This window comes from Pseudarthrobacter sulfonivorans (assembly GCF_031454915.1).
Classification (GTDB): Bacteria; Actinomycetota; Actinomycetes; order Actinomycetales; family Micrococcaceae; genus Arthrobacter; species Arthrobacter sulfonivorans_C.
The window spans coordinates 1-57,671 of record NZ_JAVDRS010000008.1; the positions used below are offsets into that span (position 1 = coordinate 1).

The 57,671-nt window shown below is 64.2% G+C and carries 52 protein-coding genes, 3 tRNA genes and 1 pseudogene (1 of these 56 running past the window's edge); 27 read left to right on the forward strand and 29 right to left on the reverse strand.

The features are described 5' to 3' along the window. Positions 1-554: 554 nt before the first annotated feature. A complete protein-coding gene (locus J2808_RS16610) occupies positions 555-1,643 on the reverse strand; it encodes an ArsR/SmtB family transcription factor (RefSeq protein ID WP_309818803.1) in 1,089 nt (362 codons plus the stop codon). Positions 1,644-1,886: 243 nt separating this feature from the next. Here J2808_RS16610 and J2808_RS16615 point away from each other — a divergent pair. The 4 genes and pseudogenes from J2808_RS16615 to J2808_RS16630 form a co-directional block, all read left to right on the forward strand. Beyond that, positions 1,887-2,297: pseudogene (locus tag J2808_RS16615) on the forward strand (aldehyde dehydrogenase family protein); the annotation flags it as partial. A gap of 717 nt (positions 2,298-3,014) precedes the next feature. Further along, complete coding sequence (locus tag J2808_RS16620) at positions 3,015-4,142, forward strand: L-talarate/galactarate dehydratase (protein WP_309818805.1); 1,128 nt, start codon at positions 3,015-3,017, stop codon at positions 4,140-4,142. A 10-nt stretch (positions 4,143-4,152) separates the two neighbouring features. Then, entirely contained in the window at positions 4,153-4,857 is a 705-nt protein-coding gene (locus tag J2808_RS16625; protein WP_309818808.1) for a FadR/GntR family transcriptional regulator, read from the forward strand. A gap of 169 nt (positions 4,858-5,026) precedes the next feature. Continuing rightward, positions 5,027-6,394, forward strand: a complete 1,368-nt coding sequence (locus J2808_RS16630; protein ID WP_309818810.1) for an MFS transporter — start codon at positions 5,027-5,029, stop codon at positions 6,392-6,394. Between the two features lie 44 nt (positions 6,395-6,438). Here J2808_RS16630 and J2808_RS16635 read toward each other — a convergent pair whose 3' ends face one another. Beyond that, positions 6,439-7,377 carry a LysR family transcriptional regulator gene (locus J2808_RS16635; RefSeq protein WP_309818812.1) on the reverse strand — a complete coding sequence of 313 codons (939 nt, stop codon included), beginning with the start codon at positions 7,375-7,377 and terminating at the stop codon, positions 6,439-6,441. A gap of 134 nt (positions 7,378-7,511) precedes the next feature. Between J2808_RS16635 and J2808_RS16640 the strand changes: the two genes are divergently transcribed. Together J2808_RS16640 and J2808_RS16645 are read left to right on the forward strand one after the other, a co-directional pair. After that, positions 7,512-8,813, forward strand: coding sequence for a glucarate dehydratase family protein (locus J2808_RS16640; protein ID WP_309818814.1), 1,302 nt, complete (start codon positions 7,512-7,514; stop codon positions 8,811-8,813). Beyond that, the gene (locus J2808_RS16645) at positions 8,810-9,880 is read left to right on the forward strand and encodes a 2-hydroxyacid dehydrogenase (protein WP_309818816.1); all 1,071 of its coding nucleotides are present in this window, start codon (positions 8,810-8,812) and stop codon (positions 9,878-9,880) included. The genes J2808_RS16640 and J2808_RS16645 overlap by 4 nt, the downstream gene beginning before the upstream one ends. On the opposite strand, the gene J2808_RS16650 is transcribed toward J2808_RS16645, so the two are convergent. From J2808_RS16650 to J2808_RS16675, 6 genes are read right to left on the reverse strand one after another with little or no spacing between them, the layout of a single operon-like run. Next, positions 9,873-10,598, reverse strand: a complete 726-nt coding sequence (locus tag J2808_RS16650) for a sulfite exporter TauE/SafE family protein (protein WP_309818818.1) — start codon at positions 10,596-10,598, stop codon at positions 9,873-9,875. The two genes, J2808_RS16645 and J2808_RS16650, sit on opposite strands and share 8 nt — an antisense overlap. After that, the gene (locus J2808_RS16655) at positions 10,595-11,617 is read right to left on the reverse strand and encodes an ABC transporter ATP-binding protein (protein ID WP_309818820.1); all 1,023 of its coding nucleotides are present in this window, start codon (positions 11,615-11,617) and stop codon (positions 10,595-10,597) included. Before J2808_RS16655 ends, J2808_RS16650 begins: the two co-directional genes overlap by 4 nt. Then, positions 11,610-12,764, reverse strand: a complete 1,155-nt coding sequence (locus J2808_RS16660; RefSeq protein WP_309818822.1) for an ABC transporter ATP-binding protein — start codon at positions 12,762-12,764, stop codon at positions 11,610-11,612. Before J2808_RS16660 ends, J2808_RS16655 begins: the two co-directional genes overlap by 8 nt. Next, entirely contained in the window at positions 12,761-13,759 is a 999-nt protein-coding gene (locus tag J2808_RS16665) for an ABC transporter permease (protein WP_309818824.1), read from the reverse strand. Before J2808_RS16665 ends, J2808_RS16660 begins: the two co-directional genes overlap by 4 nt. 8 nt (positions 13,760-13,767) lie before the next feature. Further along, the gene (locus tag J2808_RS16670) at positions 13,768-14,697 is read right to left on the reverse strand and encodes an ABC transporter permease (protein WP_309818825.1); all 930 of its coding nucleotides are present in this window, start codon (positions 14,695-14,697) and stop codon (positions 13,768-13,770) included. A gap of 27 nt (positions 14,698-14,724) precedes the next feature. Further along, positions 14,725-16,278 carry an ABC transporter substrate-binding protein gene (locus tag J2808_RS16675; RefSeq protein WP_309818827.1) on the reverse strand — a complete coding sequence of 518 codons (1,554 nt, stop codon included), beginning with the start codon at positions 16,276-16,278 and terminating at the stop codon, positions 14,725-14,727. Between the two features lie 307 nt (positions 16,279-16,585). Here J2808_RS16675 and J2808_RS16680 point away from each other — a divergent pair, with 307 nt between their 5' ends. Together J2808_RS16680 and J2808_RS16685 are read left to right on the forward strand one after the other, a co-directional pair. Continuing rightward, on the forward strand, positions 16,586-17,536 hold the full coding sequence (locus J2808_RS16680) for a 2-hydroxyacid dehydrogenase (RefSeq protein WP_309818830.1): 951 nt from the start codon (positions 16,586-16,588) through the stop codon (positions 17,534-17,536). After that, a complete protein-coding gene (locus tag J2808_RS16685) occupies positions 17,533-17,919 on the forward strand; it encodes a universal stress protein (protein ID WP_309818832.1) in 387 nt (128 codons plus the stop codon). Before J2808_RS16680 ends, J2808_RS16685 begins: the two co-directional genes overlap by 4 nt. A gap of 79 nt (positions 17,920-17,998) precedes the next feature. Here the strand turns inward: J2808_RS16685 and J2808_RS16690 are convergent, their stop codons facing one another. Then, positions 17,999-19,537, reverse strand: coding sequence for an APC family permease (locus J2808_RS16690; protein WP_309818835.1), 1,539 nt, complete (start codon positions 19,535-19,537; stop codon positions 17,999-18,001). A gap of 47 nt (positions 19,538-19,584) precedes the next feature. Continuing rightward, a complete protein-coding gene (locus tag J2808_RS16695; protein WP_309818837.1) occupies positions 19,585-20,994 on the reverse strand; it encodes a flavin monoamine oxidase family protein in 1,410 nt (469 codons plus the stop codon). A 108-nt stretch (positions 20,995-21,102) separates the two neighbouring features. On the opposite strand from J2808_RS16695, the gene J2808_RS16700 reads away from it, so the two are divergent. Beyond that, entirely contained in the window at positions 21,103-21,840 is a 738-nt protein-coding gene (locus J2808_RS16700; RefSeq protein WP_309818839.1) for a TetR/AcrR family transcriptional regulator, read from the forward strand. A 220-nt stretch (positions 21,841-22,060) separates the two neighbouring features. Here the strand turns inward: J2808_RS16700 and J2808_RS16705 are convergent. Next, positions 22,061-22,143 (reverse strand) — tRNA-Leu (locus tag J2808_RS16705). A 332-nt stretch (positions 22,144-22,475) separates the two neighbouring features. Between J2808_RS16705 and J2808_RS16710 the strand changes: the two genes are divergently transcribed. The 7 genes from J2808_RS16710 to pknB are packed head-to-tail and all read left to right on the forward strand — an operon-like array spanning position 22,476 to position 31,914. After that, positions 22,476-23,219 carry a DUF3662 and FHA domain-containing protein gene (locus J2808_RS16710; RefSeq protein ID WP_309818842.1) on the forward strand — a complete coding sequence of 248 codons (744 nt, stop codon included), beginning with the start codon at positions 22,476-22,478 and terminating at the stop codon, positions 23,217-23,219. 5 nt (positions 23,220-23,224) lie between these two features. Beyond that, entirely contained in the window at positions 23,225-23,707 is a 483-nt protein-coding gene (locus J2808_RS16715) for an FHA domain-containing protein FhaB/FipA (protein WP_164206603.1), read from the forward strand. A gap of 56 nt (positions 23,708-23,763) precedes the next feature. Then, positions 23,764-25,380, forward strand: coding sequence for a PP2C family protein-serine/threonine phosphatase (locus J2808_RS16720; protein WP_309819345.1), 1,617 nt, complete (start codon positions 23,764-23,766; stop codon positions 25,378-25,380). Continuing rightward, the gene (locus J2808_RS16725; protein ID WP_309818844.1) at positions 25,377-26,774 is read left to right on the forward strand and encodes an FtsW/RodA/SpoVE family cell cycle protein; all 1,398 of its coding nucleotides are present in this window, start codon (positions 25,377-25,379) and stop codon (positions 26,772-26,774) included. The genes J2808_RS16720 and J2808_RS16725 overlap by 4 nt, the downstream gene beginning before the upstream one ends. After that, positions 26,771-28,228 (forward strand): penicillin-binding protein 2, encoded by a 1,458-nt coding sequence (locus J2808_RS16730; RefSeq protein WP_309818845.1) that lies wholly within the window; start codon positions 26,771-26,773, stop codon positions 28,226-28,228. Before J2808_RS16725 ends, J2808_RS16730 begins: the two co-directional genes overlap by 4 nt. After that, the gene (locus J2808_RS16735; protein WP_309818848.1) at positions 28,225-29,946 is read left to right on the forward strand and encodes a protein kinase domain-containing protein; all 1,722 of its coding nucleotides are present in this window, start codon (positions 28,225-28,227) and stop codon (positions 29,944-29,946) included. The genes J2808_RS16730 and J2808_RS16735 overlap by 4 nt, the downstream gene beginning before the upstream one ends. A 15-nt stretch (positions 29,947-29,961) precedes the next feature. Further along, positions 29,962-31,914 (forward strand): Stk1 family PASTA domain-containing Ser/Thr kinase, encoded by a 1,953-nt coding sequence (pknB, locus tag J2808_RS16740; RefSeq protein WP_309818850.1) that lies wholly within the window; start codon positions 29,962-29,964, stop codon positions 31,912-31,914. Positions 31,915-32,046: 132 nt separating this feature from the next. Here the strand turns inward: pknB and J2808_RS16745 are convergent, their stop codons facing one another. From J2808_RS16745 to J2808_RS16755, 3 genes are read right to left on the reverse strand one after another with little or no spacing between them, the layout of a single operon-like run. Then, positions 32,047-32,688 (reverse strand): aminodeoxychorismate/anthranilate synthase component II, encoded by a 642-nt coding sequence (locus J2808_RS16745; RefSeq protein ID WP_309818852.1) that lies wholly within the window; start codon positions 32,686-32,688, stop codon positions 32,047-32,049. Beyond that, positions 32,685-32,855, reverse strand: a complete 171-nt coding sequence (locus J2808_RS16750; RefSeq protein ID WP_309818854.1) for a hypothetical protein — start codon at positions 32,853-32,855, stop codon at positions 32,685-32,687. Before J2808_RS16750 ends, J2808_RS16745 begins: the two co-directional genes overlap by 4 nt. A 2-nt stretch (positions 32,856-32,857) precedes the next feature. Beyond that, the gene (locus J2808_RS16755) at positions 32,858-33,667 is read right to left on the reverse strand and encodes a class E sortase (protein ID WP_397428078.1); all 810 of its coding nucleotides are present in this window, start codon (positions 33,665-33,667) and stop codon (positions 32,858-32,860) included. Between the two features lie 175 nt (positions 33,668-33,842). Here J2808_RS16755 and J2808_RS16760 point away from each other — a divergent pair, with 175 nt between their 5' ends. Both J2808_RS16760 and J2808_RS16765 read left to right on the forward strand, forming a co-directional pair. Then, a complete protein-coding gene (locus J2808_RS16760; RefSeq protein WP_309818856.1) occupies positions 33,843-34,097 on the forward strand; it encodes a cell division protein CrgA in 255 nt (84 codons plus the stop codon). 19 nt (positions 34,098-34,116) lie between these two features. Then, positions 34,117-34,731: a DNA-3-methyladenine glycosylase I gene (locus tag J2808_RS16765; RefSeq protein ID WP_309818858.1), complete on the forward strand. Its 615-nt coding sequence runs from the start codon at positions 34,117-34,119 to the stop codon at positions 34,729-34,731. Positions 34,732-34,983: 252 nt separating this feature from the next. Here the strand turns inward: J2808_RS16765 and J2808_RS16770 are convergent, their stop codons facing one another. The 3 genes from J2808_RS16770 to J2808_RS16780 all read right to left on the reverse strand — a co-directional run bounded on the left by J2808_RS16770 (position 34,984) and on the right by J2808_RS16780 (position 37,619). Then, positions 34,984-35,454 carry a carboxymuconolactone decarboxylase family protein gene (locus J2808_RS16770; RefSeq protein ID WP_309818860.1) on the reverse strand — a complete coding sequence of 157 codons (471 nt, stop codon included), beginning with the start codon at positions 35,452-35,454 and terminating at the stop codon, positions 34,984-34,986. A 729-nt stretch (positions 35,455-36,183) separates the two neighbouring features. Next, positions 36,184-37,065: a rhomboid family intramembrane serine protease gene (locus J2808_RS16775; RefSeq protein ID WP_309818862.1), complete on the reverse strand. Its 882-nt coding sequence runs from the start codon at positions 37,063-37,065 to the stop codon at positions 36,184-36,186. 8 nt (positions 37,066-37,073) lie between these two features. Then, the gene (locus J2808_RS16780; protein ID WP_309818864.1) at positions 37,074-37,619 is read right to left on the reverse strand and encodes a peptidylprolyl isomerase; all 546 of its coding nucleotides are present in this window, start codon (positions 37,617-37,619) and stop codon (positions 37,074-37,076) included. Positions 37,620-37,775: 156 nt separating this feature from the next. On the opposite strand from J2808_RS16780, the gene J2808_RS16785 reads away from it, so the two are divergent. Together J2808_RS16785 and J2808_RS16790 are read left to right on the forward strand one after the other, a co-directional pair. After that, positions 37,776-38,759 carry a hypothetical protein gene (locus J2808_RS16785; protein ID WP_309818866.1) on the forward strand — a complete coding sequence of 328 codons (984 nt, stop codon included), beginning with the start codon at positions 37,776-37,778 and terminating at the stop codon, positions 38,757-38,759. A gap of 136 nt (positions 38,760-38,895) precedes the next feature. Then, entirely contained in the window at positions 38,896-39,771 is an 876-nt protein-coding gene (locus tag J2808_RS16790) for a glycosyltransferase family 2 protein (protein ID WP_309818867.1), read from the forward strand. A 27-nt stretch (positions 39,772-39,798) separates the two neighbouring features. Here the strand turns inward: J2808_RS16790 and J2808_RS16795 are convergent, their stop codons facing one another. From J2808_RS16795 to dnaA, 12 genes are all read right to left on the reverse strand, one after another. Next, positions 39,799-40,752, reverse strand: a complete 954-nt coding sequence (locus tag J2808_RS16795; RefSeq protein WP_309818869.1) for a DMT family transporter — start codon at positions 40,750-40,752, stop codon at positions 39,799-39,801. An 86-nt stretch (positions 40,753-40,838) separates the two neighbouring features. After that, positions 40,839-40,914 (reverse strand) — tRNA-Ala (locus J2808_RS16800). 72 nt (positions 40,915-40,986) lie between these two features. Continuing rightward, positions 40,987-41,109, reverse strand: coding sequence for a DLW-39 family protein (locus tag J2808_RS16805; protein WP_309819349.1), 123 nt, complete (start codon positions 41,107-41,109; stop codon positions 40,987-40,989). Between the two features lie 63 nt (positions 41,110-41,172). Continuing rightward, positions 41,173-41,246 (reverse strand) — tRNA-Ile (locus tag J2808_RS16810). Positions 41,247-41,345: 99 nt separating this feature from the next. After that, complete coding sequence (locus tag J2808_RS16815) at positions 41,346-42,011, reverse strand: DUF3566 domain-containing protein (protein WP_309818871.1); 666 nt, start codon at positions 42,009-42,011, stop codon at positions 41,346-41,348. Next, positions 42,008-44,686: a DNA gyrase subunit A gene (gyrA, locus tag J2808_RS16820; RefSeq protein ID WP_309818873.1), complete on the reverse strand. Its 2,679-nt coding sequence runs from the start codon at positions 44,684-44,686 to the stop codon at positions 42,008-42,010. Before gyrA ends, J2808_RS16815 begins: the two co-directional genes overlap by 4 nt. A gap of 58 nt (positions 44,687-44,744) precedes the next feature. Further along, positions 44,745-46,835 carry a DNA topoisomerase (ATP-hydrolyzing) subunit B gene (gyrB, locus tag J2808_RS16825; protein ID WP_309818875.1) on the reverse strand — a complete coding sequence of 697 codons (2,091 nt, stop codon included), beginning with the start codon at positions 46,833-46,835 and terminating at the stop codon, positions 44,745-44,747. 376 nt (positions 46,836-47,211) lie between these two features. Then, positions 47,212-47,769 (reverse strand): DciA family protein, encoded by a 558-nt coding sequence (locus J2808_RS16830; protein ID WP_309818878.1) that lies wholly within the window; start codon positions 47,767-47,769, stop codon positions 47,212-47,214. Then, entirely contained in the window at positions 47,762-48,994 is a 1,233-nt protein-coding gene (gene recF, locus J2808_RS16835) for a DNA replication/repair protein RecF (protein WP_309818881.1), read from the reverse strand. The genes J2808_RS16830 and recF overlap by 8 nt, the downstream gene beginning before the upstream one ends. 45 nt (positions 48,995-49,039) lie before the next feature. Further along, entirely contained in the window at positions 49,040-49,924 is an 885-nt protein-coding gene (gnd, locus tag J2808_RS16840) for a phosphogluconate dehydrogenase (NAD(+)-dependent, decarboxylating) (RefSeq protein WP_309818883.1), read from the reverse strand. A gap of 121 nt (positions 49,925-50,045) precedes the next feature. Beyond that, a complete protein-coding gene (gene dnaN, locus J2808_RS16845) occupies positions 50,046-51,170 on the reverse strand; it encodes a DNA polymerase III subunit beta (protein ID WP_309818885.1) in 1,125 nt (374 codons plus the stop codon). 528 nt (positions 51,171-51,698) lie between these two features. Next, positions 51,699-53,120 (reverse strand): chromosomal replication initiator protein DnaA, encoded by a 1,422-nt coding sequence (dnaA, locus tag J2808_RS16850; protein ID WP_309818887.1) that lies wholly within the window; start codon positions 53,118-53,120, stop codon positions 51,699-51,701. Between the two features lie 468 nt (positions 53,121-53,588). Here dnaA and rpmH point away from each other — a divergent pair, with 468 nt between their 5' ends. From rpmH to J2808_RS16885, 7 genes are all read left to right on the forward strand, one after another. Continuing rightward, positions 53,589-53,726, forward strand: a complete 138-nt coding sequence (rpmH, locus tag J2808_RS16855; RefSeq protein ID WP_003800212.1) for a 50S ribosomal protein L34 — start codon at positions 53,589-53,591, stop codon at positions 53,724-53,726. A gap of 40 nt (positions 53,727-53,766) precedes the next feature. Next, positions 53,767-54,177 (forward strand): ribonuclease P protein component, encoded by a 411-nt coding sequence (gene rnpA / locus J2808_RS16860; RefSeq protein ID WP_309818908.1) that lies wholly within the window; start codon positions 53,767-53,769, stop codon positions 54,175-54,177. Further along, positions 54,170-54,565: a membrane protein insertion efficiency factor YidD gene (yidD, locus tag J2808_RS16865; protein WP_309818910.1), complete on the forward strand. Its 396-nt coding sequence runs from the start codon at positions 54,170-54,172 to the stop codon at positions 54,563-54,565. Before rnpA ends, yidD begins: the two co-directional genes overlap by 8 nt. Before the next feature lie 16 nt (positions 54,566-54,581). Further along, the gene (yidC, locus tag J2808_RS16870) at positions 54,582-55,556 is read left to right on the forward strand and encodes a membrane protein insertase YidC (protein WP_309818911.1); all 975 of its coding nucleotides are present in this window, start codon (positions 54,582-54,584) and stop codon (positions 55,554-55,556) included. Next, positions 55,556-56,122, forward strand: coding sequence for a Jag family protein (locus J2808_RS16875; protein WP_309818913.1), 567 nt, complete (start codon positions 55,556-55,558; stop codon positions 56,120-56,122). The genes yidC and J2808_RS16875 overlap by 1 nt, the downstream gene beginning before the upstream one ends. Positions 56,123-56,143: 21 nt before the next feature. Continuing rightward, the gene (gene rsmG, locus J2808_RS16880) at positions 56,144-56,794 is read left to right on the forward strand and encodes a 16S rRNA (guanine(527)-N(7))-methyltransferase RsmG (protein WP_309818916.1); all 651 of its coding nucleotides are present in this window, start codon (positions 56,144-56,146) and stop codon (positions 56,792-56,794) included. A gap of 86 nt (positions 56,795-56,880) precedes the next feature. Next, a protein-coding gene (locus J2808_RS16885; protein ID WP_309818919.1) for a ParA family protein crosses the window boundary here: on the forward strand, positions 56,881-57,671 show its 5' portion. It continues 277 nt past the right edge of the window; the window shows 791 of its 1,068 coding nt (coding positions 1-791); it begins with the start codon at positions 56,881-56,883; the stop codon falls past the right edge of the window.

Genomic DNA, 57,671 nt, shown 5'->3' on the forward strand with positions numbered 1-57,671 from the left:
GTGGGCAGATCTCATGGCCACCGGCGGGCAGTTCTACTGGCCGTCAGCGGGCAATTTCGTGGCCGCCTATGGGCAGTTTTTCATGGCCGCTAACAGTCGTTGAAGACGAATAGGCCGCGGCCCTGGCCCCGCTCGAGATGAACCCACATAACAAGCCCATCGAACGTCACATGATCCACGGTTCCTGTGAATCTCTCGCCCGCCGCTGTGGTGACAGTAATCGTCATACCCCTGACGAGGCTGCCCCAGTCCGCCTGAGATCCAGATCTGAGCTCCCTACGTACCGGAGCCTCTGGCTGGCTGTGTTTCACCTGGATCAGGTTTCTATTCTTCATGTGGGGGTCCCTTGAGATGGGCGGACATTGGGCAGTCGAGCTGAAGTCAGCGGAAGGCACAGGGCCGGCAACCATCTGATCGGCACGCTCTGCGCGAGATCAGCTCTGACGCCTTGAGCCTATCGATGCTACGAACTCTTCCCGGGCGACTTACCGCGCATCCGGTAAGGCTGGTGTCACCGACCGCGCCGCCCCCCTTGGCGCGGGCGCGGAGTGCCTCTAAGCGAGCATGGAGGTGACGAAATCCGTTCCGAGGCCCTGTACTACTTCGAGCTCCAGGCTGTAATAGACGTAGCGTCCTTCCCGTGAGGACTTGACCAGGCCAAGGCGTGCCAGCTGTTGTAGATGCCGAGACGTTTGGGGCACCGTCATTGCGCAGCTCTCAGCCAAGGCAGACGTCGACATCGGTTCCCGGGATAGCAATCGGCACATCATGGCACGCCGAGGATCAGCCAGCATCCTCATCCGGGCTAGCGTTACTTCCCCCGTCTGTCTCACTTCTTGGTACAGGGGGTACTGAAGCAGCGGTACGAGGCCTGGCTCATTCTTGACAAGGAGATGAGGGCGCCCGTGCCTGCTCGGCAGGACCACTAGGCCTGTTTTCAATGGTTTAAGGATGGCGCTCTTGTTCTTCTCGATATGGACACGCAGGGGCGACGCCTGAACGCTGACGTTGCCCCCGATACGCGCCAGCCCGAACGCGGGGCCATCCTTCCGCAGGACTTCGCGGAGATGCAACTGTTCCTGTCGCAGCGCCGGCAGCACCGAATCCCATGCGGAGTCGAAAAAGACTTCACGGCATTCACCCAAGAAAGCGATCAGTTCGCCCCGGAAACGTTCAGGGTCACCCAAGAGCCTTTCGGCCAACTCCACTCTTCGCCCTGAAAGTGCACCGGCCGCGGCAAGCAACTGATCAGACTGTGTGGCGTCCGACAGCAGATCATCGAAGATGCCCCGGCTGTTCCCCCCGGCGCACGCCCACGCAGTCTCTTGCATGAAACTGATCAAGGGCTGGTCTGCCAGGCGCTCCAGCTCAGAGTCAAGGCTCTCCCCGCTGTCTCCGCCGCCCTGGCACCCGATGTAAAAGTATCGGGCCCGGTAGGCCATCCACAACGGCGAAAGCCGCATCATGGTGTCGACAAACTCACCTGTCGCATGCTCGATGGCGTTGGCTGCCCAGCTCGCCTGGCCGCGGTGATGGTCCGACTCTGTCAGCACGTGAAGACAGGCAGAAAGCTCGGCCAGCGGCGACACCACGATCGAGAGTGCGCTATCGTCCGTTCCAGCGAGCAAGATCAACACACTCATACGCGAAGTCTATTCCGAGAGAAATTATGACCGGTCCCGCATTCCTGCACGTCACCGCTTGCAAAGCGATGCTATAGAACGCCGAGCCGATACCACCAATAGTTACCGGGTCCCCGGTAACTACCTCACTCCTATCGCGCGAGTGCCTTCATCCGGAACGATCAGTCGCCTTCGCATGCGAAGTTTCCGTGAGCCTAGCCGTTCGAGGACCAATAGGTAATTGGCCGTGGCGATGATGGCGTTGGCGCGACTGCTCTCACCGGCGGCGCTGCCGTCGAAGATCCCGGTTACTTCTACCAGCCCACCGTACTCACCAATGTCGCCGCAGATGCCCGCATTCTGACAGAAGAGATCTTCGGCCCCGTTGCCCCCATCGTTACGTTTTCCACCGAAGACGACGCCGTCCGCCTGGCCAACAACACTGAGTACGGCCTAGTGGCCTACGTCTTCACCAAAGATCTCAACCGAGGACTGCGCGTCAGCGAACGCCTTGAGACCGGCATGCTTGGCCTGAACGCCGGTGTCATCTCTACCGCCGCCGCACCCTTCGGCGGCGTCAAGCAGTCAGGCCTGGGCCGCGAAGGCGGCTCCGAAGGCATCGAAGAGTACCTGTACACCCAGTACGTAGGCATCGCGGACCCGTACGCCGACTAGGCCACGGGAGTCCCAAAACTGCAAGGGGTCTCTGTCCTCGCAACGTTCGGAGACCTCTCGCACCCAAGAACCCAACATCGTCTTCGCTTCGTCTCTGCCCAACACCAATAGCATGGCTAAGGCAGCTCCGCCCGCACGCGCGTGGATCGGGACGATCGTCTTACGATCCGAAACTTCACCGGCGGACGAAGGATGCTGCGAACCTGTTCAAGAGCCCAAAGTTCTGGGAGATGCCCAAATTAGGCCAGCTAGAGACGTCCACCCCTTGCATGTCTTAGCCGCGCCGGCCATCGCGCCTGCAGTTGCGAAGCCCTGTCCCTCAGTCTCCCGTCAGCATGAGCTACACCCCAATCTGACGTCAGGCACCACCCGGAAGGGCTGTCAGAATAGGAGCGATTCGCCCTTTTCTCGGCAGTCCTCTTAGATAGTCACAGATTTCATCCTGACACCTTCGGCACAGGAAAGTGACAGGTCAATCGGCCACACAAGACTCAGTCTCATCCTGTCGGCGAGGTGCGCCTTCCCCGAAGTCGTACGGACATTTATCCAGCAGCGGGACCAGGGTTATGGAACGACAACGGGAGGTCATCGCCCCGGCCCGGCAGCGGGACCGCCTGAAAGGCAGCGCTGCCGACAGGACTTGTAATACAAGTCCTACACTTGTATCCTAAGCAGGAGGGCAATGCAGCCCGGACAGCCTGCTTTCGAGGAGCATCAATGAGTACCGTCGACTTCATCCGGCACGTCAAACTTTCCACCGCACGGCTCCCGCTGGCCGTCCCCATCAGCGACGCCAAAGTATTCACCGGCCGCCAGAAGCCGATGACCGAAGTGGTGTTCCTGTTCGCGGAGATCACCACCGAACTCGGCCACACCGGCCTGGGCTTCAGCTACTCCAAGCGTGCCGGCGGCCCCGCGCAGTATGCGCACGCCAAGGAAGTGGCCGAAGGCCTCATCGGCGAGGACCCCAACGACATCGGCAAGATCTACACCAAGCTCCTCTGGGCCGGCGCCTCCGTGGGCCGCTCGGGCGTGGCCACCCAGGCCCTCGCCGCCATCGACATTGCCCTCTACGACCTCAAGGCCAAGCGCGCCGGCCTGTCACTGGCCAAGTTCCTGGGCGCCTACCGCGACTCCGTCCAGACCTACAACACCTCCGGCGGCTTCCTCAACGCATCCCTCGACGAGGTCAAGGCCCGGGCCACCGTCCTCCTGGAGGAAGGCATCGGCGGCATCAAAATCAAGGTGGGCCTGCCGGATACGGCCGAGGACCTGCGCCGCGTGGCCGGCATCCGCGAACACATCGGCTGGGACGTCCCCCTCATGGTGGACGCCAACCAGCAGTGGGACCGCGCCACGGCACTCCGCATGGGCCGGCAGCTGGAGCAGTTCAACCTCATCTGGATCGAAGAGCCGCTGGACGCGTATGACTTCGAAGGCCACGCCCACCTGGCCAACGTCTTGGACACCCCCATCGCCACCGGCGAGATGCTGGCGTCCGTGGCCGAACACAAGGGCCTCATCAACGCCAACGGCTGCGACATCATCCAGCCGGACGCCCCGCGCGTCGGCGGCATCACCCAGTTCCTGCGCCTCGCCGCGCTCGCAGACGAGCGCGGCCTGGGCCTGGCCCCGCACTTCGCCATGGAAATCCACCTGCACCTCGCCGCGGCCTACCCGCGGGAGCCGTGGGTGGAGCACTTCGACTGGCTTGACCCGCTCTTCAACGAACGCCTGGAAACCAAGAACGGCCGGATGATCGTGCCGGACCGCCCCGGCCTGGGCGTGACCCTCAGTGACCAGGCCCGTGCCTGGACCACCGAGACAGTGGAGTTCGGCGCGTAATCTTGAACGCATGACCCGGAACCTGACCGCGGACCTCACCGCAGAGCTTCGCACCCGCATCGTGGATGGTGCCATCCAGCCCGGCGACAAACTCCCGAGCGAAAACGCGCTGATGGGCGAATTCAGCGTCAGCCGCACCGTGGTGCGCGCGGCGCTGACGCGGCTCCAGGCCGAGGGACTCGTGGAGACCGAGCGCGGGCGGGGCAGCTTCGCGCTGACCCCGCCCGACGACGGCCACCAGCCGGTCCCGGGCAGCCGGCCCGTGGCGAGCGTCGAGGACCGCTTGCACCTGCTCGAATTCCGGATGGGCGTCGAAGCCGAGGCTGCCGCCCTCGCCGCCCGCAACCACTCCGACCGCCAGCTCAGGGCCGTCACCGCCGCCCTGGAACAGTTCACGTCCAGCGCCGACCATCCCGGCCACGCCATGAAGGCCGACTTTGAGTTCCACCGCGCCATCGCCGCAGCCTCTGGCAACCCTTTCTATTCGGACTGCCTGGCGGCCCTGGGACAGACGATGATCGCGATGCCTCGCACGCGGCTGCTTACCGACGTCGAGCATTACGCGCGCGACCATTTTGATCAGGTGGTCCACGAGCACCGCTCCATCGCTGCCGCCATCGCGGACGGCGATGAAAGCGCGGCGGCTGCTGCCATGCGGAGTCACCTGGCGAATTCCCGACGTCGTTTCAAGGCTTCTGTGCGGCCGCCCGCCTAGCACTGCACTTCTTCGCCAGCGGTAATGCCCTGACGGTATCAAACAATGCACCATTCGTGTTGGACTGGCATCGGAATTCCCGAATAAAGTGGTCCCACTCGCTGTGGCGTGAACCACAGCGCTGGTACCGGGTCCCCGGACCCCGCCGCACCAATTCGAAGGAATACCCATGCAGTCTGTAGACACCGCTGTCACGGATGTGGCCATCGCCACGAAGAAGTTTTTCAAGCGGGTCCTGCCCATCATGCTGGTCATGCTGGTGTGCAACCAGCTCAACCGCTCCAACATCGGCTACGCCCACGAGCACCTCGAAGCCGATGTTGGCATCGGGGCCGCGGCCTACGGCTTCGGGGCAGGGCTGTTCTTCATCGCCTACGCCATCTTCGAACTTCCCAGCAACGTGATGATGGAGAAGTACGGCGCCAAGGTGTGGCTCGCCCGCATCATGGTCAGCTGGGGCATCGTCTCCTTCCTGATGGCCTTCGTCCAGAACGAAATGATGTTCTACGTGCTCCGCTTCCTGCTGGGCGCCGCCGAAGCCGGATTCTTCCCGGCCGTCATCTTCTACTTCGCCCGCTGGGTACCGGCTGGCCAGCGCGGCAAAGCTACCGCCATCTTCATCGCCGGCTCGTCCATCGCGGCAGCACTCTCCGGTCCTATCGCCGGCATGCTCCTGAGCCTGCACGATGTCCTCGGAATCCGCGGCTGGCAGTGGCTGTTCGGCTTCGAAGGCCTGCTCTCCGTGGTGGTGGGCATTGTGGTGTTCTTTCTGCTGGACGCCAAGATCCAGGACGCCAAGTGGCTCTCCGCCGGTGAAAAAGCAGCCCTCGTCGACGCCATCGCCGCGGAAGACGCCCAGCACGCCACAACCTCCGGCGGGAAGATCAACCGCTGGAAGATGCTGCTGAACCCCCAGATCCTGCTGCTCTGCGGCATCTACTTCTCCATCCAGCTTTCCATTTACGCCAACACGTTCTGGCTGCCCACCATCGTGAAGCAGATTCCCGGCACCACGGACCTGAGCGTCGGCTTCCTGTCCGCCATCCCGTGGGTGTGCGCCGTCGTCGCAATGTATTTCGCCGCCAAGATGCAGGACAAGGCGAGGTCCAAGCGTCCGCTGCTGGTGGTGGCCCTCCTGGTCGCGGCAGTGGGCACGCTGGCCGCTGCCGTCGCCACGCCGGTCCTGGCACTGGTCTTCCTGGCCATTGCCGCCATGGGCTTCAAGAGCGCCTCGCCGCTGTTCTGGACCATCCCGCAGTCCGGACTCCACCCGCTGGTCCTCGCCCCGGCCATCGCCATCATCAACTCCCTGGGCAACCTCGGCGGCTTCGTGGCGCCGTTCGGCTTCGGCCTCATCAAGGAAAGCACCGGCAGCGTTGTCCCCGGCCTGTTTGCCTTGGCCGCAGCGTCCACCCTGGCAGCCGGGCTGGTCTACTTCCTGAAGGAACGCCGCAACCCGGTATCGCCTGAAGATGCATCGAAGCAGGAGGAGGCCCCCACCGCATCGGAGCACCTGGTACCGGCCACCGCCCGCTAGAAGCCGGTCACACAGCAGGCCAACGCACAGCAGCACCGCCCGTGTCAGCCCGCCGTCGGCAAGGCTGCTGCGGCGAGCGGCTCGATCAGCTCCAGCAACCTCAGGACCGCGGGGTTGGCCGTCTCCTCATTCCAGGCCACGTCCAGCTCCACGCGGTTCAGCTCGCGCATGCCGTGCCGCCCGTCGATTTCGTGGAATTCCACTCCGGCCGGAGCGAAGGCCATGGCCGAGGCGGGCACCAGGGTCACGCCCAGCCCGGCCTGGACAAAGGCAAGGAGCGCCGGAACCTGGCTGGCGTACTGGGTGATGTTGGCGTGGGCGCCGGCGCTGGCAAACAACCTCAGCACCAGGTCATGGAAGTAACGCGCCTCCTTGGTGGAGTACATCAGCAGCGGCAGGCGGTCCAAAAATCCCAGCGGGAGTGGCTCACCGGCAGGCGGCGCCATGTTCCCCAGCAGCGTGCTTCCCATGGGCAGAGCCACCACCAGGCGGTCCTGCATCACCGGCCGGCACACCACCCCGGGCCGGGCCACGATGGGCCGCAGCAGGCCAATGTCCACACTGCCTTTCACCAGCCCGTCCATCTGGTCCGTTGACACCAGTTCCCGGAGCACAAAGGACACTCCCGGCATCCCTTCCGCGGCGGACCGCAGCATCAGCGGCAACGCACTCTGCCCGGCGATGGCGGTGTAGCCCACCGTGATGGTGCCCGCCTGGCCTGACGAGACCCGCCGCACATCGAGGTCGGTCTTGATGCACATATCCAGGATCTGGCGGGCCCTCGGCAGGAGGGTGGCGCCGGCGGCCGTGAGTTCCACCTTCCGGCTGGTCCGGCCGAACAGCTGTGTCCCCAGCTTCTTTTCAAGCATTTGGATCTGGCGGCTCAACGGCGGCTGCGTCATATTTAGCCGCTCGGCCGCGGCACCGAAGTGCAGCTCTTCCGCGACGGCGACAAAGGCCTCTAACTGGGGCAGGGAAAACATCTATACCCTTACTGAATTGTTGAGTGCATAAATTAGCTTGGACTTGGATCAATGGCTCACCTTATGGTCGGTGAACGGGGCACGGAAATCAACCCTTTTGAGCCCACAGAAGCCAACCCAAGGAGCACAGCGCAGTGGACCAGGCATACGATCCCGCCCGCAACCTCAACCAGGCCAGGATTACCGGCGTGACCATCACTCCGGTCGCGTTCAAGGACCCGCCGCTGCTCAATACCGTTGGGGTGCATGAACCGTTCGCTTTGCGGGCCATCGTGGAGGTCCACACGGACTCCGGCGTGTCCGGCATCGGCGAAACGTACGGCGACGCCGGGCACGTTGCCAGGCTCCAGCTCGCGGCCGCGGCCCTGCCCGGGACGGACATCTTCAACATCAACCAGATGAACAGCCGGATCTCTGAGGCCCTCAGCCAGGACACCATCCAGGGCGGCCACGGCATGAGCGGCATGGTCACCGGGTCCAGCACGGCGGACCGCGTGCTGTCCGCGTTCGACGTCGCCGCCCTCGACATCCAGGGCAAGCTCGTCGGCCGGCCGGTCAGCGACCTCCTCGGCGGCGCCGTCCGTGACACGGTGCAGTTCAGCGGATACCTCTTCTACAAGTGGGCCGGCCACCCCAGCCAGCAAGACGACACCTGGGGCGCGGCCCTGGACCCTGCCGGAATTGTGCGGCAGGCCCGCACCATGGTGGACCAGTACGGGTTCAGCGCACTCAAGCTGAAAGCCGGCGTGTTCCCGCCGGAGGAAGAGATCGCGGCCATCCACGCACTCCGCGCGGAATTCCCCGACCTGCCGCTCCGCATCGATCCCAACGGCGCCTGGACCGTGGACACCTCCATCCGCGTGGGCAAGGAGCTCGACGGCGTCCTGGAGTACCTTGAGGACCCCACCCCCGGCATTGAGGGCATGGCGGCCGTGCGCCGCGAAGTCGGCATGCCGCTGGCCACGAACATGTGCGTGGTCAGCTTCGCGGACGTGGCGCCCGCGGTGGCGGCCGGCGCCGTGGATGTCATCCTCTCGGACCACCACTTCTGGGGCGGACTACGCCGGACCCAGTTCCTGGCCGGCATTACCGAAACGTTCGGCCTCGGGCTGTCCATGCACTCCAATTCCCACCTGGGCATCAGCCTTGCGGCCATGGTCCATCTGGCGGCAGCCACCCCCAACCTCGACTACGCGTGCGACACGCACTGGCCCTGGAAGGACCCGTCGGAAGACGTCATCGACGGCGGCGTCTTTACCTTTAAGGACGGCGCCGTCCAGGTCCCCACCGGCCCGGGCCTGGGCATTGAGCTGGACCGCGATGCCCTGGAGCGGCTGCACCGCCAGTACCTGGACTGCGGGCTCAGGAGCAGGGATGACACCGGCTATATGCAGCGGCTCTACCCGACCTACCAGCTTCAGAGCCCGCGGTGGTGACCGGCGGCCAGGGCACCCCGCAGATTGGCACCGGGCGCCCTGAGTCCCTGAAGATCGTGGTCACGGACCCCATCATCAGCCGCTTCGAGGACGCCCTGAAGGCCGACGGCGGCGCGCACCGGTGGGACATGGCGGCGGCGTGGACTCCGGAACGCAGGCTGGACGCCCTGGCGGGTGCCGACGTCGTGGTTTGCTCCTCCCTCGGCCCCGCCGAAGCGGCGGCCGCGGCACGCGCGAGGCTGGTCCACGTTACGGGGGCCGGCTACGACAAGATTTCCTTCCCCCACCTGGTGCCGTCGGCGATCGTGGCCAACACGTTCCACCACGCACGGCCCATCGCCGAGCATGTCCTGATGGTCACGCTGATGCTGTCCCGGAACGTGGCAGCATCGGACAAGGCCGTCCGGGCGGGGCAGTGGCGGACCATTGCCACGGCCGACGACGTCCCGTTCCATCCGGTCCTGGCCGACCTGACGCTGGGGCTGGTAGGACTGGGGTCCATTGGCGCCGAGGTGGCCCGCGTCGCCGCGGCGCTGGGCATGAAGGTCCGCGCTGTGCGGCGCAACGCGGCGGCCCCGCTTCCGGAAGGAGTCAGGCTGGACTGGGTGGGCGGAAATGACGAACTCAACACGCTGCTGGCCGCGTCCGACGTTGTGGTGGTCACGGTACCGCTGGACGCCGCAACGGAAGGGATGATCGGGCACGCCGCGCTGGCGGCCATGAAGCCCTCGGCCTTCCTTATTAACGTGGCCCGCGGGCCCGTGGTGGACCAGGCCGCGCTGTTCGCGGCACTGACGGAACGGCGCATCGCCGGAGCCGGCCTCGATGTCTGGTGGGGATCGCCCGCGGATGGTGTGGTGCCGCCGGCGGAACTGCCCTTCGCGTCCCTGCCGAACACCGTGCTGACCCCGCATCATTCAGGCCACGCCCGGGTGACATTTGAGCGCCGGGCGGCAGACATCGCCGCCAACATCGGCCTGCTGGCCCGCGGCGGGGAGCTCAGGAACGTGGTGGCACGGCCTGCTCCGCCGACGGGTGCCGCACCGGCCGCCAACCCGGCTAAATAGCCGCGAGAACCAGCTGAACAATCAGCAGCACGCTTCCCAGCGCCGATGCGCCGAGGGCCACGGCCTTCAGGCGCGCGGCGTTGAGGAAGCGGTTCACGTACCGGGACGCCACGTAGCCAGCCACCGCCGCCGGAACCATCCACAGCGCCAGGGCCAGCATCTCCGCCGTGACGGCACCGGTGACCCAGAGCATTCCCATCGAAATTGACGATCCCACCATAAAGAAGGCGCTCATGGTGCCCCGCAGCCGGGGCCCGTCGTGCCCCTGCCAGACCAGGGCCATGGGCGGGCCGCCGATGGAGGTGGCCGTTCCCATGATGCCCGAGGCCGCCCCGGCAGCGATCAGCGTTGCCCTGACAGGCCGGGGAGCCCAGCCGTGGACCGCCAGCATCAAACCGGTCAGCACCACGGCCACCACCACCCACGCCAGGCCCTCCCTGGACAGCACCGACACCAGCCACGCGCCGAGGAAGCTCCCGGGAACCCGCCCCACCAGTGCCCAGCCCGTGCCCCGAAGGTCCAGGCTCTGCCGCTCCCGAACGGTCACCATCACGGTGACCAGGAATGCCAGGATGATCAGCGTGGCCGGCAGCAGCGCGGGATCCACCATGGCGATCACCGGCGCCGCCAGCATGCCCATGCCGAATCCGCTGGACGCCTGCAGGCAGGCGGCCAGGAAGATCACCCCGGCGATCAGTGCATACTCGCTGCCTGTCACTGGGCGGAAGCGATGGCGCCCGTCAGGCCTTTGATGGAGTCGAGCGGGAAGTGGCACTCTGCGAGATGCCGCGTGCCGTCCGGGGCTGCCAGCACCTGTGGTTCGGGTGCCACTTCGGCACAGATGTCCTGGGCCTTCCAGCAGCGCGTCCGGAAGCGGCAGCCCGACGGCGGATCCAGCGGTGAGGGCAGTTCGCCTTTCAGGACAATCCGGTCCCGGGTGGTACCGCTGACGTCCAGCTTCGGGGACGCTGACATTAGTGCCGCCGTGTAAGGGTGCCGGGGGTGGTCAAAGACCTCTTCGGTAGCACCTGTTTCGATGATCCGCCCGAGGTACATCACGGCCACCCTGTCCGCCACGTGCCGGACCACCGTCAGGTCGTGGGAGATGAAGATGTAGGACACACCAAGCTCCTGCTGGAGCTCATTGAGGAGGTTCAGGACCTGCGCCTGGACTGAGAGGTCCAGGGCCGACACCGGCTCGTCGAGGATGATGACATCCGGGTTCAGGGCGAGGGCCCGGGCAATACCGATGCGCTGGCGCTGGCCGCCGGAAAATTCCTGCGGTGACTTGCGGGCATCGGAGGGACGCAGGCCCACCATGTGCAGCAGTTCACGGACCCGGGCGTCGCGTTCCCGCGACGTCGGATACAGGCTCCGGTGCGTGGCCCACGGTTCGGCGATGATGTCTCCGGCGTTCATCCGGGCGTTCAGGGACGCGAACGGGTCCTGGAAGACCATCTGCACGCGCCGCCGCCAGGTCAGCAACTCCTTGCCGCGGAGCCCGAAGGGGTTGGTTCCCTCGAAGCTCACGGTCCCTTCATCCGGCGTCTCCAGCATCATCAGGGTCCGGGCCAGGGTGGACTTGCCGCAGCCGGACTCGCCAACCAGGCCAAGCGTCTCGCCCCGGCCGACCGTCAGGCTGATGCCGTCCAGGGCCTTGAGCCGGGTGTTGCCGCTGGCGCTTTTGGCCACGTGGAACGTTTTGGTCAGGCCCTCAATTGTCAGAAGCTCAGGCATTGTTGATCTCCTCGCTGAAGTGGCACGCGGCCGCACGGGCAGGCCGCGGGACCCCGACGGAAAGTGCGGCCTCCGGGGCGGCCGGCACAGGGGTGCCGTGAGCTGTGCTTTCGCCGTTGCTCCCCTGTTGGTTGCCGGCGGGCACGCCCACCGGACGGAGGACAGGACGTTCGGCCCGGCAGATGTCCTGCACCAGCGGGCAACGCGACTGGTACACGCAACCGGCGGGGATGTCGTGGAGCTCCGGCGGGCTCCCGGGAATGGACTTCAGTTGGGCGCCCCGTTCCAGGTGGACCGGCACCGATTCCAGCAGCCCCTTGGTATAGGGATGGCGCGGATCGGCGAAGACCTCAGAGACCGGACCGCTCTCTACCACGTTCCCGGCATACATCACGGCCACGGAGTCAGCCTCTTCGGCCACCACCGCGAGGTCGTGGGTGATGAGGATGACAGCCATCTGGCCCTCTTCGCGGAGTTTCCGCAGCAGTTGCATGATCTGCGCCTGGACCGTGACGTCCAGGGCCGTGGTGGGCTCGTCGGCGATCAGCAGCCGCGGGTTCAGGGCCACCGCCATGGCGATCAGGATGCGCTGGCGCATTCCGCCGGAGAACTGGTGGGGATAGGAATTGACCCGTGATTCCGGCTCGGGGATTCCCACGCGCTTCATTAGGTCGATCGCTTCCGCCCGTGCTTGTTTGGCGTTGAGGCCGCGGTGGATGCGGAAGGCCTCCCCCAGTTGGGTGCCCACCGTATAGACGGGGTTCAGGGCCGTCAGGGCGTCCTGGAAGACGATGCCCAGCTCGGGCCCGGCAAACTTGAGCCGTTCCTTCGGGCTCAGCGCCGCGAGGTCGGTCCCGTTGAGCATGATCTGGCCGTCGGCCAAGTCGCAGACCGGATCCATGATCCCGGCAAGGGCCTTGGCTGTCATGGACTTTCCGCAGCCCGATTCGCCCAGCAGCGCCAGTGTTTCGCCGGCGCGGGCTTCGAAGGCCACGCTGTTGACGGCGCGTACGGTACCGCGGTGGGTGCGGATGTCCACGGCGAGATCGCGGACCTGAAGGACCACGTCGTGGGCTTTCGCCTGGCTGGCTGCTGCGGATGCGGCATGGGTGCCTCGGCTTGGAGCTTGTTCGGCAGCTGTTTTCACGGCTGTGCCTCCTTGGCTGGAATGCGGACAATCAGCCGCTTGCGGGGAAGTGCCAGGCGCCACCGCTGGGCCGGATCCGTGGCGATCCGCAGCCAGGCGGCGAGAACGTTGGCGGCAATGGTGGCCACCACAATGGCGACGCCGGGGAAGATGGAGAGCCACCAGGCGGTCTGCAGGTACTGCCGGCCCTGGGACACCATCAGTCCCCAGCTGACATCCGGCGGCTGGATGCCAATGCCCAGGAAGCTCAGGGAAGATTCGGCGAGCATCACGTAGCAGAATTCGAGCGTGGCCAGCGTCAGCAGCGTCGGCAGCACCACGGGGATGACATGCCGGACGATGATCGCGTTGGGCTTTGCACCGAACGTGCGCGCCGCGTCCACGAATGTCCGGCTCTGAAGCTCCGCGGACTCGGCGCGCGCCGTGCGCAGGTAGATGGGAATGCGGGTCAGTGCCAGGATCAGCACGATGTTCGCTGCGCTGGGGCTAAAGACATAGAGGACCACGACGGCGAGCAGCAGGGACGGGAAGCTCATGATCACGTCGGCGATCCGCATGGACACGTTTTCGCGCCAGCCGCGGTGGTAGCCGGCCCAGACACCCCACAGGGAGCCGATGAGGAGGGCGACGGCCACGGCAGGCAGGGCGACGGACAGGGTAGTCCGGCTGGCCACCACGAGCCGCGCAAGCATGCTGCGGCCCAGGGAATCGCTGCCCAGGAAGTATTCCCAGCCGTAGGCAGGATTGAACGGTGCCTTGTTGGCGAACAGCAGGTTCTGTTTGGTGGCCAGGTCACCCATCAGCGCAGGGCCCACCAGCGCGGTCAGGCCGATGAGGATCAGGATCAGTGCGGAGACGGTGGCAAAGCGGTCCTTGAGCAGGAGCCGGAAGAGGCTGAGCTTCCCGTCCTTCTTTTCGGGCCCGTCTTTTTCCGCGGGCTGGAAATCGGCAGGCACTTGCTCCGGCGCCGAACCCTCGTTCAGTGAACTTTTCATGGCTACTCCTAAGCCTTTACCGTGACGGGACGGACGCGCGCGTCCAGGAGCGCGTACCCCATGTCGATAAGGATGTTCAGCGCAAAGATCGCGACGGCGGTGAGCAGGACGGCTGCCTGCAGGACGGCAAAGTCACGTTGCAGGATCGAATCGATCATGAGCTTTCCAATGCCCGGCCAGCCGAAAATCGTTTCCACCACAACGGCGCCGTTGACAAGGCCAACGGCCAGGTCGCCGGCGACCGTCAGGGCAGGGGCAGCCGCGTTGCGGAGCGCGTGGTGCGTGATCACGCGGAGCTCCCCCGCACCACGGCTGCGGGCCAGCTTGATGTAAGGCTCCGAGAGTGCGGAGACCATCGAGCCGCGGACGATCTGGACCAGCACCCCGAACGGCCGAAGAAGCAGGGTGGCGATTGGCAGCACCCAGGCGCTGGCTCCCGACACACCGGATGTCGGCAGCCAGCCCAGGGTTATGGCGAAGATCCAGATGCCCACGATCGCCAGCCAAAAGTCCGGGATCGAAGCGGCAGCCATCGAGACGAAACTTGAGATGCGGTCCGCGATGCCGTTCGGCTTCAGGGCCGCCCAGCAACCCACCACCAGGGCCAGGATGACGGCCAGCACCATGGTGGTGGCGGCCAACTGCAGGGTGGCCGGGAAAGCGCGGAGTGCCATGGCGGCGGCGTCCTGCCCGGTGCGCAGCGACTGCCCGAAGTCGAGCCGGAGCACGCCGCCGAAGTAATCGGCCATTTGGACCAGCAGCGGCTGGTCCAGGCCGTTGCGTGCGGTGAAGTCGTCGCGCATCTGTTGGGTGGCGTTCAGCGGCAGGTACAGGCTGGCAGGGTTACCCGTCATTCTGGCCAGCGCGAACACACCAACGATCACCACCACCAGCGGCAAAGCGCTCGAGACAATCCGCTTTCTCAAGTAGATCAGCATGGCTGTCCTTCTCTCCCGGAGACCGGGCTAGCTTGCCGGGGTCATTTCCGAGACACGCAGTTCATCGCCACTGGACGAATTGGGCGTGTAGTTCACGGATTTGGCCTTGCCGATGATGCCGGTCTGGTGGGAGATGTGGGCGAACTGGACAACCTTGTCGTTTTGGTAGGCGAAGATGTCCTCGAAGGCCTTCTTCCGCTCGTCGCCGGAGGCAGCATCGGCTTTCTTGATCATGGCGTCGAATTCGGGGGTGCCGTAGTAGCTTTGGGCGCCGGTGGAGAGCATGTACTGGTCCACCGTGAAGGCAGCGTCGCCGGCCTGGTTGCCGTGCTGGGTCATGAGTGCCACTGCGCCCTCATCCTCGGGGAAGGGGCGGACCTGGTAGGTCAGGTGCTGGCTGGTCTCGAGCATCTTGAGCTTGACGTTCAGGCCGGCCTGGCTCAGCTGTTCCTGCAGGACCTGGCCCAGTTCGGTGATCTTGGGGAACTGGGCGCTGCGGACCACCATGGAGATTTGTTTGGACGTGTCAACGCCGTCGGCTTTCGCTTCAGCCACTAGTGACTTGGCCTTTTCCAGGTCGAATGGCCAGCCTGCCAGCCCCGCGTTGTGTCCGACGATTCCGTCGGGAACCAGCTGGGCCGCAACCTGGTGCTTGCCCTGGTAGAGCGAGTTGACGATACCTTCTTTGTCGATGGCGAAGTTGATGGCCTGGCGGACGCGGATGTCGTTAAGCGGTGCCTCGTTGGCGTCCAGGCGGAGGGCCACGGTCTCGTTGTTCGGGTAGTCAAGACCCAGGTCGCCGATGTTGTCGTCCGGGCTCAGTCCCATGGCCACGTCCGCTTCGCCGCTGGTGATCATAGCCGCGCGGACTGAGCTCTCGGAGCGCCACTGGTACTCCGCTGTGGCGTAGGCAGGCTTGTCTCCCCAGTAGCCGTCCCAGCTGGTGAGGGTGATCTTCTGGCCGGCGTCCCACTTCTCGATCTTGTAGGGGCCGGTTCCGATCGGTTCGCGGACCTTTTCGGTGGCACTCGTCGACGTGGGTACTACTTCAAGGAAGGAGAGCCGCAGCGGGAGGATGGGATCAGGCTCCGGCGTAGTGACAGTAAGGGTGGTGGCGTCCACTGCCTTCACCACAAGGTCAGCATCGCCGAAAACGTAACCCTCAACGTTGCAGCCGAGCTTCGAGTTGACGGCCCGTTCGATGGTGAACGCGGCTGCCTCGGCGTTGAACGGGGTGCCGTCCTGGAAGGTCACCCCTTCGCGAAGCTTGAGCGTCCACTCAGTGTCGGTGGTGGCTTTCCACTCGGTGGCGAGCTTGGGTTCCAGCTCGCCGCTCTGGGGATTGCGTTCAATCAGCGGTTCGGTGACGTTGGACCGCATCACCACACCTGTAGAGGTCAGGTTCGACTCACACGCTTCCAGGGTGGGCGGCTCCTGGCCGAGCACCACACGCACAGTATTGGAGGCGGTGCCAGTGGCTTCGGTATTGGCAACTGAGCAACCGCTCAGGCCGAGCACCGCCACGGAGGCCAAGGCCGGCCATTTGAGAGCGGCAAATGAGAGTTTTGAAGAAGACGTCATTGGATTCCTCCGAGTTGGATACTTGCGGCAGCGGGTTGTTTCCGGAGCCCCGGATCGGGTCAACAGGAACAGATGCTTGTGCCGCGCTGGACTCAAGCTAGATGAGGTGTGACACGCCGCACAAGGATTTCGCCCGCCTTTCAAAGTGGCCGAAGCTCCCGGAATCCGGGGCGGCCGGACGTGATGATGGGCGCTTACCCCCAAAATCCGCGCAGTCACGCGAAGTTAAACGATCAATACACTTCTGGGATGAATCAATGCCATTTACGTGTTGGACCTGCATGGGTTCGAAACCTACTGTGCAGATATGAAGAACATCGCCGTCCTCCAGGTAGGGCCCCTCATGCCAGCCGTCCAAGAACCCATCACCAGCGAGTACGGGGCTGTCCGGCTGCCGGACCCGGGCCCCGGGCGGGAGGAATTCCTGCAGCAGCACGGCGGGTCCTTTGACGTCGCCGTGACCTCCGGGAAGGTTGGTGTGGGCACGGAAGTCATGCGCGCCCTGCCGAACCTTCGCGCCGTCGTCAATTTCGGCGTCGGCTACGACACCACGGATGTGGCGCAGGCTGCCGAACGCGGCATCGCCGTCAGCAACACCCCGGATGTCCTCAACGACTGTGTGGCTGACACGGCCATAGCTCTGTACCTGGACGTTCTGCGCAGGACCAGCGCGGCGGACAGGTTCGTCCGCCGTGGCGACTGGCTCAGCAAGGGAAACTTTCCCCTTGCCACCAAAGCCAGCGGCAAACGGGTGGGCATCCTTGGCCTGGGCCGGATCGGACGGGTCATAGCGCGCAGGCTGGAAGGGTTCGACTGTGCCATCAGCTACCACAGCCGCAACCCCGTGGAGGGCGTCAGTTACGAATACAAAGCTTCACCCCGCGACCTCGCCGCCGGCTGCGACGTGCTGATTGTCGCCGCGGCGGGTGGACCTGGTTCGGCGAGGCTCGTGGACGCCGGCGTCATTGAGGCGATCGGTCCCGACGGCTACCTGATCAACATCGCCCGGGGATCCGTCGTTGATGAGGATGCCCTCGTTGCAGCACTGCTTGCCGGACGGCTCGCGGGGGCCGGCCTGGACGTTTTTGCCGACGAGCCGAAGGTCCCCGAAGATCTCCTGGCACTCGACAACGTTGTGCTCCTGCCCCACTTGGGGAGCGGCACCCATGAGACCAGGGCGGCAATGGCGGAACTGACGCTTGCCAACCTGCGGCAGTTCGTTGGTACCGGTTCCGTCCTGACCGAGGTACACGCATGAGTGTGGCGGTGGGGTATGTCGCCTCGCAGGAGGGCCGGGCCGCGCTGAGCGCCGCCATTCGGGAAGCGGCACTCCGGCGGACGGACCTGCAGATCCTGGGCCCCGTCCCCGGCCAGGGCTCCGCGGACGCGGACATCCGGGATGCCATCGCCGAGGCTGCGGCAGCGGGGGTGGCGGCTTCCCTTCGCGAAGGTGACGACGCCGAGGCAGCGGACCTCATGATCGACGCGTCCTATGAAGAGGATGTTGAGCTGATTGTCATCGGTGTGCGCAGGCGTTCCCCGGTGGGGAAACTCTTCCTCGGCAGCACTGCCCAGCGGGTCATCCTGGAAGCCGGCTGCCCGGTAACCGCCGTGAAAGCCGACGTCGGACCGCGCACCTGAGCGGCTCCCTCCCCGCCGGATGGACTACTCCCGGGGAGTAGACCGCCCGGCGGGGAAAAGCCGGCGCCCGGCCGCGCGCTCAGTTTCCGCGGGCCAGCACCTGCCCCTTGAAGAACTCGGGCCGCAGCCGGGACATCACCAGCATGGTCACCACGCCCAGCAGGATCACGCCCATGCCCAGGACGAACACCATCCCCACACCGCCCACGGATGATCCGGAGCCGTACTCGGGGTCCATCGAATCGGACGCGGTCTTGAAGAACATCACCAGCAGGATGACACCCCCCAGCAGCGGCGCCAGGAACTTGAAGAAGAAGGCGCGGCCGTTGCTGAATGCCTGCGCCCGGAAGAACCAGACGCATGCCAGGGCTGTGATGCCGTAGTAGAAGCAGATCATCATGCCCAGCGCCGTAATGGTGTCCCAGAGGGCGTTTTCCGAGGTGGTCCTCGTGATGACGTAGAAGGCTGCGGCGGCAACGCCCGCGGCGATCGTGGCGTAGCTCGGGGACTTGAAACGCGGGCTGACCTTGCCGAGGCTGCCCGGGAGTGCCTTGTAGTGACCCATTGACAGCATGGTCCGCGCTGGCGACACAAACGTGGACTGCAACGAGGCCGCCGAACTGCTCAGGATTGCCAGGGACATCAGGATGGCAAACGGTCCCATGACCGGCCCGGCGAGGACAGCGAAGATGCTCGACTGGTTCTCCGGATTCCCGGCGCCCAGGCCGGTTTCGCCCACGCCTGCAAAGGACAGGGTGGCCAGCGCAACGGTCATGTAGATCGCCACAATCACTACTACGGTCACGGTTGCCGCCCGGCCCGGGGTCTTCTCCGGATTTTTGGTTTCCTCGTTCATGGTCAGGGTGACGTCCCAGCCCCAGTAAATGAAGATGGAGAGGGAAACCCCGGCAGCAAAGGCCGAGAAGGAGCCAACCGCGAACGGGTTGAACCAGTCCGGTGAAATAGCAGTGGCATCAAACGCGGTGCCGTTGGCCACGTGGCTGAAGGCAGCGACGGCAAACCAGCCCAGGACCAACAGCTGGAACGCCACCAAGACATACTGCACGCCTTTGGTGGCCTCCATGCCCTGGTAGGAAATCCAGCAGGCCAGGGCGATGAACACCAGCGTGGTGGCGATGTTCAGCGGGAGGTTCTGGCTCAGCTCGCCCAGTTCCGGATTCCCGAACAGCTGGGCCAGCATGAGATAGAAGAAGTCAACGGCGACAGCCGCCAGGTTGGACAGCACAATAATGGTGGCTGCAATCAGCCCCCAGCCACCCATCCAGCCGATCCACGGGCCAAAGGCGCGCGATGCCCACGTGAACGAGGTCCCGGCGTCGGGCATTGCATTGTTCAGTTCGCGGTAGCCGAAGGCCACCAGGATCATGGGGATGAAGCCCACCAGGAAGATCGCCGGGAGCTGGACCCCCACCTCGGAAACCGTCGGCCCCAGCGCCGCCGTCAGTGTGTAGGCGGGCGCGATGCAGGAAACACCGATCACGACGGCGCCCAGCAGCCCCACCGCCCCGGCCTTCAGGCCCTTCCCGCTCAGGCCTTTCTCAGCCAGACCACTGTCCAGGACGCTGGGTGGCTGTGCTGTCACTTCTTTGGGACTCATGGCCTTGCCTCTCTTAGTTCATTCGACGCTGAATGGGGCTGGTGTGCTCAGCCGACGGCAGCCGCGGCCTTGTGTGCCGTGCGGGAAGACCCCGCCGCAGCGACAATGCTCGCCGCAGTGCGCTGGCCCATGCGGACGGCTCCGTCAACATGCTGGTAGCCTTCGGCGGCGATGTCTGAGGAGCACCAATAGATGGGGCCCACGGGTGCGTGCTGGTCCTTGCCATAACGGTGCAGGCCGCCAAGGTCGTAGCTGGCCGCGTAGGCGCCCCGGGTCCACTCCTCCGAGCCCCAGTCGGATTCGTAGTAGACCTCGGGCACCAGGGCCTTATCCCCCAGGAACCCGGCGATCGATTCCAGGATGGCGCGGCGGCGGTCCCCGGCACTCAGTTCGAAGACGGCGTCGGCCTTTTCATCCGACACGAAGCCCACCAGCGTTCCACGTGAATCACCGTGGTTGGTGTTGTCGTAGACCTCCTGGACCAGCGACCCGGCACCGAAGCCCGTGCCGGAGAGTCCGTCTTCACGCCAGAACGGCTTGCTGTAGACGGCGTGGACCTTGATCACCAGGCCCAGCGACTGGTGCTGGTGCATCTGGTGCTGCCGCCTCGGCAGCGGAGGGTCGAAAGAGACCCGCGAGTAAAGGTTCGGCGGCACCGCCATGATCACAAACCGCGCGGTCACCGTGGCGCGCTCCGAAACAACAGTGACGCCGTGCCCGCCTTCACCGCCATCCTCCCAGGTGATGGTGCGCACCGGACTGTTAAGTACGACGTCGGAACCCAGCTCCTGTGCCTGCAGCAGGGAGACCTGCTGCATCCCGCCGATGACCCGCTTGTCCAGGATGAAGTCCTCGTCCGTGAGGTGGCTGAATGACCCGGCGGAGGCTGCCATGAGGACCGCCTGCAGTGCCGAAAACGCGTGCGCGGGCTTGGTGAGCATGCCGCCGGCGATGAACAGGCCAATGTTGTTGCAGGCCTCCTCGTCGCTGGAGTTTTTACGCAGCCAGTGGTGGAAGGAGATGGTGTCCAGCTCACGGGCTTTGGGGTGCGCCCAGGGCTCGGTGGCGCCGATTTCCGCGGCGAGGCCGTCCAGGATGCCGATCAGCTTGTCCATCTCGGCCCCGGTGGCTTCACTCACCGGGAAGGAGTCCCCGGTGTACCGGGTCTTCCTGCCGTCGGCGCCGACATAGACGGATTCACCTTCACGGTAGCGGGAGTACGTCTTCAGGCCGAGCTCGTCCAGGAGCTCCAGCAGCGCAATCTGGTCCGGCGAGACCCACTGGCCACCGATTTCCAGCATGGCCCCGTCGATGGTGTCGGTCCAGGTCCGGCCGCCCACGCGGTCCCGCGCTTCCAGCACTGCGACGCTGAGGCCGGCCTTCTTCAGCTCGCGGGCGGCGGTGAGCCCGGACGGTCCGGCGCCAACGACTACGACGTCGCGGTCAAGATTCAGCATGATGTCCTCTCTCTGGCCATTCGAGTGATGCGAACCACTAAATGAATGCCATTCATTTAGTGGAACTATAGCTGCTGCAGGGCCGGCGAGGAAGAGGCCGGTGGAATAATGCTGGGGATACTGCCCGCAGAAAGGCCAGCAATGCCGGAGTCCCCTGCCGATTCACCCAGCACCACGGAGCGTGAACCTGCACCGAAAGCCGGTGCGGAACGGCGTCGGGCGGGGCGGCCGCCTGCGGCCGTCCTGGACCTGGCGGGAATCACGGCAGCGGCCCTGCGGCTCATCAGCAAGAACGGCTACGACGGACTCACCATGGCGGCACTGGCCCGCTCACTGCACGTGGCGCCGTCGGCCCTCTACAACCACGTGGAATCCAAACGGGACGTGCTCCTGCTGGTGGAGGACCACCTCACTGCCCTGGTGGACGTGACCGCATTCGCCGCGGAGCCCTGGGAGTCCGCGGTGCGGAAATGGGCCTGGAGTTACCGGGACGTCTTCGCGGCGCACACACCCCTGATTCCCGTCATCGCGGTACTTCCCGTGACTGACGCGCCCCAGACCCTCGCCATGTATGAGACCGTCAGCGCCGGGTTCCGGGCGGCCGGATTCCCGGAAGAGCGGATCGTGTCCGCCATCGTCGCCTTGGAATCCTTCATCTTCGGGTCCGCCTACGACGTCACCGCCCCGGCTGACATTTTCGATTCCGGCACCATGGCGGACTCCACACCGAGCTTCACGGGTGCAGTCCGGAGCCTGGCCGTCCAGGGGCACGAGAAACCTGCGGACGTGGCGTTCAGCCTGGGACTTGAGGCCCTTATTGCCGGCTTCGGGGCGTTACGGGAGTAGCGGCAAGGCGTTCTCAGCCTCACCCTTATGGCGGTACGCGTCATATGGCCTAATCGGTTCCACCCGGATGGCACCGCCTACTTCGAGGTCTTCCTCAGACTCTTCAGCTTCGTCAAGCGAGTCCCCCAGCCAGAGCTAGGTCTCTCCCGTGCGGGGGTCGAACCCGGCCCGGCGTTAAAGCAAGGAACCCCGGTCCGAAGACCGGGGTTCCTTGATTGCGTGCGCGAGGGGGGATTTGAACCCCCACGCCCTTTCGGACACTGGCACCTGAAGCCAGCGCGTCTGCCGTTCCGCCACTCGCGCGCAACTTCTTTTCCTCGAATCACAGCCGGTTTTCCCGGATCCGCAACCTTGTAAAAGCAGCGAGATCAAGCATAACGGACACCAGCGGTAAAACACCAATTGAGCTCCGGAGGCTCCCGAAGCCTGCGCCGTGGAAGGCCGGGCCGGCGCGGAAATCCGAACTTTTCCCGCCGCCCGGCCGTTGGGGATTAAGGTCATTCACAGGCCTGCCCAGTAGTATCTGATGTAGTAGAGCCAGCCGCTGCACAGCGGAGCACCGCGGACTTAACTGCGTGGCTGATTGAGTTGCGGAACGAAAACTGCCCCGAAGCCGGGGGGAAAGGAGAAGGACCATGGGATTGCTGGACAAGGTCGAGCGCGGCATCGAAAAGGCCGTCCGCGGTGTCTTCTCCACCGGCTCGCGGGCCCAGGTGGAACCGGTGGAAATCGCCAGCCGCCTCCGCCGGGAGCTGGACCACAAGTCCCTCACCGTTGCGGCCGGCCGCACCCTGGCGCCTAACGTTTTCGACGTCCAGCTCAGTGAGGACGACTTCACCAGGGCGCAGGAGTGGGGCACCCCGCTGGCCGAGGAACTGTGCGACGTTGTCATCAACCACGTCCGCAGCCAGGGCTACACCCTGCAGGGGCCTGTCCGGATCTCCTTCCGCCGGGCCGAGGAACTGCGCGCCGGCGACTTCGAGATTGCATCAACCACGGAGAAGTCCAAGGGCGGCCCCGCCACCCCGGCACCCCGGCCCAACCTGCCGGCAGCTCCCACCCGCCAGCCTGTCCGGCTGCAGCCCGTTCTGGACATTGACGGGCAGCGGTACTCCCTCAACGCCCCGTCCATCGTCCTGGGCCGCTCCTCAGAGGCCGACATCCTGGTTGACGACACCGGCGTTTCACGGCGCCACCTGGAGATCCGCACCGACAGCGGGGTGACCAGTGCCGTTGATCTGGGCTCCACCAACGGCAGCTACGTCAACGGCCATAAAGTGGCCGGCAGCACCGAACTGACCGACGGCTCCACCATCACGATGGGACGGACAAAGATCATCTTCCGCCTGCTTCCAGCCGGCCCTGGTGGCCGCCCATGAGCGACATGAGCGAACTGACCATTACCGCCCTGCGGTTTGGGTTCCTGATCCTGCTCTGGGTGCTCATCTTCAGCATTGTCTCGGCCATGCGCCGCGACCTTATGGTTGGCCGGAAAGCCGCCGCGGGCACCCCCACAGCGCGGCAGGTCCGCAAGAACCCCGAGCTGGCCGAGGCTCCGCCGCAGCCGCTCAAGCAGCAAGCCCACCAGCTTGTGGTCACCGAAGGCCCGCTCAAAGGCACCACCGTCCCGCTCGCGGCCAGCCCCATCCTGCTGGGCCGCGCACAGGAAGCAACGCTGGTCCTCGAGGACGATTACGCTTCGGGCCGCCACGCGCGGCTGTTCCCGCAAGGGAGCCGCTGGTTCATCGAGGACCTGGGCTCCACCAACGGCACCTATCTTGCCGACCAGCAACTTACCCGGGCCCTGCCCGTTGAGCTTGGCGTACCCGTGAGAATCGGCAAGACGGTCATCGAATTGAGGCCATAGCCGTGGCCGCTGACACCCCCGCAGCCGAGGCCACGCCCCCGCAGCGGCCCCTGATTATGCGCTATGCAGCGCGGTCAGACGTGGGCCGGATCCGGGCCAAGAACGACGACTCTGCCTACGTGGGCCGTCATTTGGCCGTGGTTGCGGACGGCATGGGGGGTCATGCAGGCGGCGATGTAGCCTCGGCTGCCACGGTTCTGGACATGCTTCACCTGGACCACGGGGACTACAACGGGGATGCCATCACCGTGCTGGCTGACGAAATCCAGACCGCCAACTCGCTGCTGTCCGAGCTGGTGCACATCAACCCCAAACTCGCCGGCATGGGCACCACCGTCACGTCCCTGCTGCTTGCCGAGGGCAAACTCCACTTCGCACATATCGGTGACTCCCGCGCCTACCGGCTGCGCGACGGTGAGTTCGAACAGGTCAGTGTGGACCACACGTTCGTCCAGAGGCTCATCGATGAGGGGCGGCTCCGTCCCGAGGAAGCCGAGACCCACCCCCACAAGAATGTCCTGATGCGCGTCCTTGGCGACGTCGATGCCAGCCCCGAGCTGGACCTGGACACGTTGGACGTCAAACCCGGTGAGCGCTGGCTCCTCTGCTCGGACGGCCTGAACTACGTGGCCGGGCACGTGGTGGAACGCACCGTCCGCGAGACGAAAGACCTGCGCGAATGCGCGGAAACCTTGGTTGACCTCACACTTGAAGCCGGCGCACCGGACAACGTCACCGTGATCATGCTGGAAATCGTGGAGGAAACGCGCGACGACGTCAGTACCGCCGCCGTCGATGTCATTCCTCCCCAGCTGCTCACCACAGAATCCAAACCTGACATCACAGGCGAAACGGCCGGCCCTGCAGAAACGCCCCCTGCCCCGAAACCGGTAGACGAAAAACCGGCGGCCGCCGAACCTGCCGACTCCGCCGAACCGTCCGCCTCGACCGATCCGCATTTGGGCGAGCACCTGTCGGCTGAAGTCCTGCGCCTGGAACTGGCCTCGCGGCCCCACGAACTGGTCGGAGCTGCCGCCACGGCGGCGGAGACCGGCTCCATTCCCACCATCGCCGGCCGCACCGTGGCCCGGCGTGCCGCCACCGTCCTGACGCACAAGGCCGACGCTCCCGAGGCGGATGCCGACGAGATCCTGGAGCCGACCAAACCGCGGCGTTGGGTCACCTGGTCCATCGCAGCGGCCGTACTCCTTGTGCTGACCGCGGGCCTCTGGCTGGGCTATGCCTGGACCCAGACCCGGTACTACATAGGGGAATTCGATTCACGCGTTGCCATCTACAACGGGGTTTCGCAGCGGCTTGGCCCCATCCAGCTTTCAACCCTCGAAGCCGTGACCGACATCCGGATGGATTCATTGCCCCAGTTCTCCCAGCAGCGGGTCCGGCAAACGGTCCCGGCACGCGACCTCTACGATGCACAGCGAATCGTCAAGAACCTCGAAGGCACCGGCACCATTGCGCCTTCCGACGAATGCCTCACAGCGCCCCCCACTACTGCGCCGGCCACAGAAACCGCGTCCCCCACCGGAACCGCCACCAAGGCGCCGGCAACGGCCACCTCACCTGCGCCGTCGCCGAACGCCTCGAACCCTGCGGGGGCGACCAGCCCTGCCGCGTCGCCCAGCCCGACAGTCGTCTGTGAGGTTGGACAATGAGCCAGCTCAGCACTATCCCCAAACCCAGGCGCAACGTGGAGCTGTTGCTGCTGGTCCTTGCGCTCTCCGTCGGCATCGGCGCCAACATGCTGGTGGGTGTAGACCAGGAAAAAGCCTTCGACTCCGATTTCTGGTTCCAGTCAAGCCTCCTGGCGGTGGCCGCACTGGTATTTCACGCTGTCCTCCGCGTCAGGGCAAAATATGCAGATCCGGTAATACTTCCGTTGGTAGTGGCCCTCAATGGCCTTGGCCTGGCAATGATTCACCGCCTCGACGCCCCGGGAGACGACACCGGCAACAATCAGTTGCGCTGGACCCTCATCGCCATGGCCGTGGCCATTGCTGTGATCTGGTTCCTCAAAGATCACCGGATCCTCCGCCGTTTTACCTACATTTCGCTGGCAGTGAGCGCGTTCCTGCTGATCCTCCCCCTGGTTCCGGGCATCTCCGCCGGGGAGATCCTAGGCGCCCGGGTTTGGATCAGGGTGGGTCCCATGACCTTCCAGCCCGGCGAAATCGCGAAGATCACGCTGGCTATATTCTTTGCCGGGTATCTTTCCTCAAACAGGGACCTGATCCTGCTGGCCGGACGTAAGATTGGGCCGCTGCAGTTCCCCCGGTTCAAGGACATGGGCCCGATGATCACCGCGTGGCTGGTGAGTATCGGCGTGCTGATCTTCCAGCGCGACCTCGGCTCCTCGGTGCTTTTCTTCGGCCTCTTCATTGTGATGATCTACGTGGCAACCAGCCGGATCAGCTGGGTGGTGATCGGCGTGGCGCTGATCCTTGGCGGCGGCTTCGTGGCGTCCCGGGTTTTCTCGCACGTCGGCCTGCGCATCGACGGCTGGCTGAATGCCTTCACAGAAGAGGTCTACGGCCGCGCTCCGGGCGGCAGCCACCAAATTGTGCAGGGGCTGTTCGGCATGGCCAACGGCGGGCTGGTAGGAACCGGCTTCGGCCAGGGCCGGCCCAACCTTGTCCCCTTCGCCAACAGTGACATGATCATTGCCTCCCTGGGCGAGGAATTGGGCCTGATCGGGCTCTTCGCCATCGTCATGATGTACCTGCTGCTGTTCACCCGCGGCTTCCGGGCCGCCCTCGGCACCCGTGACGCCTTCGGGAAGCTCCTCGCGTGCGGACTGTCGTTCGCCGTGGCGCTGCAGTGCTTTGTGGTCATCGGCGGCGTGACCCGGCTGATTCCACTGACCGGGCTGACAACCCCGTTCCTGGCCGCCGGCGGTTCCTCACTTCTGGCCAACTGGATCATCGTGGGCCTGCTGCTGATGATTTCGCATACTGCCCGCGGCCCCGTTGACACCACGCCCCTGCCGCCGGGCAACGAAACAGAAGCCGAAGCCGGCAACACTCCAACCGAGGCGGTGAAACCCCTGTGAACCAGGCCATCAGGAACTCATGGGTCGCGGCCATCGCGTTGTTTGCGCTGCTCTTCGGAGCACTGAGCTACGTCCAGGTTGTGGGCGCAGACGATCTCAAGGCAAACGCCTGGAACAACCGCGCAATCCTGCAGGACTACTGCAACGACCGCGGCGCCATCATTGTGGGCGGGGACCCCGTGGCTGAATCAGTTGAGGGCTCGGAACAGTGTGGCTTCCAGAGGACGTACCCGCAGCCCGAGCTGTATGCCGGCCTGACGGGCTACTTTTCCCAGAATTACGGCGCCACGGGCCTCGAGCAGGCCATGCGTGAGCAACTCGCCGGAAGCTCCGACCAACAGTTCCTGGACCGGATCGGCCAACTCTTCCTCGGCAGCCAGCCGAAGGGAGCTTCGGTTGAACTCACCGTCGATCCCGCACTCCAGAAGCTCGCGTACGGTCTGATTCCGGACGGCCAGCGGGGCTCCATCGTGATCACCAATCCCAAGACCGGCGCTATCCTCGCCATGGCCTCCAAGCCGTCCTACGACCCCAACCTGATCGCCAGCCAGGACCCCAATGAGGAATCCGCCAACATCAATGAGCTGCTCAAAGTTCCCGGGATCAACCTGAACCAGAATGTCAGCGGACCCACGGGAGAGATGCTCGCCCCCGGGTCTGTATTCAAGCTGGTGACCACCGCGGCCGCCTTGAACTCCGGGAAATACAACAAGGACAGCGAGCTGCCCAATCCTGCGCAGATGCCCTTCACCGGAATCGACTACACACTGCCCAACTACGCCGGCGGCAACTGCTACACCCGGAACACCGCCAGCTTTGCCTTTGCCCTGCAGCAATCCTGCAATACGCCGTTCGCCAGCATTGCCCTTGACCTCGGCCGGGACGCCATCGCGGAACAGGCCGCGAAGTTCGGTTTCGGCGAGGGGATGGGCGACCAGCTCAAGCTCGCGTACGCCCAGGGCAACGGCTTCCCGGATGACCTGGACGAGCCGGGACTGGCCCAGTCCGTAATCGGCCAGAAGGATGTGCGGGCCACACCGCTGCAGATTGCCATGATGACCGCAGCCATTGCGAACAATGGCGTCCAGATGAGTCCCAGCCTCGTCAAGACCGTGCGGTCCCCGGATCTTCGCGTTATTGACGAGCCACAGCCTCAAGCGCTGCGGACGTCCACCACACCGGAAATTGCCCGGCAGATCACCGAGTGGATGACCAGCGCGGTGAGCGAGGGTATTGCCGGCGCCGCGGGCATCCCCGGGGTCCAGGTGGCCGGCAAGACCGGCACCGCTGAACTGGGTAACGGCCTGAACAACTCCTGGTTCACCGGGTTTGCCCCGGCGAACAACCCGCAGGTGGGTGTCACCATCGTCATGGAAGGCGTGGACATCACCACCGGCGCACAGCTAACCAGTCCGAATGCGAAGAAGATTTTTGAGGCGGTGTTGAATAAGTGAGGCCAACAACAGGAATCACCCTCGGCGGCAGATTCCAGCTGACCACACGGATTGCGATCGGAGGGATGGGCGAGGTCTGGAAGGCCAAAGACCTCGTCCTGGGCCGCATCGTCGCCATCAAGGTGCTGAAGGAGGAGTACACCGGCGATCCCGGGTTCCTCCAGCGCTTCCGCGCGGAGGCACGCCACACTGCACTGCTGAACCATGTGGGCATCGCCAATGTGTTTGACTACGGCGAAGAAGAGGGCTCGGCCTACCTGGTCATGGAGCTGGTCCCCGGCCAGCCGCTGAGCAGCATCATCGAACACGAACAGGTGCTGTCCCCGGACCGGACCCTGTCCATGATGGCGCAGACTGCCCGCGCCCTGTCCGTAGCCCACGCCCAGGGCCTGGTGCACCGTGACATCAAGCCCGGCAACCTCCTCATCACCCCGGAGGGCCGGGTGAAGGTGACGGACTTCGGCATCGCCCGCCTGGCCGACCAGGTCCCGCTGACGCAAACGGGCCAGGTGATGGGCACCGCCCAGTACCTCGCCCCGGAGCAGGCCACCGGCCAGACGGCCACGGGTTCCTCGGACATCTACTCGCTCGGCGTGATCGGCTACGAGTGCCTCACCGGGCACCGGCCGTTCTCCGGCGAGTCCCAGATCGCGATCGCCCTGGCGCAGGTCAACGACGCACCGCCGCCGCTTCCGGAAAGCCTGCCCAAACCGGTCCGCGCGCTCCTGATGTCCATGCTGGCCAAGGATCCCAAGAACCGTCCGGCCAATGCGATCAAGCTGTCTGAAGCCGCCGAGGCCATCCGTAACGGGGACATCAGCGCCGCACATGCAGCCGTTCCCGGCATGCTCCTGTTCGAAGCGGCCACTGGCCCCATCACGGCACCGGTGGACATTGCCACGGCACCCACGGGTGTTATCAGCCAGAAGGACAGCAATACGACGTCCACCTCGGCCCTGCCGGTGCTCGGGGCCGCAGCTGCGGGTGCCGCCGCCGGTGCCGCGGCCGCCGGGGCAGCCGATGCGGCAGCTGACGGCCCGGCCACCAGTGCCATGACCGGAGCCGGGAGCACGCTGTCCCGCGCAGACGCCCTGGCCGCGGAGCGCAGCTGGGTCCAAGATGAAGATACGTACGACGACGAACCCGCCGACGAACCCGACCGTCGCGGCCGCAGCCCCTGGACTTGGCCGCTGATCGCCTTGATCCTGCTTGTCCTGTTCGCGCTGGTGGGATTCTTCCTGACGCAGCAGGGGATCTTCTTCCCCAAGGACGCTGCCACCACGTCCGCGTCCAGCAGCCCGCCGTCCACGAGTGCCAGCCCCACGAGGACCTCGCCGTCGGCGACGCCCACGCCCACCCAGCCCACCGTTACGCCCACGCCGACCACGGAAACCGTGAACATCATCCCCGAGGCATATCTCGGCAAGGATTACCGGGTGGTGCAGTCGGAGCTCTCCGCGATGGACCTTGATGTCACCATCCAGTCGCAGGTGGACGCGAATTCCGCGCCGAACACGGTCATCGCGTTGTCCCGGACGGGACGGGTGGAGGTTGGTTCGGCTGTGACCATCACGTACGCCGTCGCACCCCCCGCACCCACCCAGACGGAGACCACTGCCCCGCCGCCGACGAATTCCGAATCGGCGCCTGCGGAGTCCGAACTGCCCGCCTGCGACTCCGGCGAACTGCCGGGACTGCCCCCTACCTGCGCACCGTAGTCGCCTGGTTTGCACGTGAGTGATTCGCCCCGCACCCCGCTCCACCGTGAGGACAGCCTCCCGGTGGACAATCAGCGTGTCCTGAGTGGACGCTACGAACTCGGCGGACTGATCGGCCGTGGGGGGATGGCGGACGTCCACAGCGGACTGGACACCCGGCTTGGCCGGACAGTCGCCATCAAGCTGCTCCGCCCGGACATGGCCCGGGACCCGCAGTTCCAGGCCCGTTTCAAGCGGGAAGCGCAGTCCGTGGCGGCGCTGAACCATCCGTCCATTGTGGCCATCTATGACACGGGCGAGCACCTGGTTCAGGACGGCTCCGAGGACAGCGTGCGGGTGCCCTACATCGTGATGGAGTTTGTGGAGGGCAAAACCCTCCGCGACCTGATACGGGCCAAGGAAGTCAGCATCGACCGGGCCATCGAATTCTGCCTCGGTGTCCTTTCGGCGCTCGAGTACAGCCACAAAGCGGGCATCGTCCACCGGGACATCAAGCCTGCCAACGTGATGTACTGCGAGGGATCCAATTCGGTGAAGGTCATGGACTTCGGGATCGCCCGGGCCATGGCCGATTCGTCCGCCACCATGACCCAGACCCAGGCAGTGGTGGGAACCGCCCAGTACCTTTCACCGGAACAGGCCCGGGGTGAAACGGTGGACGCGCGCAGTGACCTCTACTCAGCGGCCTGCCTGCTGTACGAGATGCTCACCGCCCGCCCGCCCTTCATCGGCGACAGCCCCGTCTCTGTGGCGTACCAGCACGTCCGCGAAATTCCCGAGCCCGCCAGCAGCCTGAACCCTGACGTGTCGCCGGCGCTGGACAGCGTCCTGGCCAAGGCCCTGCAAAAGAACCGGGACGACCGCTTCCAGGATGCCGCAGCCTTCCGTCGTGCGCTGCGGGCGGCCCGGGCGGGTGTGGCTGTCGCTGCGCCCCCGTCAACCGAGGCCCCCACGGATCCCAACGACCACGTGCCCACGCCGGAACGCACACCGGCCACCGAGGCGTTTGCCGTCACCGGTGCGGGCTTCCTCGACGATGCCCCCACGGGCCGGTACGACCTCACGGACATGCATGACGACGGGACAACGGTCCCCGTCTCGGCGTCCGCAACGCTGGACCCCCATGAATCGGACGAACTGCCCCTGGGCCTCCCACCGGAACGCGTGCGGACCGCACGGCAGAAGTCCCGCCGTCGTACGTGGATTTCGGTCCTGATAATTTTCACACTGCTGGTCCTGGCCGGCGGCGGCCTGTGGCTCTTTCAGACGATGAATCAGCCTCCGCCCGCGCCCCCCAAGGTGGAAGTACCCGTGGTGGCCTCACTGACCGAGTCGGCAGCGCTGCAGGTCCTCTATGGCGCCAACCTGGACCCCGAGATCAAACGCAGCACGCACGAGACCGTGCCCAAGGGGACAGCCATCGGCACGGATCCGGCGGCCGGAACGTCGCTGGATCCCAATGCCGGAGTGATCCTGAATATCTCCGAGGGTCCCAGCGCCTTGAAGATCCCGGAAAACCTTCCCGGCCAGACTGAGGCCGCGGCACGCGACATTCTGCGCCAGACCGGGCTGGTGGGAGCACCGTCCACCACCGAGGCCAACAGCGCCACGGTGCCCCGCGGCAGGGTAATCACCACCAGCCCCGCGCCCGGCCAGCTGGTGACTCCCGGCAGCACGGTGGAAATCGTTGTTTCCACCGGCAAGGTGGCCATGCCGGAGCTGCGTGGCCGCACACGCGCAGAGGCGGAAACGGCGCTCAAGGAGCTGGGCCTGGTACCCACCGTCGAGGAAGTGGAGAACTCCCAGGTGGAGGCTGGCCGCGTGACGGACCAGAGCGAGCCCGTCAACGCAGCGGTTGACCAGGGCAAGACCGTCAATATCGTGGTCGCCAAGAAGCCGGTGCCTCCGCCGTCGCCGTCCGCCACGCCAACCGACCCGCCTGAGGACAGGGACCGGGACGAGGAGTGACCCGCACAGACTTGCTGTCGCCGTAGCTGACCTGGTTAGCCGCCGTAACTAACCTGTTAAAGGGACCGGCCCCGAGCTCGCAAGGAACACGGGGCCAGAGGGTTCCAGCGGGTCAGTGCTGGATGCGTGGGCTCAGTGCTGGATAAGAGGGCTCAGCGTGGCGGCGCGGGCGGCCGCACCAGCCATGCCCAGCGACTCGAGCCAGTTGCCCAGCATCTGGTAGCCGCCTTCGGTCAGGACGGACTCGGGGTGGAACTGGACGCCGCACAGCGGTGCCGTGCGGTGCTGCAGGCCCATGATCACTCCGGAGGCCGTTTCGGCGGTGATCTCCAGGACCTCCGGGATGGTGTCCCGCACGGCCGCCAGCGAGTGGTAGCGCGTGGCCGTCACGGGGGAGGGGAGTCCGGCAAAGACGCTGGTGCCGTTGTGCTCCACGAGGGATGTCTTGCCGTGCATCAGTTCCGGCGCGTGGGTCACCGTGCCGCCGTAGGCTTCTGCCAGTGCCTGGTGGCCCAGGCAGACGCCGAACATCGGTTTGTTGTTTCCGCCGCACCATTTGATCAGCTCGATGCACACGCCTGCTTCGGCAGGGTTGCCCGGTCCCGGTGAGACGAGGACGCCGTCGCGGGTTTCTGCCATCTCGACGGCCTCGGCGAGGGTCACGTCGTCGTTGCGCACCACGGTGGTTTCGGCGCCGAGTTCCTGGAGGTAGCCCACCAGGGTGTAAACAAAGCTGTCGTAGTTGTCTACGACCAGGATTTTAGTTGTGGTCATGGCTGACTTGCGGCACCAATCGTTGAGTCGGTGAATTGGGTGAGATCGGACATCCAGGGGAACAGGAACTGGACCATGAGGACCAGGGCGCCGGCAATGAGCACCACAGAAGTGAGAATCCGCAGCCAGAGGGGGCCCGGCAGGTGGCGGAATATCCAGCCGTACATGCTCAGCCTCCTCCCACCGCTGCGGCGACCTGCGCAGCAATCTCGGCCGGCGGACCCGCGGATGCGGGACGCCAGCTCTCCAGCAGAGCGTAGGCAATAATGCGTTCCTCGGCGCCGAAGCGCGGGTTGCAACTGGTCATCGTGAGGAAGCTTTCGGTGGGGGTGACGCCCGCCCGGGTCGGCACCGGTTCCAGGACGTCGGTACGGGATGGCATCACGATCTGATTGTTCCGGAACACGTACACGTAGAACCCGTCCTTGGTCTGGACGTAGATTTTGTCGCCTGGCACCAGGGTGTGGATATTGTCCAGAACAGCCCCGTGGGTCTGCCGGTGGCCGGCAACCGCGAAGTTGCCCACCGCGCCGGGCATGGCCGTGGTGGGGTAGTGGCCCAGTCCTAGTGTGTCCAGGACATCACCGCTGGTTCCCTCCACAATGGGCCGGGTGTACTTGTTGCCGAACCGGGGGATGTACATAATGCCGATTGTGCCGGCGTGGCCTGGCGCTGTGCCGACGACGGGGCGCCCGTAGTCCACCGGTTCCGCCGGCGCTTCCTGATCGGCGTCGGACGGCTCAGCCGGTGCCGCATTGCCCAGTCCCTGGGCGAACTCCTTGATAACGGCGCTCTGCCGGGCATCAGATTCCACATTTGTCCACCACAGCTGCCACGCCACAAACAGCAGGAGAATGATGCCGGCCGTGATGAGCAGTTCGCCGAACACCTGCACGGTTCCACGCAGGATAGAGGTGCGGGCGGGCTGCACACGTGCGGGCCGCCTGGCGGCACGCCTCGCCCTTTCCTGCACTACCACGCGTTCTCCTCCGGGGTGGCCGCGTCGGGCAATAGTGCACCCCCAACTGCGGCTAGAATTGGCTGCTAGTAAGAATCCAGATTTGACCAAGATCGCGCAGACCGCTGGCAACTTCCTTCTTGCAGGATATCAAGCCCGCGGCGCCGAGCTTGTTCCAGTCCGCCAAGGAGAGCACGTGCCCGAGTCAAAGCCACGCCGGAAGCCTTCCAGCGCAGCCCAGCCCGCATCCGCGACGCAGGCGTACAAGCCCAACGCCATCTGGTTCAAGCCCGTGATGTTCGGCCTGATGATCATCGGCCTCCTGTGGATCATCACCTTCTACATCAGCGAAGGCCGTTTCCCGGTCCAAGCCTGGGAGTCATGGAACATTGTGGCTGGCTTCGGCATCGCCATCATCGGCTTCCTCATGACAACGCGCTGGCGCTCCTGACCCAGGCTCCGGAAACAGCATGACCCCCGCTGCCGCCCGCCCGGACGGCACCATACTTGGCGACGACGGCCTCGCCCGTCCGCCGTGGGCCTCGGTAGATCCGCTCCTGCGCGAGTACTACGACACCGAGTGGGGCCTCCCGGTCCGGGACGAGCAGGGACTTTACGAACGCATCAGCCTGGAGGGCTTCCAGGCCGGCCTGTCGTGGGCCACCATCCTCCGCAAGCGTCCGGCCTTCCGGGCCGCCTTCCACAACTTCCACCCGGACACAGTTGCCGCCTTTACCGAGGCGGACGTCGAGCGCCTGCTTCAGGATCCCGGCATTGTCCGCAACCGGCTCAAGATCCGGGCCGCCATCACCAATGCCCAGGCCACTGTCAGCCTCAGGGAGCGGGGCGGCCTGGTCGACTTTGTCTGGCAGTTCCAGCCGCACACCACGCCGCAGCCAGCCAGCCACGCCGAGATTCCCACTCAATCGGCGGAATCCGTGGCGCTGTCCAAGGCCCTGCGGAAACAGGGATTCTCCTTTGTTGGCCCCACCACCATGTATGCGCTGATGGAGGCCGTCGGCATGGTGGACACGCATCTGCTGGCCAGCCACCGGCGCGGTTCCTCGGGCATCTGGCCCGCCTGACCATCCGCGCCGCGGAGTGAGTTCTCCCCAGCTGTTGGGAAAGTTATCCACAATGTGCATAACTTTTTGTCCATGGGCGATGCGTGGCGCTGAGGCAGGCCCTGACGCACGGAACCCCGGCCGACTTGATCCAGCACACAGTTATTAACAGTGTGGATTAACTGTGGATAACCGCGAAGCCTAGTGTCGCCTCGCGCCGTGGATCAGGAAACTAAGTGGTGGTTGACGCGGCCCGCGGCGCCGTGCCCGCGCTTACCTTTCCCGGCGGACCGGATGGTGGCTGGTGATGGAAACGCGGTTGAAGGCATTGATCGTGATCGCCAGCCAGCTAACAACAGAAAACTCCTCAGCGCTCAGATGATCGCGCGCATTTGCTTCCTCAAGCTCACGGGTGCGGTAGTCCGGGAGTTCCGTAACGGACTCGGCCAGGGCCAGCGCCGCGCGTTCCTTCTCAGTGAACAGGCCAGTCTCACGCCACGCAGGCAGCACAGCCAGCCGCTGCGGGCTCTCCCCGGCCTTCACAGCGTCCTCCACGTGCATGTCCAGACAGTAGGCGCAGCCGTTGATCTGCGAGATCCGCACGTAGAGCAGTTCAATGGTCTTCCGGTCGATCCCGGCGTCTTCAGCGGCGTCACGAACTTTGAGCCCTAATCCGTTCAGCGCCCGCCACACCGCGGGATGCTGCTTGTCGAGAAAGATGTGTTGTATTGCAGTGGCGCTCATGGCGGTCCTCCAGGCTGGGAAGCTTCTGCGGCTCTACGTCTACCAAACACCCTGCCATAAGCCACGGTTTTCCACTTACTAACACCCGACTACCCACAACTTATCCACAGCTGTGGACAACAATCCACAGGGCCGGTCCGCGCGAACCTCTCACAAGCCACACTCAAGGAAACTTCGATCGTTACCTCCCCGCCTGCGACTTATTAACACTGTGAACAACCCTGTTGATACACATCCCTCGGATGGCCTTCCATGGATCAGGAAAGCAAGAAACGGGAAAGTTATCCACAATTTCCCGCGAGACAGGCGCTTTTTCCACTTAACCACAGGCTCATGCCCAGAGGTTTTCCACAATTGTGGATAGCGCTGGCGGAACATTCTGGAAAATGGCTGGCTTACGGGAGCTGGGACGCGGGGCCAGCGTGAACTACACGTGTGTAAGTTACCAACAGTGTGGATAACCCCTGTGGATAACCGTGGGCTCCTCAAGTGCCCCGTCGGCGTCAACCAAAGTGGCGAAACCGCCCGCACAGCAGTGACCCGCACCTGATTGAACCGGCACCTTGAACCGGCACCCTTGACGCGCACCGTGATGAAGGGCTCCCAGCCCGCGAGCATTCACCATGGCAGCGCCTTCCGGACTGCAGTTGTGGGGAGCGCAGAAGACCCCGGCGTCCGCTGGGGACGCCGGGGTCTTGGCGTGGAGGCTCGCCGCAGCGAGGGGGCGGCCTAGCCTGTGGTGACCTTGACCCAGCTCACGGCGATGAGGAGGACCAGTACGGCGGCGAGCCCGGCCGCCTGGATCAGGCCCTGCCGGGGACCGCGGGGCGCATAGGCAATAACGGCAGCGCACAGTCCGCCGGCGATCAGGCCGCCGAGGTGGGCCTGCCAGGCAATCTGGGGGACCACAAAGCCAATCACTCCGTTGATGGCGATCAGGACCCACAGCTGCCGGGTGTCGCCGCCGCGATGCCGCTGCACCAGGAGCATCGCGCCGAAGAGACCGAAGATAGCACCGGAGGCACCCACGACGCCGGTGAGCGGAACACCTGGTTCGTAGCCGGGGGTAAGGGCCAGGTAGCCGACTGATCCGCCGACGGCCGAGATCAGATACAGCGCCAGGAAGCGGGCCCGGCCCATAAGCGGTTCGAGTGCCTGGCCGAAAATCCACAGCATGTACATGTTCAGCACAATGTGGAGGATGAATCCCTGCGAGTGCAGGAACGCCGCCGTCAGCATGCGCCACGGCTCGAACTGGCCGAATTCCGGCGCGGCAAAGATGTTGGCGAACGCCAGGTTCTGGTAGATCCACTCGTCGGGAACCAGCCACTGCAGCACGTACATCAGAGCGCACAGCGCAATGATGCCGAACGTCACCAGTGGTCTGCCCGTGGTCACGGCGCCGCCGTACACACTCTTGACAGCCGGCGTCGTCCGTTTTGTCTCGTTGACGCAGTCAACGCACTGGAATCCGACGGCGGCCGCCCGCTGGCAGTCAGGGCAGGCAGGGCGCCCGCAGCGCTGGCAGCGCACATAGGAGGGCCTGTCCGGGTGCCTGGGGCACACCGGAACCTGCGCGGACGGCTCAGCCGCCGGAATTCCGTAGCTCATGCGAGGGGTTAGAGCTGCTCGATGTCGATGCTGTTGATGGTGACATCCTCCACCGGGCGGTCGCCCATGCCGGTGCGGACACCTTCGATGGCGTCCACGACCTTCTTGGAATCATCGTCGGCCACCTCGCCGAAGATGCTGTGCTTGCCCTGCAGCCAGTCGGTGGGGATGGTGGTGATGAAGAACTGTGAACCGTTGGTGCCCTTGCCGCCCTGGATGCCGGCGTTGGCCATGGCCAGCTTGTACGGGGCGTTGAAGCTGAGTTCCGGGTGGATTTCGTCGTCGAACTTGTAGCCCGGTCCGCCCACGCCGCGGCCCAGCGGATCGCCGGCCTGGATCATGAAGTCCTTGATGATGCGGTGGAAGATGGTGCCGTTGTACAGCGGCGTGCCGGACTTGTCCTCGCCGGTCTCAGGGTGGGTCCAGGCCTGCTCGCCGGTGGCCAGGCCAACAAAGTTCTTGACCGTCTTGGGCGCGTGGTTGCCGAAGAGGTTGACGACGATGTCGCCGAGGCTGGTGTGGATGGTTGCTTTTGCTGTTGCGATGGCAGTCATACCGCCCATTCTTTCACGGCGGGTCAACGCGGAAAGCGGCTGGACCGGGAGTTCCGCGCTGGGTGAAATCAGCCGCAAATCCGCTGGAAGAATAGCCGGTGCAGGTCAATCCACGTAGGCTAACAACAGAACCGTCACATTAATCGGGAGGTAGTTGTGAAGAAATCGGATCGTATTGCCCGTGACCTTGAACAGTCAGTCAACAACGCAGTTGAGTATGCAAAGGACTGGGCATCCCCCCGCGTGGAAGCAGCAGTGGATTGGGCAGTTCCCCGCCTGCAGCACAGCCTGGACACCGCATCTCCCAGGATCCAGGAAGGGCTCAAGACAGCAGCCCACAACCTGGCCGACGGCGTTGCAACAGTGACGCCGCGCATCCAGGACGGCCTCGCGCACCTCGCCCCGAAAATCCATGACGCCGTTGAGGGCACCACCCCGCGCCTGCACGAGGCCGTGGACAGGGCCACTCCCGTCATCCTGAATGCCCGGGACCGCGTTGTGGTGGAATACCTGCCGCGCCTCTCCGACCAGATCGGCCACGCCTCCGAGGCTGTACACCGCACGCTGGAAAGTGCTCCTACGCATGTGGACGCCGTGGCAAAGCGGCTCACCGACTCCGGTGTGGTGCACTCCCTCCAGGAGCAGGCACAGACGGCCGGCACCCAGCTCCGGGCCGCCGCGCATGAAGCGGGTAAGGCCGTGGGCATCCAGATCGCGGAGCCCCAGAAGCCCAAGAAGCGCGGCTGGCTGGTGTTTGGCATCATCGCCGCCGCTGTCGCGGCGGGCGTTGCGGCCTGGAAAGCGTCCAAGCCCGTGGAGGATCCCTGGAAGACGCCGTCTCCGGTCACGCCCACCCCGGCCCCGGTTCCTGCCACCACGGTGAACGACGCGAAGGACACTGCAGAGGACGCCGCAAGCAAGGCTGCAGCTGCCACGGCCTCGGCATCGGCCGCCGTTGCTGACAAGGGAGGGGATGTTGCCGAGGACGCCAAGGACACCGCGGACGAGGCTGCCGATAAGGCCAAGCACCTGGCCGACGAGTCAGCTGACGCGGAGGCTACGGCTTCCACTGACGCCAAAACGGCAATAAAGAACATTGCGTCCACCATGAACGGTTCCGCAGACAAGAACACCATCTGATTATTACGGCGCAGTCGCGCCGTCCACTGAAGGGGTTCCGCATGGTGCGGGGCCCCTTCAGTGTTTTCCCAGAGTTTGTCCGGCATCCGTCCGGTCGCACGTGGGCCGCACCACGATCGGTGCTAAATTTGGACTGATGTCAGCCGATCAATCCTCTGGGGATGCCTTGAACGACGCAGCACAGCTGCCCAGCGTGTCCATTGTCATCCCGGCGTACAACGAGGAAAGTGTTATCCGGCAGTGCCTCATCGCTGCCGTCTACCAGTCGGTACCGGCCCACGAAATCATCGTGGTGGACAACCTCTCCACGGACCGCACCGCCGCCATCGTGGCGCAGATGCAGCTGGAGTATCCGGAGAGCCCCATCATCCTGCTCAGCCAGCACCAGGACCAGGGCCTGATTCCCACCCGCAATTTCGGCCTCAACCACGCCACCGGCGACATTCTGGGCCGCATCGACGCCGACTCTGTGGTGGAGCCGGACTGGGTGGAGCAGGTCCAGAAAGCATTCCAGGACCGATCTGTGCAGGCAGCGACCGGCCCGGTGGTCTATTACGACATGCCCATGCGCCGCTTCGGCCTCAAAGCCGACGACAAAATGCGCCAACTGATGCTGAAGCTCGCCAAGCACCAGTACCATTTCCTGTTCGGCTCCAACATGGCCCTTCGTGCCACCGCCTGGGAAACGATCCGGGCCGAAACGTGCCGTGATGAGAAGGACGAGATGCATGAGGACATTGACCTCTCCCTGCATCTCGCCGACCACGAACTCAAGGTCCAGTACTGGCCCCAAATGGTCTCCGGCATGTCCGCCCGCCGGCTCGAAGACTCCCCGCGCGACTACCGCTACTACGTGACCCGCTTCGACCGCACGTACAAGGCGCATAACGTCAAGAAGATGGCCCTCAAGGCTCCCATGGTGGTGTTCTTCTCGGTCTACTTCCCGGCCAAGCTCCTGCGCGCGATCCACACGGTCAATACCGCCCAGCCTGTCCGCCGCGGCGGGCAGTAGCCGCCTTCCTGCCTCCGGCGGCGGGCGTCAGTCAGTTCCGAGTTCGGCGAGCCGGTCCGACGGCGGTTCCCCTGTTTGTGTGCCGGCCGCTGACGCAGCACGCCGCTCGCGGCTGAGCCCGGACGCCTGACCCATCACCACAACTGCCAGGCCCGCAAGGATAAGTCCCAACCCGGCGTAGGTGCCCGCAGGGAGCGTCTCCTCCAGGAACACTGCCGCCAGAAGTGCCGCGCCTGGTATCTCCAGCAGGATAATCATCGACACCAGCAGTGGGCTCATGGTGGCCAGCAGGTGATTGAAGGCGGTGTGGCCGATCAGTTGGGCACACACGGTGATGGCCAGGATCCCCAGCCAGCCAACGGCGTCGAACCCTACCAGCGGCTGGCCGCTGAAGACCGCCAGCACCGCCACCAGCGCGGCGCACATGCCGTAGCAGAGTGTTGTGTAGGTCCCCGTGGTCATTGTCTGGCGGGCCCTGCCTCCGGCCAGGGTGTAGAGGCCGGCCAACGCCCCTCCTGCCACGGCCAGAACGTCGCCCAGCAAGGCGTCAGGCGAGGAACCCATATCGAACCCCGTGATGGTGACAACCCCGCCGAAGGCGATGCCCAGCCCTGCCAGCACCTGCCAGCGGTGCCTGGTCCCGCGGAAGAGTTGGAAGACGGCGATCCATGCCGACTGCAGGCAGACCAGGGCGGTGGCGGCAGCCACGGACGTGAGCTGAAGGGAAGTGATAAAGCAGGCGAAGTGCAGGGCCAGTGCGACGGCGGCCAGCAGGGACCAGCGGAACTCGGGGCCGGTGACGCGGCCGAAGTGCCGGGGTTCGCGGACCAGCGTTGGCGTGGCCATCACGGCAGCAGCGATCGCGTTGCGCCAGAAGGCGATGGCCAGGGCACTGACGGTGGTGGCACCCAGGGTGGCGGCGATCAGCGGCCCGGAGGAGGCCACACCCAGCACCCCAAGGGCTGCGAAAAGGAGGTTCACTGTTTAACCCTACTGTCAGGCGTTAACACTGCGCAGCCTTAACGACAGAGTCCCGGACAACGTTTCAGCTGTCCGGGACTCTCTTATGGTGGAGGCACGGGGACTCGAACCCCGAACCCCCTGCTTGCAAAGCAGGTGCGCTACCAATTGCGCCATGCCCCCATAAGAAGCAACCCGTCAATCATACCCTAGAACCGTGAAGCCTTTAGACAGCTTCCGCTCCGGGGTTCCGGCCTATTCGACCTGATCGGTCGACTGGCTCCAGACTGTTTTCCGGGCTTCGGATTCCTGTGCTTTCCTGTAGAGCAGGACGCCTGCGATCGCAGCTGCGAGTACCAGCAACTTCTTCACATGCACCCCGTTCCGGCTCTGCCTGCCGCTAAGCAAACCAAACCTTCCATGAAACCTGCACAGGTTCCGTGGGCGTACCAGGACTTGAACCTGGGACCTCTTCGTTATCAGCGAAGCGCTCTAACCGCCTGAGCTATACGCCCCGATGCCTCATCGGGCCGAGACATGACTTTACATCACATCCCGGCCCGATCTCAAATCGAGGCATTTCGCCGGAGAAATTCCGGTGAAATTATGGGATTTCAGTCGTCCGTGAGGGTGACGCCGATGCCGCCCACGAGGGTGGCCGAGATGTTGTACAGCACGGCAGACAACATGGACAGGGCCGTCAGCAGGACAACGTTCACTACGGCGATGATGGTGGCAAAGGACGCCACCTGGCCCAGGGACGCGACCTTCTTGAGTTCGAAGCCGGCGCCCTCGGAACCTGCGAGGGTGCCCAGGAGGCTGTCCACCTGGTCAAAGATTCCGGTGAGGTCCAGGACCGTCCACAGGACGATGGCCGCCACCACGGTGACGATTCCCAACGCCACGGAGAGCAGGAAGGCCATCTTCAGGACGGACCAGGGATCCACCTTGCTGACCAGCAGCCGGGCACGCCTGACCTTGGCCTTGGGCGCTGGCTTAACTAGGCCGGACTGGGCCGGTCCAGGCCGCTGGCCTGCAGCAGCCGGGCGCTGGCCCGCTTGTCCCTGTACCGGCCGCTGCCCCGGCTGGCCCTGCGCAGGGCGCTGGCCTTGTGCAGGGCGCTGGCCGGGAACAGCAGGACGCTGGCCCGGAGCGCCGGTGGGAGCCGCAGGCCGCTGCTGCGGCCGGACAGGAGCGTTCACCCGGGGTGCGGCCGCGGGCGGCGGTGTTCCGCCGGGGACAGTGCTGCTCGGCTTGGGATATGAGTCGGGATTACTCACTCGTTACCTCCGGTGTAGTCTTCGTTCGGCTCAGCGTCGCCGGAGGCGTCCTCTGACTCAACAGCCGGTGATGTTTCTGGTGTTGATACTGACCCTGCGGATCCCTCGGAGGACCCGGCGTCTTCAGCCAACGTTACGTCATCCTCCAGGGATTCTTCGCCCTCGAGACCACGTTCGCTGTTGCGGGCGACTTCGATGATGCGGTCGTTTTTGTCCGGTTTTGCGAAGATGACACCCATGGTGTCGCGGCCCTTGGCCGGCACCCCGGCCACGGATGAACGGACAACTTTGCCGCCCTCCATGACCACCAGGACCTCATCTTCTTCCTGGACAATCAGCGCACCGACAAGGTGTCCGCGTTCCTCCTGGTACTTGCCCACCTTGATGCCGAGGCCGCCACGGCCCTGCAGGCGGTATTCCTCCACCGCGGTCCGCTTGGCGTAGCCGCCCTCGGTGACGACGAAGACAAATGAACCGTCCGTGACGACGTCGGCGGCCAAGAGTTCGTCGTCCTCGCGGAACTTCATCCCCGTCACGCCGGAGGTGGCCCGGCCCATGGGTCGCAGGGCATCATCGGTGGCCGTGAAGCGGATGGACTGGCCCATGCGTGAGACAAGCATGAGGTCGTCCGTTTCTGAAACCAGCTGCGCCGAAACCAGTTCGTCCCCGTCACGCAGGTTGATCGCAATGACACCGGCGGACCGGTTGGTGTCATAGTCCTCGAGGCGGGTCTTCTTGACCAGGCCGCGCTTGGTGGCCAGCACCAGGTAAGGGGCCTGCTGGTAGTCCTTGAGGTCCAGGACCTGGGCGATGTGCTCGTCCGGCTGGAAGGCCATCAGGTTCGCGACGTGCTGTCCCTTGGCGTCCCGGCCGGCTTCCACCAGTTCGTATGCCTTGGCGCGGTAGACACGGCCCAGGTTGGTGAAGAAGAGGAGCCAGTGGTGGGTGGTGGTCACAAAGAAGTGCTCCACCACGTCGTCGCCGCGCAGCTGGGCACCCTTGATGCCCTTGCCGCCGCGCTGCTGCGAGCGGTAGTTGTCGCTGCGGGTGCGCTTGACGTAGCCGCCGCGGGTGATTGTGACAACCATTTCCTCTTCGGGGATCAGGTCCTCCATGGACATGTCGCCATCGAAGCCCATCAGGATCTTCGTGCGGCGGTCATCGCCGTGCTTGGCCACGATCTCGCCAAGCTCGGTGCTGATGATCTCGCGCTGGCGCGCCTCGGAAGCCAGGATCGAGTTGTACTCGGTGATCAGGGCCTCGAGTTCCGCGTGCCGGTCCTGGATCTTCTGGCGCTCCAGGGCGGCCAGGCGGCGCAGCTGCATATCCAGGATGGCCCGGGCCTGCAGCTCATCAATGTCGAGCAGCTGCATCAATCCGTCGCGCGCTGCTTCAGTGGTGTTGGACGCCCGGATCAGCGCAATCACTTCATCCAGCATGTCCAGGGCCTTCAGGAGGGCGCGCAGGATGTGCGCCTCTTCCTCCGCCTTGCGCAGGCGGTACCGGGTCCGGCGTGCAATGACATCCATCTGGTGCGTGACCCAGTGGCGGATGAACGCATCCAGGCTCAGCGTGCGCGGAACCCCGTCCACGATTGCCAGCATGTTGGCGGAGAAGTTGCTCTGCAGTTCGGTGTGCTTGTAGAGGTTGTTCAGCACCACCTTGGCCACGGCGTCGCGCTTGAGCACAATAACCAGGCGCTGACCGGTACGGCCCGAGGTTTCATCACGGAGGTCCGCGATGCCGGAGATCTTGCCGTCCTTGACCAGTTCGGCGATCTTGATGGCCAGGTTGTCCGGGTTGGCCTGGTACGGCAGCTCGGTGACCACGAGGCACGTGCGGCCCTGGAGTTCCTCCACGTTGACCACGGCGCGCATGGTGACGGAACCGCGGCCGGTCCGGTACGCGTCCTCGATGCCCTTGTGGCCCAGGATGGTTGCGCCTGTGGGGAAGTCAGGTCCCTTGACGCGCAGCAACAGCTCTTCCAGCAGCTCCTCACGGGTGGCGGTCGGGTTGGCCAGGTACCACTGGACGCCGTCGGCTACTTCGCGGAGGTTGTGCGGCGGAATGTTGGTGGCCATGCCGACGGCGATGCCTGAGGAGCCATTGACCAGCAGGTTCGGGAAACGCGCCGGCAGGATGGTGGGTTCCTGGTTCTTGCCGTCGTAGTTGTCCTGGAAATCGACGGTTTCCTCGTCGATGTCCCGGACCATCTCCATGGCGAGCTGGGCCATCTTCGTTTCGGTGTACCGGGGCGCGGCGGCACCGTCGTTGCCGGGCGAACCGAAGTTGCCCTGGCCCAGGGCCAGCGGGTAGCGCATGGTCCAGTCCTGGATGAGGCGGACCAAGGCATCGTAGATCGCGGTGTCGCCGTGGGGGTGGTATTGGCCCATGACTTCGCCCACCACACGGGCGCACTTATTGAACGAACGGTCCGGACGGTAGCCGCCGTCGAACATCGCGTACAGCACGCGGCGGTGCACGGGCTTGAGGCCGTCACGGACGTCGGGGAGGGCGCGGCCCACAATGACGGCCATGGCGTAATCCAGGTAGGACCGCTGCATTTCGGTCTGCAGGTCCACCTGCTCAACACGGTCGATCAGCACATCGCCTTCAAGTACGGTTTCCGGAAGATCGGCGGAATCCGCCGGGTTCTCTGGTGTCTCGTCACTCATCGTTTATATTTTCCGTTTCAGGTATATGTCGGTTGTGGAATATCAGTCGGTAAACCGGCTAGATATCCAGGAACCTGACGTCCTTGGCGTTCTGCTGGATGAAGTTTCGGCGGGACTCCACGTCTTCGCCCATCAGGGTGGAGAATGTCTGGTCCGCGGCGAGGGCATCGTCCATGGTGACCTGCAGGAGCGTCCTGTTGTCCGGGTCCATGGTGGTGTCCCACAGTTCGGTGTAGTCCATTTCGCCCAGGCCCTTGTAGCGCTGGATGCCGTTGTCCTTGGGGATCCGGCGGCCGGCGGCCTGGCCGGAAAGGAGCTTGGCATCGCGCTGCTTGTCGCTGAAGACGTAGTCGTGCGGGGCGTTGGACCACTTGATCCGGTACAGCGGGGGCTGCGCCAGGTAGACGTAGCCGTTTTCGATGAGCGGCCGCATGTAGCGGAACAGGAGCGTCATCAGCAGGGTGGTGATGTGCTGGCCGTCAACGTCAGCATCCGCCATCAGGACGATCTTGTGGTACCGGAGCTTGCTGAGGTCGAAGTCCTCGCCGATGCCGGTGCCGAATGCCGTGATCATGGACTGGACCTCGGCGTTACCCAGGGCCTTGTCCAGCCGGGCCCGCTCAACGTTCAGGATCTTGCCGCGGAGCGGCAGGATGGCCTGGGTTTCGGGGTTGCGGCCGCGCTTTGCTGAACCACCTGCGGAGTCGCCCTCCACGATGTACACCTCACAGCGGGCAGGATCCTTGGACGAGCAGTCGGACAGTTTGCCCGGCATCCCGAAGGACTCCAGCGGGCTCTTGCGGCGGGCGTTGTCGCGGGCCTTGCGGGCCGCCATGCGGGCCTGGGCCGCCGAGATGGCTTTGCGGATCACATCGCGGGCCGGGCCGGGGTTGCGTTCCAGCCAGTCGCCCAGGCCGTCGGTGACAACGCGCTGGACAAAGCCCTTCACCTCGGAGTTGCCGAGCTTGGTCTTGGTCTGGCCTTCGAACTGGGGCTCGGCCAGCTTGACCGAGATGACGGCCGTCAGTCCTTCACGGATGTCGTCACCGGTGAGGTTGTCGTCCTTTTCCTTGATGATGCTCTTCTCCCGCGCGTAGCGGTTGATGAGCGATGTCATCGCGGCACGGAAACCCTCTTCGTGCGTGCCGCCTTCGTGGGTGTTGATGGTGTTGGCATACGTGTGGACGCTTTCGGAGTATGCGCTGGTCCACTGCATCGCCATTTCCAGAGCGATTTTGCGGTCCTTGTCCTCGGTTTCAAAGGCGATGACGTCCTCGTGGACAACATCAACCTTCTTGCCCGAGTTCAAGTGCTTCACGTAGTCCAGGAGACCGTCGTCGTACTGATACACCACGGTCCGGTGATCGGCGGTGACTTCACCCTCAGTGACCACGCCGTCAAGATCGAGGTCGTCGTCGGAGTCGGACTTCGCTGCAACCGGGCGCTCGTCCGTGAGGGTGATGCGCAGGCCCTTGTTCAGGAAGGCCATCTGCTGGAAGCGTGCCCGGAGGGTCTCGAAATCAAAATACGTGGATTCGAAGATGTCAGCGTCGGGGTAGAACGTCTGGGTGGTGCCGGTTTCGGTGGTTTCCTCACCCTTGACCAGGCCGCCCTGGGGCTTGCCGCCGTCGGCGAAGGACATCCGCCAGACGTTGCCCTGGCGGCGGACCTCGGTGTCCACCCGGCTGGAAAGTGCGTTCACCACAGAGATGCCCACGCCGTGGAGGCCGCCTGAAACTGCGTAACCGCCGCCGCCGAACTTGCCGCCGGCGTGCAGGATGGTCATCACCACCTCGACGGTGGGCTTGTGCTCGGTGGGGTGCATGTCCACCGGGATTCCACGGCCGTCGTCAACCACCTTCACGCCGCCGTCGGCCCGCAGGACGATTTCGATGTGCGTGCAGTACCCGGCCAGTGCCTCATCGACGGAGTTATCCACCACTTCATAGACCAGGTGGTGCAGGCCGCGCGGTCCGGTGGATCCGATGTACATGCCCGGACGTTTCCGGACAGCTTCGAGGCCTTCTAGTACAGTAATATCGCTTGCGCCGTATTCCCGCGGTGTCGCGGCCTCCACCGGAGTATCGGGGGTCGGGACATCCTCCGCTGCGCGTTCCACTGCCTGGGTATCTGTATTGTCGTTAGCCACAGGTGCTGTCGACTCCTCTTTTTCGATGATGGCCGGCGGTGCCCTTCCCATGGGAAAGCAGCCGCCAACAGGCACAAGCTGATGGCGCCGACGAGTAGGCCGATCTGAAGAACCGAAGTCCGCTTGAAAGAGAGCGTGCGGAAAACGGACTCAGTCAACGTTTCACCGACGCCCAGTTATCTGCTGTGATTCTACCGTGAAATGGGCCGCAAACCCGCATTCCAGGGCCCGAGGCGGAGCCCGGACATGCCTGTGCGAGGCCGTTGATCCCACCTAGGGCGCCCTCGCGGTGCCGTCTCCGGGTGCCTATACGCCCCAAGGGCGATAGACCGCCCTACACGCCGCCGGACCAATATTCAAGAGCCGACGACGGCGGCTAGCCGTACGTATCCCGCGGGCCGCGGCCGTTCACCGTGCGGCCGCCCTTGCGCCAGCTGGGTGCCGACGGTCCGAGCACCTGAATGCTGGTGACCACGCCATCACCCAGTTCGGTGCGGAATTTCTCCAGCAGGCTGATGCTCAGAAGCCGCAGCTGCGTGGCCCAGGCTGTCGAATCGCAGCGGACATGCAGGGTGGTGTCCGTGAAACTCTCGGGTGTGCAGTGCGCCGAGATTTCCGGACCCACCAGGGTGGCCCACTCCGCCATGACGGAACCCACTGCCACCGGCGAGGTCCAGCCGCGCTCGGCCACGAGGCGGCCCACCACTTTGCCGAGTCCCAGCGGATCCCTGCCAGTCGAATGAAACTGCTTGAAGCCCCGGGTGTCGTTGATGCCGCGCTTCGATTTCGCGGCCCCCCCGGGTGGAGGTGCCTTGCGGCGGATTTCGCCGCGCGCTGCGGCGGCCTCACGCATTCTGTTCAGTGCCGCCTGAGGGGCATCGATGTTGTCAGGATCGCGGCCGGGCTGCAGCCCGCCCATGTCATCCTTATTCATCGATTCCTCCCGGGATAACCTTCACCCGCCGGCCGGAGAGCTCGTCCGGGATATCGGCGTCGACGGCGGCGGTCACCAGGACCTGCTCCGCGCCGGAGACTATTGCCGCCAGTTTACGCCGCCGGTGGACATCCAGCTCGGCAAAAACGTCGTCGAGGATGAGGATCGGCGCGGACCCGCCGGTGCGGGCGTCGTCCAGCATCACGTAATAGGAGGCAAGTCGCAGCGACAGGCACATGGACCATGTTTCGCCGTGCGAGGCATACCCCTTGGCGGGCGCTTCACCGAGCACCAGTTCCAGCTCGTCCCGGTGCGGTCCCACCAGTGAGATGCCGCGCTCCAGTTCCTTGCGGCGTGACGCCGCGAACGCCTGGACATAGCGTTCGGTGAGCTCTTCGACGGTGAGGAACCGTAGATCCTCGGTTCCGACAGAGCCGGACCCTGCAGCGCCGGACACAGCTGGCCCGGCCACCGCGGAACCACTGCCGGCACCCGGTGCCGCCCCGCCGTCGTCGTCCATCAGGTTCTGCAACGTGGAACGGTAAATTGCGCCAGCTTCTTTGGAACCGTCCGTGAGCTGGGCATAGGCCTTGGCCAGATGCGGGCGCAACCGTTCCACCAGTTCCAACCTGGCGTGCAGCAGCTCAGCGCCGGCCCGGGCCATATGCTGGTCCCACACATCGAGGGTGGCCTCATGGCCTGCAGTGAATTTTCCGGCCCGGGCGGACTTGAGGAGCGCATTGCGCTGCTTTAGGACCCGGTCGTAGTCCGTGCGCGTGGCAGAGTGCCGTGGAATGAGGCTTACCAGGAGTTCGTCGAGGAACCGGCGGCGGTTGGATGGATCGCCCTTGACCAGCGCCAGGTCCTCGGGAGCGAAAAGCACCGTCTGGCAGATTCCCAAGAGATCCCTTGCCCGGACCGGATTGCTCCGGTTGATCCGGCCGCGATTGGCCCGGCTGGCATTGATCTCAAGTTCCAGTACCGTGGTCTGCCCACCGCGGACCACCCGGGCCCGCACCAGCGCGCGGTCCGTACCGAACCGCAGCAGCGGACCGTCGGAGCTGACCCTGTGCGAACTGAGCGTGGCCAGATAACCGATGGCCTCCATGAGGTTGGTTTTGCCGATTCCGTTGGAACCCACCAGCACGGTGACGCCGGGTTCGAGCGGAAGGTCAACCTGGGCGTAGCTGCGGAAGTCGGTCAGCGAAAGGTGTTCTAGGTACACTCGGTCTTCAGAATTCTCGGATCCCCTCGGGATCCGGGGTGGACGCTATTTGGCTGGGCGGGTGGCATGCCCGCCGAACTGGTGGCGCAGGGCGGAGACCATCTTCATGGCGGGCGAGTTATCTTCCCGGGACGAAAAGCGCGCGAAGAGTGCAGCCGTGATGGCCGGAGCCGGCACAGCGTTGGCGATGGCCTCTTCAACAGTCCAGCGTCCCTCGCCCGAATCCTCGACGTAGTCATCGATGGAGGCCAGGCCCGGATCTTCGTCCAGGGCCTTAACCATCAGATCCAGCAACCAGGACCGGACCACGGTGCCCTTCTGCCAGGCGCGGAATGTTCCCGGCAGATCAGTAACAATGTCCTTGGCGGCCAACAGTTCGTAGCCTTCGGCGTAGGCCTGCATCAGGCCGTATTCGATTCCGTTGTGGACCATCTTGGCGTAGTGCCCCGCACCGACGCCGCCCACATGGACGAAGCTGTCGGCCCGTTCGCCTTCCGGGCGGAGGACATCGAACACCGGCAGTGCACGCTCGATGTCGGCGGCGTCGCCGCCGGCCATCAGGCCATAGCCGTTCTGGAGACCCCATACACCGCCGGAGACACCGCAGTCCGCGAACTGGATTCCCTTTTCGGCCAGCGCCGCACCGTGCTTCTGGTCTTCGGTGAATCGGGAATTGCCGCCGTCGATCACCAAATCGCCGGCGTCGAGCTTGTTTCCCAGCTCGGTGATGACGGCATCGGTGATCTCGCCCGACGGGACCATGACCCAGATCAGGCGCGGTGCGGGAACCGCCGCGATGAGCTCATCCACGGAGCCGACGTCGGTGACATCGGGGTTGCGGTCAAAGCCGGTGACCTCGATGCCGCCCTTGCGCAGCCGTTCGCGCATGTTGAAACCCATTTTGCCAAGGCCGATCAGTCCGATATGCACGTGAGTCTCTTTTCTGCGCGGGGTTGGCTGTCGTTTTGGGGCCCAGAACGACAACAACTGACTGGGCCCACGCCGCCAGGGTTCCCTGGCCGAGCTTGCGAGGCGAGGGTGGCGGTGGGGACTAGTTGGGGAGGCGGACGGGCATGACCAAGTAACGGTAGTCGTCCTGGTCCTCACCGTCGGCGTCTGCCTGGGCCGTGATCATGGCGGGTTTCGGCGCTGTGGTGAAGGAGAACCTCACGTACTTCGTCTCAATGACGGCCAGGCCCTCCACCAGGTAGTGCGGGTTGAAGGCCACGGTGATGTCGTCACCGGACAGCTGGGCTTCGAGCTCTTCGGAGGCCTGGGCATCTTCGCCGGTGCCGGCGTCCAGGTGCAGCAGTCCCTGGGTGAAGGCGAGCCGCACCGGGGTGTTGCGTTCGGCCACGAGGGACACGCGGCGGACGGCCTCGACCAGCTCCTGGGTCTGCACCGTCGCGTGGATGGGGGTGGAGTCCGGGAACAGCGAACGGATCTTGGGGTAGTCGCCGTCCACCAGCAGCGAGGTGGTGGTGCGGCCGCCGCTCTCGAAGCCGATCAGGCGGCTGTCGTCATCAGCCAGGGCCAAATTGATGTCGCCACTGTTGCCGAGGGTCTTGGCTACTTCGTTGAGAGTTTTTGCCTTGACCAGCGCGCTGGTGGAAATCCCCGGGGTGGCCGGTTTCCACGGGACTTCCCGCATGGCCAGACGGTAGCGGTCCGTTGCCAGGAGCGTGATGAGATCATCCTCGATCTCCATGCGGACACCGGTGAGGATGGGCAGGGTGTCATCCTTGCTGGCCGCAATAATCACCTGGGACACGGCCTGGGCGAACGCGTCACCCGGGACGGTGCCACTGATGGTGGGCAATGCCGGCAGGGGCGGGTATTCAGCCTCGGGCATAGTGGCCAGATGGAAGCTGCTGCGGCGGCAGGTGAGGGTGACTTTGTTGCCATCAGTCTCCACGTCCACCGGCGCGGAGGGAAGGCTGCGGCAGATGTCAGCGAGAAGGCGGCCGGAAACCAGGATGGTGCCTTCCGTGCGGATGTCCGCAGGGATTTCCAGCCGTGCAGATGTCTCGTAATCAAAACTCGAGAGGCTCACCGTGCCGGCTTCAGCCTTCAGGAGCAGGCCGGAAAGCACTGGAACCGGCGGCCGCGGAGACAACGACCGGGCTGTCCAGGTGACGGCTTCTGCCAGGACGTCCCGTTCGACTCTGAACTTCACGGAAGGGTGCCGCCTTTCATTGCTGCTGCCATGTCTGAAACCGAAAACTCCCACCGGGAGCCCAAAAGTAGTCGCGCCCCAACGAAGGGACCTGCATGGTTCTTCGATTGCTGAACCACAAAGAAACCCAAGGATGGGAGCGCTGCTGACAGCTTAGCCGGAAGACCGCTGATTAACCCATCCCCGGCAAGGCCGCCTGGGGGCCTGGGGCCGTTGGGCCCCTGCCGGTTCGGAGTGCGGATCGAGATTGTTGTTTGAGGGAAATCAATTAATTGGGATTAGTAGTGTTAATAACTGCTGTGGAAACTGTGGATAACTCGATCCGGCCGCAGGATCCAGCGGTTAAGCCCTGTTCATCGATTGTGGGCGAGTGAGTTTTAAACAGGCTGTGGATGGGGATAACTATTTTGGGGATTTTGCTGATCCACAGGCGGCTTAAGGGTTTTAAGCCCATTAAGCGCGGTTGTCCCCTTAACTATCCACAGGGTTATCCACATGCACCTGTTAATAAGGTATAGAGGCGACGCGTCAGGAGTCGCGCTGCTGCTGCTTGATGCGGTTCGTGAGTTCAGTGACCTGGTTGTAGATCACACGCCGCTCAGCCATCAGCTCCCGGATTTTGCGGTCAGCGTGGATCACCGTGGTGTGGTCACGGCCGCCGAGCTCCTGGCCGATCTTCGGCAGCGACATGTCTGTCAGTTCACGGCAGAGGTACATGGCGATCTGACGGGCGGTGACCAGGGTCCGGGTCCGGGACTTGCTGCACAGTTCTTCCATAGTGAGCTTGAAGTAATCAGCCGTCTGGATCAGGATCTGGCTCGACGTGATTTCCTGGGCGCCGTCGTCGGTGATGAGGTCTTTGAGGACCATCTCAGCCAAGGCAACGTCCACCGGCTGCCGGTTCAGGCTGGCGAATGCCGTCACGCGGATCAGCGCGCCTTCAAGTTCCCGGATGTTGCTGGAGATCTTGGACGCAATGTATTCGAGGGCATCGTCCGGGGCGGAGAGACCTTCGCTGAGCGCCTTTTTCCGCAAAATGGCAATACGTGTCTCCAGCTCGGGCGGCTGGATGTCGGTGAGGAGGCCCCACTCGAAGCGGGACTTCATCCGGTCCTCGAAGCCTGCCAGCAGCTTGGGCGGCTGGTCTGAGGTGATGACCACCTGCTTGTTGTTGTTGTGCAGCGAGTTGAAGGTGTGGAAGAACTCCTCCAGTGTCCGGTCCTTGCCGGCCAGGAACTGGATGTCATCAATCAGGAGCACGTCCACGTTGCGGTACGTGGTCTTGAAGCTGGCGCCTTCGTCGTCCCGGATGGAGTTGATGAAGTCGTTGGTGAACTCCTCGGAATTCACGTAGCGGACCCGGATCCCGCTGTACAGGCGCCGGGCATAGTGGCCGATCGCGTGCAGCAGGTGGGTTTTGCCAAGCCCCGAATCACCGTAGATGAACAGCGGGTTGTAAGCCTTGGCGGGTGCTTCGGCCACGGCCACGGCGGCCGCGTGGGCGAACCGGTTGGACGAGCCGATCACGAACGTATCGAAAACATACTTGGGATTCAGCCGGCCGAATTCGTGGGACGTGCTGGGGAGCATGGGCTGCGGCTTCTGCTCGATCAGCTGGTCCGCGGAATAGGAAGGCTCGACGACGGGTTCCGGCTCGACGTGGATGGGCACCAGATCGGTGTCCACATCGATCGCGCAGCGGATGTCCTCGGAGAAAACGTTGTGCAAGGCATCATCGAGGGCATCCTTGACCTGGGTCTGGAGGACTTCGCGGGTCAGCTCATTGGGAACGGCAACCAGGAGGGTGGAACCGATCAGGCCCTGGGCCTGGGCCAGGATGACAAAGCCCCGCTGCCGCGGCGAAACGCGGTCGTCCTGCTCGAGGAGGCTCACCACGCGCCGCCAGGAACTTCCGACAGTATTGGCGTGGTTGGCTTCGTCTACTGTCATAAATCAGTTCCTCAAAACTTGCGTGCCTGCATTACGTGCAGCCCCAAGTCCGGAACCAGGATGCTGGTCCAGCTTCATCCACAGGGTTATGCACAGTCCGTGGATAATCGGCTACTGAGCCACTCTAGGGGATCAAAAGGCCAGAAGATAGCTGGGAAGTAGCTTGTGGATAATTACACTGGTGTGGTTCCAAAACGGCCCCTGTGAGCCACTTCATCCACAGGCTGTGGGGCCAGGTTAACCACAGCCACGGGTGGGGACCTGAACCCCTCCCGGTTTGACTCTGGGGCGTATTTTGCCCTAACGTTGTGAAGTCCTTTGTGTCCGCTTTTTTGCCTCATCTGAATCTCTCAGACGCACCGCGTTCGAGCAGTCGGGGGAAGCGTACATATACAAAACTTAGCGTCGGCCAGTTCTTCCCCTTTTATGATCGGGTGGGCGCACCTTTGATCCACTGGAGTAACTAACGTGAGCAAGCGGACTTTTCAGCCGAATAACCGCCGTCGAGCCAAGAAGCACGGCTTCCGCCTTCGTATGCGTACCCGTGCCGGCCGTGCCATCCTGGCAGCCCGTCGTGGCAAGGGCCGCACCGAACTGTCGGCCTAGATTCTGACTCGTCGGTTTACTGTTTCTTTGCGAGTTTAAGGTGCTGGCCACCCGTAACCGTTTGAGGACTGCAACCGATTTTTCCACAACTGTACGTTCCGGTGTCCGCAATGGACGCCGGAACGTAGTGTTATATGCGGCAGCTATTGCTGCCGACGAACCCAGCCGGATCGGGTTCATCGTTTCCAAAGGTGTCGGGAACGCTGTGGTCAGGAACCTCGTTAAGAGGAGACTGAGGGAAGCCGGTGCTGCCTCGCTGCGCGAGTACGGTACCGGGTTCGCCATAGTGGTCCGGGCCCTGCCTGCGTCGGCAACCGCCAGCTGGGATCAACTGCTGGCGGACTACAACGCCGCACTGGAATCGACCATGAACCGGTTGGGCAGCCGCCTTCCGCGGGCTGCTGTAAACGGTTCAACCGGTACAACACAGGAAGGGACACCGCGTGCGTAACGTGACTGCCGCCGTCGTCCGCTACCTTCATCCTGGTGTTGCCGCTGTGGGCACGTTCCTCTGGAACCTGCCCAAAAATATTCTTATTCTGCTGCTGATGGCCTACCGCAAGGTGATTTCCCCCTTGTATGGCCAGGTCTGCCGATTTTTTCCTTCCTGCTCTGCTTACGCTCTTGAGGCGATCACTGTCCATGGGGCAGTGAAAGGCAGTTGGCTCGCCGCCCGCCGTTTGGCGCGCTGCCATCCGTGGAACGCCGGCGGCGTGGACCATGTCCCCGCCGGCCACCGCCACTGGGCCGATGACCGGACCCCCGCAATTGTTGTGCTGAACAACCCGGACAAGTACCTGGCTGCTCAGACTGATGGAGAAGGCCGCCTTGCGGCCTGACGAATAGGGATATCGTATGGACTTCTTTGAAACAATCATGTTTCCGTTCAAGTGGCTTGTGTCCATCATCATGGTGGGATTTCATGAGGGCCTGAGCTCCATCGGCCTGCCGGAGGCGTCCGGCTGGACCTGGACACTGTCCATCATCGGCCTGGTGCTGGTGATCCGGGCGGCGCTGATCCCGGTGTTCGTCAAGCAGATCAAGGCGCAGCGCGGCATGCAGCTCCTGCAGCCGGACCTGAAGAAATTGCAGGACAAGTACAAGGGCAAGACCGACCAGCTGTCCCGCCAGGCCATGGCGCAGGAACAGATGGCCATGTACAAGAAGCATGGAACCAACCCGTTCTCAGCCTGCTTGCCCATGCTGATCCAGATGCCGTTCTTCTTCGCCCTCTTCCAGGTTCTGTCCGGTATCACCGCGGCCCGGACCAAGGGTGCCGGCATTGGTGCAATGAGCCACGAGCAAGTGGTGCAGTTCGACGATTCCAGCATCTTCGGGGCAACGCTTTCGGCGTCCTTGCTGCACGGCGGAGCAGGCAACCAGACCGCCGTCTGGATCCTCTCCATTGTCATGATTCTGGCCATGACGGCCTCGCAGTTCATCACCCAGAAGCAGATCATGGCCAAGAACATGTCTGAAGAGGCCATGGCCAGCCCGTTCATGCGGCAGCAGAAGATGATGCTCTACATCCTGCCGGTCGTGTTCGGTGTGGGCGGCATCAACTTCCCCATCGGTGTCCTCATCTACTGGACCACCACCAACCTCTGGACCATGGCGCAGCAGTTCTTCGTCATCCGCCGCATGCCGACGCCGGGATCCCCCGCCGCCAAGGCACTCGCCGAGCGCAGGGCCGCCAAGGGCCTGCCCGCACTGCCCATTCTGGGCGGGAAAAAGGCCGACGCCGAAGCAGAGGCAGCTGCCGCCGCTGCGGTCATCGAGCAAAAGGGACAGCGCGTCCAGCCCCAGCGTAAGAACAGGAAGAAGAAGTAATGTCAGCCGAAAGCACCGAACACGCCCTTTCCGACGAGGTCATTGACGACCAGGACGAAGCCTCAACGGACGCCGACGCCAACCCCAAAGGAACTGCCGCAAGCCGCCTCGAAGAGGAAGGCGACGTTGCTGCCGACTACCTGGAGGAGCTCCTGGACATCGCGGACATCGATGGTGACATTGACATCGAGGTCCGCAACGGACGCACCTACATTTCCATCGTTGCCGAGGAAGAGACCGATGGCCTCGACAGCCTGGTAGGCGAAGACGGCGAAGTCCTTGAAGCCCTTCAGGAGCTGACGAGGCTTTCTGTGCTATCCGCGACGGAGAACCGTTCGCGCCTGGTGCTGGACATCAATGGCTACCGTCAGCAGCGTGCGGGCCACCTCCAGAAAATTGCCGAGGATGCTGCAGCAACAGTGAAGGAGACTGGCAAGGCCGTGGCTCTTGAACCGATGAGTGCCTACGAACGAAAGATCGTTCACGACGCCGTTGCTGACCTTGGCCTGGTCAGTGAGTCCGAAGGCGAAGGCGCCGGCCGCCATATCGTTGTGTCCGCTGACTAGAGAATTGCTGAACCGTTGACCATGGTTGATATCACGGCAGCTGAACTGCTGGCGGCTGAGAAGATCTTCGGCGACCGCCTGGATCTGGCCAAGCGCTACGTTGAGCACTTGGCCACGTCCGGCACGGAGCGCGGCCTGATCGGGCCCCGCGAAATACCCCGGTTGTGGAGCAGGCACGTACTCAACTGTGCCGTCATCGAAAGCCAGATCGCGCACGGCAGCCACGTTGCCGATGTGGGAAGCGGGGCCGGGCTGCCGGGGCTTTGCCTCGCTATCGCGCGGCCTGACCTGGAACTCACGCTGATCGAGCCGTTGGAGCGCAGGGTGATCTGGCTCCAGGAAGTGGTGGATGATCTGGGCCTGACCAACGTCACCATCATGCGGACCCGCGCCGAACTTGCGGTGGGCATGGTTGACGCGGATGTGGTCACTGCCCGTGCGGTCTCCGCGCTGAGCAACCTGGCTGGCCTGACCATCCCCCTGCTCGCGGGCAAGGGTGAGGTGGTGGCCATTAAGGGCCGCAGCGCAGGCGAAGAAATCGAAAAGGCGGCGAAAGTTATCCGCAAACTTGGCGGCGTCCAGACGTCAGTGGTCACCGTTGGCGAAAGCCTGCTGGAGGAACCCACCACCGTGGTCCGCATCGTCGTAAATAAGTCCCGAAAGATTGCTTAGTCCAGGCCCGGTAACCTTGGTCTGCAGGACGAAGCGGTTAGGCTAGACAACGGCAGCAAAAGCTGAACGAGAGTGAGTGTGTCCCAGTGACCAGTAGCGAAGCCTCCACACAACGGATCCCCCCGTTTGTGTCTTTGGGGTCAGCACGATCAATTGCTGGCATGGGTTCCGCACCGGTGCGAGGGGAAAGTCACCCTACCCCGGTTGCAGACGTGGCAACCTTTGGCTCTGTTTCACGTGAAACAACGTCTGGCGGCAAAGTGAACGTCTTTGACACAATGGATGATTCCAGCCCCATTGCCCGGGAACTCGCACACGAAACAAAACGCCGCGAGCGGTTGATTGGCAGGGAACTGCCCAAGCCGGACAAGACACGCGTTTTCACCGTCTCCAACCAGAAGGGCGGGGTGGGTAAGACCACCACCACCGTGAATATTGCCGCAGCCCTTGCCGCTGCCGGCCTGAAAGTCCTGGTCATCGACATCGACCCGCAGGGCAACGCCTCCACGGCACTCGGCGTCGAACACCATGCCGATGTGGACAGTATTTACGATGTCCTGATTAACGATTTCCCCTTGGCGGATGTCGTGGCGCCGTGCCCCGACATCAGCAACCTGATCTGTGCTCCTGCGACCATTCACCTGGCCGGTGCCGAGATTGAGCTCGTCTCCCTCGTAGCCCGTGAACAGCGTCTGCGCAGGGCCATCGACGTCTATGCCAAGACCCGGGCCAAGAATGGCGAAGAGCGTCTTGACTATATCTTTATCGATTGCCCGCCGAGCCTAGGTCTGCTCACGGTGAATGCCTTCTGTGCTGCCGGTGAAGTCCTGATCCCCATCCAATGTGAGTACTACGCATTGGAGGGACTGAGCCAGTT

What these genes read in the sequence shown, in the direction of transcription:
- dnaA (WP_309818887.1), bottom strand. Translation starts at nt 53,120, where the DNA reads ATGACAGTAGACGAAGCCAACCACGCCAATACTGTCGGAAGTTCCTGG.
- J2808_RS16790 (WP_309818867.1), top strand. Translation starts at nt 38,896, where the DNA reads ATGTCAGCCGATCAATCCTCTGGGGATGCCTTGAACGACGCAGCACAG.
- gyrA (WP_309818873.1), bottom strand. Translation starts at nt 44,686, where the DNA reads ATGAGTGACGAGACACCAGAGAACCCGGCGGATTCCGCCGATCTTCCG.
- J2808_RS16875 (WP_309818913.1), top strand. Translation starts at nt 55,556, where the DNA reads ATGTCAGCCGAAAGCACCGAACACGCCCTTTCCGACGAGGTCATTGAC.
- J2808_RS16670 (WP_309818825.1), bottom strand. Translation starts at nt 14,697, where the DNA reads ATGCTGATCTACTTGAGAAAGCGGATTGTCTCGAGCGCTTTGCCGCTG.
- J2808_RS16750 (WP_309818854.1), bottom strand. Translation starts at nt 32,855, where the DNA reads ATGTACGGCTGGATATTCCGCCACCTGCCGGGCCCCCTCTGGCTGCGG.
- J2808_RS16625 (WP_309818808.1), top strand. Translation starts at nt 4,153, where the DNA reads ATGACCCGGAACCTGACCGCGGACCTCACCGCAGAGCTTCGCACCCGC.
- J2808_RS16710 (WP_309818842.1), top strand. Translation starts at nt 22,476, where the DNA reads ATGGGATTGCTGGACAAGGTCGAGCGCGGCATCGAAAAGGCCGTCCGC.
- J2808_RS16665 (WP_309818824.1), bottom strand. Translation starts at nt 13,759, where the DNA reads ATGAAAAGTTCACTGAACGAGGGTTCGGCGCCGGAGCAAGTGCCTGCC.
- J2808_RS16775 (WP_309818862.1), bottom strand. Translation starts at nt 37,065, where the DNA reads ATGAGCTACGGAATTCCGGCGGCTGAGCCGTCCGCGCAGGTTCCGGTG.
- J2808_RS16685 (WP_309818832.1), top strand. Translation starts at nt 17,533, where the DNA reads ATGAGTGTGGCGGTGGGGTATGTCGCCTCGCAGGAGGGCCGGGCCGCG.
- rsmG (WP_309818916.1), top strand. Translation starts at nt 56,144, where the DNA reads ATGGTTGATATCACGGCAGCTGAACTGCTGGCGGCTGAGAAGATCTTC.
- J2808_RS16675 (WP_309818827.1), bottom strand. Translation starts at nt 16,278, where the DNA reads ATGACGTCTTCTTCAAAACTCTCATTTGCCGCTCTCAAATGGCCGGCC.
- J2808_RS16610 (WP_309818803.1), bottom strand. Translation starts at nt 1,643, where the DNA reads ATGAGTGTGTTGATCTTGCTCGCTGGAACGGACGATAGCGCACTCTCG.
- J2808_RS16770 (WP_309818860.1), bottom strand. Translation starts at nt 35,454, where the DNA reads ATGAGCGCCACTGCAATACAACACATCTTTCTCGACAAGCAGCATCCC.
- J2808_RS16635 (WP_309818812.1), bottom strand. Translation starts at nt 7,377, where the DNA reads ATGTTTTCCCTGCCCCAGTTAGAGGCCTTTGTCGCCGTCGCGGAAGAG.
- J2808_RS16695 (WP_309818837.1), bottom strand. Translation starts at nt 20,994, where the DNA reads ATGCTGAATCTTGACCGCGACGTCGTAGTCGTTGGCGCCGGACCGTCC.
- yidC (WP_309818911.1), top strand. Translation starts at nt 54,582, where the DNA reads ATGGACTTCTTTGAAACAATCATGTTTCCGTTCAAGTGGCTTGTGTCC.
- J2808_RS16725 (WP_309818844.1), top strand. Translation starts at nt 25,377, where the DNA reads ATGAGCCAGCTCAGCACTATCCCCAAACCCAGGCGCAACGTGGAGCTG.
- J2808_RS16655 (WP_309818820.1), bottom strand. Translation starts at nt 11,617, where the DNA reads ATGCCTGAGCTTCTGACAATTGAGGGCCTGACCAAAACGTTCCACGTG.
- J2808_RS16715 (WP_164206603.1), top strand. Translation starts at nt 23,225, where the DNA reads ATGAGCGAACTGACCATTACCGCCCTGCGGTTTGGGTTCCTGATCCTG.
- J2808_RS16830 (WP_309818878.1), bottom strand. Translation starts at nt 47,769, where the DNA reads ATGAATAAGGATGACATGGGCGGGCTGCAGCCCGGCCGCGATCCTGAC.
- J2808_RS16690 (WP_309818835.1), bottom strand. Translation starts at nt 19,537, where the DNA reads ATGAGTCCCAAAGAAGTGACAGCACAGCCACCCAGCGTCCTGGACAGT.
- J2808_RS16630 (WP_309818810.1), top strand. Translation starts at nt 5,027, where the DNA reads ATGCAGTCTGTAGACACCGCTGTCACGGATGTGGCCATCGCCACGAAG.
- J2808_RS16620 (WP_309818805.1), top strand. Translation starts at nt 3,015, where the DNA reads ATGAGTACCGTCGACTTCATCCGGCACGTCAAACTTTCCACCGCACGG.
- J2808_RS16745 (WP_309818852.1), bottom strand. Translation starts at nt 32,688, where the DNA reads ATGACCACAACTAAAATCCTGGTCGTAGACAACTACGACAGCTTTGTT.
- J2808_RS16700 (WP_309818839.1), top strand. Translation starts at nt 21,103, where the DNA reads ATGCTGGGGATACTGCCCGCAGAAAGGCCAGCAATGCCGGAGTCCCCT.
- J2808_RS16765 (WP_309818858.1), top strand. Translation starts at nt 34,117, where the DNA reads ATGACCCCCGCTGCCGCCCGCCCGGACGGCACCATACTTGGCGACGAC.
- J2808_RS16680 (WP_309818830.1), top strand. Translation starts at nt 16,586, where the DNA reads ATGAAGAACATCGCCGTCCTCCAGGTAGGGCCCCTCATGCCAGCCGTC.
- J2808_RS16780 (WP_309818864.1), bottom strand. Translation starts at nt 37,619, where the DNA reads ATGACTGCCATCGCAACAGCAAAAGCAACCATCCACACCAGCCTCGGC.
- J2808_RS16720 (WP_309819345.1), top strand. Translation starts at nt 23,764, where the DNA reads ATGCGCTATGCAGCGCGGTCAGACGTGGGCCGGATCCGGGCCAAGAAC.